Genomic DNA, 51,506 nt, shown 5'->3' on the forward strand with positions numbered 1-51,506 from the left:
GGCTGACAATTGCGGTGGCTTTTTCATCGACGACAGCCGCTCCAAACCGAGGCGCTGGTGCTCGATGGACAGTTGCGGCAACCGCGCCAAGGCCGCCCGCTACCGCCTGGCACATCGGAAGTAGCGCGGTCGAAGCGCAGAATGAAAAGGCCAGTAGCCAGTCCGCGCAACGCCATCGGACATTCAGGGGGACTGTGTCGCTAGTCGCGATGGTACAGATTGTTGGAGGTGGGTCCGACTGTCTCTATCGGTCGAGGCATGTCCGCCGTGGCGGGGGCACGCAGCAAGCGTTGCGTGACCTGGAGATATTGAACTGATGTGATCGATTTGTTCGTCCGAAAGAAGCGATCAAATCGGCGCACTCGTCCCTTTGACTCGCCCCGGCCGGGTTGAGGCAGGCAGATAGCGAAATCAACGGCGCTGACGGTAAGTCGCCTTAGGTTTGCTGTGACCGGTTGCTAATGATTCGCCGGACTATGCACGAGATATTTCAGTGACAATCATCCGTCTTTGGATAGCGGCGACGTGCCGAGGGTCAGGTGTAGTCGGGCTGTAGTGCGTAGGAATCGGGGGAAGATGTCCGCTTGCAGGCGATGGCGAAGCTGATTCAAATGGCAGACTTTGGGCGCATAGCCGCCCGGCAGCCTTGGGGCCGGAAAATGACCGAGTGGTTGTTTTAGGTCAACGGTCTAAGAAGCGGACATTCGGCTGAGATGCCACCTAGGGCATATTCCTTCCGGTCAATCGGCCGGGAAGCGGATGCTTAGGTGCATTACCAAAGCGGCCTCCGGCTTTTTGGCGTACTCGCGACGGTTTTGCCGGTCAGGATTGTGCTACGAGAACATATTCGGACCGATCTCTCCACCAATTTCAATGATGGCATCTGCGGGGATGTTGTTCCTTCGTGCCGCAACCCGAATAGCCTCCGGGTTAGGCGCCTCGTAAAGGCAATAGCTCTTTTTCTTGTCGGCGCTGAGGAACGAGAAAATCCACTGCACGCCTTCCTGGTCATTGATCAAATTGACACTCTCAACGCCCTCCTTTGTGAGGTTGAGCTGTTCCGCGAACTCCCTTTCGATTACGTAGCGTGGCATAAGCATGCTCCTTCTCAACGTGGTGATGCAGTGAGGCATGAGAGCCTACCTAGTGAACCGTTGTCTCCAGCCTCTTCTGCAAACGGACCATACCCAGTTCAGCCGCGGTCACCGAGGCTTGCTCCGAAAGTGACATTGCCCTCTCAATCGCTTTCTTGCTACCTTTTTTCATAAGCAAGTTCGCATATTCAGCCTGGGAATGCGCCAGCCAAGGTCGTGATTCGCTGGCTGCGTTCATATCCATCGCATGCTCGAAGTGCTCGGCGGCCTTCCCAAAATCGCCCAGCGATGCCGACAACATTCCCAGATAGCGACTTGCCGCTCCAAAGCAGACCGTTGCGACTCCTGCCGTGATCGTCATATCCTTGTAGGCGAGCATAAGGTTGTAGATTGTCCGAGCCGCCTCCGTGTCGCCCAGACTAACAGCAACCTCAGCCACGAATGAGAGGGATGCGCTTCGCTTTCCATCCAGCGGCATTGCGAAATTAGCACTCGCTAGTTCACTCAACCTGCGTTGCGCTGCGTCCCGGTATCCCAAATCGGCCGCAACCAGCGCAAACCCTGGCAACCATGTGGTCTCATCCGGATTTTCATCGATAAGATTCTTCATCACCGGAGCCACCTCCGACAGGCGATTCTGTTCGCGTCGGATCGTGAACATCTGCATGCCATAGACGCCCTCGACTTCCGCGCCATGCGTCTGTCTGCCCAGACCCAACGCTTCTCCAGCCAGCTTCTCGGCGGTGGTGAACCTTCCATCGAGGATGGCCATCATTGCCCTTGCGTTCCACGCAAGCCATAGAATGTTGAGCCGTTGTCGCAACGTTCCCAACTCTTCCAGCCCGTCCACGGCTTGATCGGCGCGCGCGCGGTCGCCAAGCTCAGTCGAGACGTAGACGTCAAGCGCGAGAGCGCGGCCGCGCAGGTCATCGTCGTTGATGCCGGCCGCGAGGCGCTTTATCTCATCTACCCGCGCCATCAGTTGAGTTGCCTCTGCCGCGGACTTCACGGTCCGGGGCGTTAAGAAAGGCAGGACAGAAAGTTCAAAAAGCGAAGCTTGGTCGCCTAGTTGCCGAGCCAATTCAACCCCTTCTGCGTGACATTTGGCGCTGTTCTTACTGTCGCTAAGGTAAAAGTATGCACGCGTGAGGCGGCTGAGGAGTTGGCTCCGCGACCTCTGATCCTCGGGATCGAGCATACCCATTGCTTCAGTGAGCAGCTGAAGCGATTCGTCTAGCAGCTTCGAAGACAGGAACTGGGCGCCGTCAAAACCAAGAGCAGAACGAACGAAGGCCTTCGTGTCATGGGTCTCGCGAGCCAAGTGCGCGGTCAGCTTGTATTTTGCAACTGAGTCCGACAAGCGACCTGCGGCACTCAGTGCCTCCCCGAGCTTTAGGGTCGCCTCGAGCACTTCCTTTTGCCGAGCCGGTCCTCCCGGCAGGTGCTCCGCGATGGCGACAGCGTTCTGAAAGTGATCAACCGCCTCATAGTTGGCTGATTGCCCTAGCGCCCGTTCGCCGGCCTTCATCCAGTATGGCAGCGCGAGCGCACCTTGCTGTGCCTTGACATAATGCTGGGCAATGAGCTCGGGTTGGGTCACGATGAGATCCGGATATGCGTCGATGAGCGCATTAGCGATGGCTTCATGATATTGACGGCGCCTTTTGCTGAGCAGCGATTGGTATGCCGTATCCTGAATGAGCGCATGTCGGAATACCAGCGCGTCTCGCACCACACCGCCGACGACAACGAGCTGGGTAGACATGAGCTCATTGAGCGCTTCGCCGAGAGTTGGGTCATCGAGACCGGCAACCTTGGAAAGTAAGCCGCGGTCAAATTCCCGGCCTATGACAGAGGCGATTTGCGCCACCTCCTTGGCTGCCGCTGTCAAACGGTCAAGTCGAGCCATGAGAGATCCCTGCAGACTGTCGGGAATCTCAACATTGAGAGACGCCGCCTTTCCGCTTTCCAGAATCGAACGTGTCAATTCTTCCACAAACAGCGGCACACCGTCAGTTCGCTCCACGATCCTGTCGGCAAGCTGATCCGGAACGTCTGCGAGCATCGAGTCGATCAGCTCGCGCATCTGTTGCTTCGTCAGCCGACCAATGGCCAGCGTCGTCACGTGGACCAGCCCCGTGGGCCAGGTCGGCGTCCATTCGGGCCGGTGTGATACGACCACAAGGACGGCCGCGCCATGCATGCGACGGACAACCTCTGTGAGAAATTCATTGGTCGACGGATCGATCCAGTGAGCATCCTCAACAACAAACAAAACGGGCGCCATCTTTGCCGCGAGCAGCACCCGGTTCGCCAGTGTGCGGACGATCAGTTCTTTGCGCTGTTGGGCGGAGAGATCGGGCGGCGTGAATTCACTGGCCAGATCCAGCGAGAGCAGCTCGGCATATGTGGAGCCGACTTCTGAGGGATCTTCGCCGTAACGCTGAACAATTGCGCGCAGCTTGTCTGCTCGCATCAGAGGTTCGTCGGCGGCTGAAAGACCTGCCAGCCGGCTCAGGCGCTGAATGATGGGATAAAAGGCCGAGGTGGAGTGATAGGGCGAACATTGCAGTCGTATTAACTCGGGCTGGTTCTCATGCAACCGTTCCTCAAGCGCGTCGACGAGACGCGATTTCCCGATTCCCGCCTCTCCCGATACAAAGACTGCTTGGCCTTGTCCGTTTTTAGCCAATTCCCAGCGATCCAGCAGCATTCCAATTTCACTGCTGCGGCCAACGAATTTTGAGAGTGCACTAGTTTGCGCGGCATCGAAACGGCTTTCCACTTCTCGTTCCCCGTGGACCGCAAACAGCGCAATAGGCAGTCGAAAGCCTTTCAATTCCTGCGCGCCGAGGCTCTCGATCTCGAAGGATTGCCCCGCGAGCCGCCGCGTGGCGTCTGCCACCACGATCTGGCCAGGCGCAGCAGCAGCTTGCAGGCGAGCCGCGAGATTCGGAGTATCTCCTGCGATTGAGGCCCGCTCGTTTGCACTGCTGCCGGCGATATCACCGACGACCACGTGACCCGATGCAATGCCGATCCGCGCCTTCAATTGCTCGCCGCTGGGGGACTGAAAGGCCTCGACTGCAGCGAGGGCCTCAAGGCCTGCACGAATCGCACGCTCGGCATGGTCCTCGTAAGCCATGGGCCATCCAAAATATGCAAGCACGCCGTCGCCTAGATATTTCGCGACGTAGCCTCCAAAGCGCGTGATCGCGCCTGCAACACTGTCCTGATAGCGTCGCGTAAGCTCGTGCATGTCTTCGGGGTCGAGTTGGGCAGATATCGCAGTCGACCCGACCAAGTCACAAAAGAGCACACTAAGCAGCCGTCGGTCTGCAGTCGGTTCTTGAGCGAGGTCGCTGGCCTGAAGTTCCGAACCCGCAGGAGAAGGTGAAGGGACCAGGGACCCGGCGAGATTTGGCTGAGCAAGTCCGGCGACAGCAGCCATGATAATTTTGCGATGCCCAAGTGAGACACCAAGCTCCTGGAGGTCGCGTTCAGTGACATGAGGGAGCGCTCGCAGGTCCACGTCGTTTTGGACGAACGCCTCCAGGTATTTGCCGAGGCCGAGCTGGCTCAGCCAGTGTTCGATCGTCTGCATCGCGTTTTTGCCGATGTCACCATGCTAAACTAGCGCGAAGTTAGCCATAGCACCATGCCGCACTGAGGGTCAGCTTAGTTGCGATGAGGCCTCATTTCAGGATTCCCTTGGACCAAGGGCTCATTTTCGGGCAAAGTAGGCGTTGTTCTTAAGTGATGGCTGCCGGTCAACATTGTCAGCTAGGCGGCCCGTGCCGGGAGGCGGCGCGCCAGAAACTATCTGATCAACCTTCGATCCGAACTCGGAAACTCGGTATCGCGATTTCTCGGGGGGTGGAATGAACAGCGGCGCCATTGCCAAATTCGCGCAGGATATCCGAGGCACGCTAATCGGTCGCGATCACGCTGACTATGATGAAGCTCGCAAACTCTATAATGGCATGATCGACAAGCGGCCTCTTCTAATTGCGCGCTGCATGGACGTCGCCGATGTGATTGCTGCGGTGAACTTCGGCCGCGACAGCCAACTCCCCATAGCAATCCGCGGCGGCGGGCACAACGGACCGGGGTTCGGCGGTGTCGACGATGGCCTCGTCATCGACCTCTCGACTATGAAGGGCGTTCGCGTCGATCCACAGAACCGCACGGTGCGGGTCGGGCCTGGTTGCACTACAGGCGACGTGGATCATGCTACCCACGCCTTTGGCCAGGCAGTGCCGTTCGGCATCATCTCGACCACCGGGGTCGCCGGTCTGACGCTGAGCGGCGGCCACGGCTACCTCAGCCGGCAATATGGGCTTGCCGTCGACAATCTCATCCAAGCCGACGTGGTGTTGGCGAACGGGAGTTTCATGACCGCCAGCGAAACCGAGAATGCGGATCTCTTGTGGGCGCTTCGCGGCGGCGGAGGAAACTTCGGCGTCGTGACCAGTTTCTTATTTCGCACGCACCCGGCGAAAATGCTCTATGGCGGGCCGATCATCTTCGATGTTGGCGATGCCGCTGAGGTGATGCGCTGGTATCGTGATTTCCAGGCGAATGCTCCGGAGGATTTCTACATCTTCCTCGGACTGCAATCCGTGCCCGGCGGCGATCCATTTCCGCAGGAGCACTGGAACAAGAAGATGAGCGTCCTCCTTGTCGCGCATAACGGCGAGGGTGGAGAAGCGGCTGTCAATGCCATCCGGGCGGCTCTCCCCAAGCCACTCATCGACTGGGCGGGCCCGATTCCTTACACAGGGTTGCAGACCTTATTCGACGCGCTCTATCCGGCCGGGCAGCAATGGTATTGGAAGGGCGACTTTGTCCGAGCGCTGCCAGATGCCGCCATCCACGCGCATCTCCTGCATGCAAGCAGGGCCGGCCCGGCGTCGTGCATGCATCTTTACCCAATCGACGGGGCGGTGCATCGCCTAGGCAAGGGCGACAGCGCCTGGAACGCTCGTGATGTGACTTGGTCCATGGTGATCGCCGGGATAGATCCAGATCCGGGAATGGCGCCGGTCCTCAAGGAATGGGCCACCGACTACTGGAAAGCTGTGCATCCGTTCGACGTCGGAGGCGCGTATCCCAACTTCATGATGGATGACGAAGGCGAAGAGCGCGTCCAGGCGAGCTTCGGCGACAATTACCCGCGACTCGCCGCGCTAAAGGGCAAGTTCGACCCTACCAACCTTTTCCACATCAACCAGAACATCCGCCCGGCCAGCTAGTGGTCAAATCTAACGCTAGGTACCCGACACGAAAGACAGGATCACAACGTGAACAGGGCAAACTCATAACGGGGCCAACTGCGGAGCACGCTCACAGCACATCATCGGACGCAGCCTCGCAACAATCTGTGCAGTTCCCTAACCAGTCTGCATTCAGGAATGCGAAAGCTGATGAAAGCTAACTGTGGCCTCCGAAAACATCAATGTCCGCTTCTGGTGATGGACGGGAGCGTCGCAATGGCCGAAATTGGGCGCAAAGCTGTCCGGCAGATTTGGGACAGGAACCGGAATGACAGCGCTAAGGCCCGCAAGAAATAGGCGGGCTTCCCTCCTGTGCCGAGGGGAGAAGAAATTATTCCCTGACGAAGTCCCTGATCTACCTCAGACAGGGGCATGCCATGTAACTTCGCCGTGACCTGATCCCGTTCGGGGAACAATCAGATCGAGCTCCAGTTTGGCCTTCCAAGCGAAGGCACTGATGGAGCATGCCATGAGATTTCCACACAGCACGACGGCCGCGGCCGCCGTTTTCATAGTCCTGACCTCCCCCGCGCTCGCCCAGACAAGCGGAACACCATCACCCTCGACACCTGCACCCGCTCCGGCAACCGAACCGCCGGCCGCCGGACAGTTGCCGGATGCGACCGGACAAGCGGATGGACCAACACGCGAAATGATCCGCCAGATGGTTGAGCAAGCTGTCCGGGAGAGAATGCAGCAGGATCGCGGTTCCGAAGAAGGTTTCCGCGAGGAAGATAGTCGCAACTATCAAGGCGGTCGCAACGAGGATGCTGACCGCCACGATGAAGATGGCGGCCGTTGGCAGAACCACGGTGGCCGCGATCGTGGACACAGAATGGCTGGACGCTGGCATCATCAGCTGATGCGCGGTGCCGGCATGCGACTGATGTTCGGGCTGTTGGACACCGATGGCGACGGATCGGTTTCCGAGGACGAGGTTCAACGCGCGGTGGGCAGGATGTTCAGTAGCATTGACGAGAATGGTGACGGCAAGATCGATGCGGACGAGATCCAGTCCTTCATGCATGGCTCCAGCATGCATGGCACTGATAGCGAGGACACGCCGTAGGTCGCGCAAAGGGGGCGTCTATTGGCTGTTCGCCCGGCGGCTAACCAGCACTCTCTCCAGCCTTGCCGCAAACGCGCTATTCCCGCAAGCCCGCCATGCGCCAGCCATCAATAAACGGCTGCGCATCACTCGGGCTCTTGAAAGGTGAGTTCGCCACCAAATCACCGACCTTCCAATTTGGATTGCCCGCAAGAAATAGGCGGGCTTCCTCTTGTGCCTCAGGAACGCGACCGGCAAGGGCAAGCGCGGGAACCAGGTGCTCCCTTGAACCCGTCCCGTACGTTTCTTCCCGGCTCAAGGACGCAACAGCTTCTTCGTAGTGTCCAGAGGAAATCTGAGCCATTCCCATGATCCAGAAATACCAACCGGGTGGACGAGGATTTATACGGAGCGCCGCGCCACACGATATCAGCGCCGCTTGCGGATCGCCTAAGTAGATTTGAAGCTCACCCATCCATGCAACTGCATCTGCATTGTTGGGATTAAGCCGAACGGCAGCATCGAATTGGAATTTTGCTTCGTCCCAATTGCGCTCATAAAGCTGAACGCAGCCCATGATCCTGCGAGCATGGGAATCGTCGGGATCGATCTCCACGGCCCGTTGCGCGTGTATCAGAGCCTTTGCGCGGCCGGGTTCCTGTGGCTCTCCCCAGACAATCCAGCCAAATAGCAGTGAGATGGCAAGATTGGTGTGCCCCTCGCAGTAGTTTGGATCGATCTGAACGGCACGTTCCAAGTCAGCACACGCCTCACTGTTGTCCGATCTGGAATTGTTGCACTTGCCTCGTGACCTAACGCACAGATCATAGGCTTCGAGATTTGACGGTCGGGAACGGGCAACAAGTTTCTTTTCACCAAGCTTGCCAGAAATCGCTTCAACAACGCGTCGGGTGACTTCGTCCTGAACGTCGAATATGTCGGCGCTTTCGCGGTCGAAGCGCTCGGCCCACACGTGATTGCCGCCTTCTGCCGCATTGACAAGCTGCACATTGACGCGCAACCGCTTGTTGGATCGGCGGGCGCTGCCCTCAAGAATATACCTCACACCCAGATCGCGAGCGATCTGACGGACGTCGGTGGGTTTGCCTTTATAGGCGAAGGTGGAGTTGCGGGCGATGACGAAGAAGCCGGACACATTCGACAGATCAGTGATTATGTCCTCCGTCAGCCCGTCGGTGAAAAATTCCTGTTCGGAATCGCCACTCATGTCGATGAAGGGCAGCACGGCAATCGAAGGTTTGTCGGGCGGTGCGAGCGGCTGCGGAGGATTCTGTATAAAAAGGGGCTTGGTTGGTGCTGTGGGCTTTGCCTTGGAGGGAACGCCGACCTGTAGCGAATAAACCCGGACCGGATCGGTGATGTTCTTGAGCTGAACCTCACCGCGATCGTTGATCGCGATATCGAGCCTTGACTTTACCTGCCAATAGGCTTGCTCGGAAAGACAGATATTGCCAGGTTCGCAGATACCTTCTAGGCGCGCGGCGATATTGACGCCATCGCCCATCAGGTCGCCGTCGCGTTCTTGCACGACGTCGCCCAGGTGAATGCCGATACGGAACTCGACGCGGCGATCATCCGGCACCCCGGCATTGCGCTCAACCATGGCATTCTGCACTTCGATCGCGCAGCGCACTGCTTCTACCACGCTGCTGAACTCGACTAGGCTTCCGTCGCCTGTGCGCTTGACGACGCGACCACGATGAACGGCGATTGTGGGATCGATGAGATCGCTGCGCAACGCCCGCAGCCGTGCCAAGATGCGATCTTCATCTGCGCCGGCTAGCCGGCTGTAGCCGACCACATCCGAGACCAGAATCGCTGCTATTTTACGCGTCTGCCTCATGTCGTGCTCCCTCCATCCAGTCTGGCATTACTGCCGAGCCAAAGGAAGCTAGCCCCATCCATTCGTCGGATGATCCGCAACTCCAGTCGTTTGAGATACATGTGGGGCGGATAAAAGCCTCTGACGGCCGTCGGTAAACCGCCTGAACAACGCGCGCTGGATTGCCGACTGCCTTGCGGTGCCACAGAATTCAACCGGTCGATGAAAGCGGACCTTGCGGGCGAGGTCGCAAAGCGCGCTGCGTTACGCATGAATCTCAAGACCCTGGCGGATATGTTCGTCGACCCGCAATCGGTCGAACTCATTCGAGTTGCGAACGGCCGCGGCTTCAGGAGCGGCCTTAATGATGCTTTGAACCGCACCGGCGCCGAAACCGGTGGGACATTGTTCGACCCTGCTGGTCAGCGGTGAAATCACTCCCGGAGTTTGCTATCAACGGCCCTGCCTAACCAAGGAGGAACTGATCCGGTCGTGCTGACGAATTGCGGCAGATGCTGTCATCCCGGAGTGCCAGCGTAATCACCGGTCTGGAGCCGTCGTTTCCGCCCGCCGGTCCAAATACCAGAGCAAGCCGTAGATGAAGATCAGCACTACGGCCAGTTCGAGAGCCTCCTCGAGGTTCGTCTCCACGCGATACCAAAACACCTCTGTGCTTTCGGCTTCCGCGATCTTGCCGCCGACCATTTGCAACCCCACCGCACCGCCGAGAAAGAGCGCGGCGGAGAGCAGCATAAGGACCGTGAGCCGCAGTGGAAGCGAGCGTAGGAACGGAATGAAGGCGGCAAGTCCCAGCAGGCTGATGATCCCGGCCGGCGCCGCCCAGATCCGAGTTCTGCTCTGTTCCGGCACGGTTACAGTAACAGTATCGTTGCTATCCGGGAACAGGGGTTATTGACATGGAGACTTTCCGCAGCGCCTGACGGGTCAACACTCGACCACATGACAAGCACCTGGCGGCAGTGTGACGGTGTCATGACATTTTGTGGCACTGAACAAGCATCGCACAACAGAACGCCGATGGTTGCGTCATCGGTGCGCAGCATCACATCACGCACAACTCTTTCGGCGGCACCGTGACGCTTGGCGGGACGGCAACCGAAATCGACTTCTCGGGCAATATCCTGTCCGGCACGATCACGATCAACAGCGCCGCCGCCAACAACCACGTTCAGGGGAATCGCTCCACCACTGGTGCGGCTGTGGTGGACAATTCCGGCGTTGCAACAAACTTCTTCACCAGTTCCTCCATCACGTCGACAATCCGGTTGTAGTACGACGAGGGCTTCATGCGGTCGGCCTCGTCGAACTTGGCGAAGGCCTTCGCCACTTGACGACTGGGGGATGGTGACCATCCCCATCCATCGCCCGAGAATGCGCAGCTGGTTGACGGCGTTGAAGCTCTGCGAGCCACCCGCACCTGCATCACAGCGAGCGTCCTGCCTTGCGTCGGGCGTATCCCACCCATCGAGAGCGGCAGCCAGTCGATCTGCGCCTTCATTACTCCTGTCATAGACCCGTGCCGTTCCGGAGAGCACCAGACCTGGGCCTCCGACAAAATCGACAGATCCCGCAGTTCCTGGACCTTCGGATGATCGGCAGACGCCGAATCGGGGAGTGGCAGGCCCGAGGGATTGAAGATACGCACCTCGGCACCCAAACGGCGCAGGATACGGGCAGCCTCCTCCGTAGCGAGCCGGGAATAGGACCGTTCGCGCAAAGATCCGTAGAGCATCAGCACGCGCGGTTTGTGAATGGAGCGGGGCGCGTCCAGCAGAGCCTGCATGTCGATCGGCCGAAACTGCTCGTCATAACAAACAAGCGGCAGCTTGCAGGCAGTTGTAATCGGTGGAATGGATTTACGAGTCGAGGCGCCGGACCAGGATGGGCTCACTTGCCTCGAAGTTCAGCCTGTTGGAATGGCGCCGAGGAACGAGTAGTGGTATCTAACGAGCCGGCGGCCCTCGATGTTTGACCGCTCGGCCTGCAACTCTCGTATGTCGTCCCGCAAAGTAGTGGCGCTACCGACCACTTCTAAGGATCAGGAGGACTAGTTTGCACAGTGTCTCAGACCATGCCAACCGATGACTGAGGCCAAGCCTCTATTACCGGCAGAAGATACATATCGTCGTCGGGGGCTAAAGGGCACCTTCCTGATAAAGACTCAACCACCACTGTGTTCCTCATTTTGTCGTCGCCGAGTTCTCTTCCCGATAGGCCATTCCATCCGACGGCATCTCCGTGCATTGAGGAACTGAAAGATCTTTGCCCGCGGTGCATGCTAGCCGCTGGCCTCTTGTCAGTGATAGTAACTATCCAAGCGAATGTTGTCGGTTGCCGACACAGCAATATCTCTCGCAATCTTCGTGCGCGTTCCAGCACGAACCGCCATGGCGCCCCTGCCCCACGCCGCAGGCCAGTGAGACGGCCCACCTGATCCTGGCGCTGATGATCGACGAGGCCATCACCGACGTTCTCGACTCTCCCCCCTGTGAGGACCAAACCACGCACGGCGCAATCGCTGTCCCTTTGGAGGCTGCATAGTCTCCTGCGTTCTGAAATCCTCAACGCCATACTGATGGTGATGCGGCCGGGAAAAATCCTCACCCGCGTCACTGAAATCATTCGTCACGTCTGCGACCCACCAAGACGGCGCAAAAGCCAATCCGCCGCTGCAAGAAGCGCCGTCTTGGTGCAAAGTTAGCGCTTATGGGCTCTTCTCTCACCCCAGCAGGTGCACGCTATCTTTTGAGATGTGGAGGCGCTGAGCTTGCGCACCGCTCACAATCCACCCCAAAGACGGCTGCCCCGATAGCCAATCCTATTGTTCGCGCAGAGCCCGACCCATGGCAGCGTAGACCGGAGCGCTAAGATATTCCCATGCTGACCTCGCTCCAGTCTCGATCATCACTTGTGTGTTCATTCCGGCTTGCAATGCCACGGGCGTCGCCTTCAGGGACTGAGGTGTCAGAGCGATGCGAGCTGCATAAAATGCCTTGCCAGTGCGCGGATCGACCAGCCGGTCTGCTGAAAGGGTGCGGACATCACCGTTCATGGGCTGCTGATACCGCCTGCCCACCGCGCTGAGCCAGATGGTCGCGTGCAGCCCCACTTTCACCTGGTCGACGTCAAGCGGGTCCACGTTGGCAATCACGACGAAGTTGTCGTCGATGGGCACGATATCCATCAGAGGATCGCCTGCTGCTATTACCCCGCCAATGGTGTGAATCTTGAGCCCCACTATGGTGCCTCCGATGGGAGCGCGGATCTCGGTTCTTGTCATCACGTCATCGGCGGCGGCTATTCGTTGAGCGGATTCATATATCTTGGCACGCACCACCCCAAGCTCAGCGACAATGTCGGCCGCCGTGGATGCATTAAGTTCAGCAACCTTGAACTTCGTCTCCTCCATTTTTTGCCTGGCAACGCCAATCGACGCGATATAGCCGCTCAGGTCGCCTCCCACATCCGCCTTTTCAGTCTCCAAATCTGTCAGGCGCGTCCTTACCACCAGTTTTTTTTGATACAGGGCACGAACATCGCCCAGCTGCTCCTCGATCAACTCCAGTTTCCGTGTGGCCGCCACCACCTGCCCTTCATAGCCCTCTATCTCCTTATGCAGGCTTCCGGTCGTTTGCTGCAGCAAGGAAAGTCTCTCACGAAGCAGGGTCTGACGTGTTCGAAAGATACTCTCCTGGCCGGAAACAGCCTCGGCCGCCATTTTACCGGGCTCCTTTAACTCTGGCGGAATCTCGATTGAGTCCTTGCCGTCTCTCTCGGCGATCAACCGTGCCTCGGTAGCTTTCGCCTCGTACCATTGCGCCTTGATCTCGTTCGCAGCGGCCGTAGAAGCAGTGCTCTGCAGTCGTACCAGGACCTGACTTGGCGATACGCGATCGCCCTCCTGAACCAATATCTCGGATACAATCCCACCTTCGAGATGTTGCACTGTCTTTACGTTTGAGGCTACCTCCACCAACCCATTGGCCACAATGGCGCCCTGGATTGGAGCCGCAACAAGCCACATGCCGGTCAGGGTCGAAAAAATTGCGATTATCGCGAAACCGAGAACAATGAAGTTGTTACCAAAGGGCGCAGGATCGTCTCCAGCTTGTTTGGCGTCAACGGCGAGCGGGACTGTCACTTGACGCTCCGCAACTCAGTTTTCTGAGGACGAACCGGGCGCTCCGTGGGATCGGAGAGCTCAGGCGTTCGGCCGCCCAGGATCAGCGTCCGGTCGATTAATCCGGCAAGACGGTTGGTTTGTCCCGACATTGTAATGATTACCGAGCATCCAGACTCCTTCATGACTTTCACCGCCGCTTCAAGCGCCCTTCTCGATGAGCTGTCAAAATTGGCGAAGGGCTCGTCCAGAACGATAAGTCTCGGTGCGCGAAACAGCGCCCTTGCAAGTGCAATTCGTTTCCGTTCGCTGCCGGACAGTCCGACCGTGTCGTCAAGCACGGTGTCATAGCCCTGGCCTAGGCGAATAATAACCTGGTGGATTCCCGCTATTTTTGCCGCAGAAACCACATCGTCTATAGAGCTTTGTTGAAACCGGGCAATATTCTGGGCGACGGTTCCCTCGAACAGTTCGACCTGCTGTGGCAAATAGCCAATAGCCTCGGCTCTAATATAATCCGGAAGCCGGGTGACGTTCATGTCTCCCAGGCGGACCTGTCCGGTCCGTGGCTTGAGCAAACCTATCAGGAGACGGGAAAGCGTTGTCTTGCCGGTAGCTGCGCGCCCGATGACCAATAGCAACTCGCCTGGCGCCAGCGACAGCGACAGTTTCCTGAATACGTCTTCTCGCGATCCCGCGTGCCTGAACGCCACTTCATCAAGAATTAATGTGCCGCGCGGAGTTCCAGGCAGCAACGACGGGCCTCCGTCCGACGGCTTGGCAAGGTCCGCCTTGATCTTTGCATATCCTTCCCGCGCTTCCCTGAAGCCTCTGAACTCTCCAACCGCCTTGCCCACCATCCTGTAGGCAAAATTGGCAATGAGTCGGGCTGCAAACAGGCCGCCGAGCGACGCTTGATCGTTCAGGAACAGCCATATACCGGAGGCCAGCAGAATAATGTAAAGGCTACGGTTCAGCACCCGGATCGCAGCATCGAGGCTCGATCCGCGGGCGTTGAGCCGGTCTCGTTGCAAGAAGCCGTCCACTCGGTTCCTGCCCCAGCGACCAGCGATCGCATCCGCCATTGCGAACGCGCTGACAACGTCTCTATGCCTATCCGCCGAGACCAACACCTCTTTTGCCTGCTTGACGGCATCACGTTCCGCCTGGCGGGGCTCTCGCGTGAAATTTTCTTTCAACAGGCCCAAGCCAATCAGCAAAAGTGTGGCTGCTATTGCGATCAGGAAGAGAACCGGATGGATGAAGTACACACACAACAGGAAAATCGGCGCCCAAACCACGTCCAACCAGGGAGATAGCCCGCGCTCAATAAAGCCCGCGACTTTCTCGATGCTGGCCAGCAGCGGCGGATTGGCGACACCTGACGTCAATCCGGCTTTCACGGACTGGCTGGTCAACTGGTGCTCGATCCATACGCTCCAACGCGAAAGCATGCGACGGCGAATGGTTTCCAGTGCGACGCCGGCTACCAGGGCGAGCAAGGCAGCCAGGGTCAGGATGACAAGGGTTTCAACGCTGCGGCTCGAGATGACCCGGTCGAATATCTGTATGAGATAGAGCGGGCCGGCAAAGCGCAAAACATTGATAAACACGCTGAATACCACCAGAGCCGCAAGGCCGGGTATCGACTTTCTCCACATTTCGCTGAGGGGGCCGCTATACCGACGCCTGCCTCGTGTGTTCATCGGGACACCGTCTTTCACGCGCGTCCAAGGGGAGCGTGCTGATCAGAATGCTCATTGAAGAGGCCAGAGAAATTCATGATCACCGCATCAATGTCATCATGAGCATCCAACGGCGGCGCCTCAAGTGCGTTTTGCAGAGGTCTGTCGTGATGATCGGCCGCCTCAAACATTGACCAGGTTTCATTCAGCAGGTAGGACATCCTGGCAGCCGGGAGCGGAGCGCAGCCGAGGGCCTGCAAGATGCCGCAGAGCGACGACTTGAGGGCACCGCGGCTTTTTGCCAGCACTGCTGCCTCTACTAGTTCCGTGGGCGCCTGCACCGACATGAATGTGGGGATAGAACCCTGGGAAGGCCGCTCAGGCAGAGTGACCAAGATGCTTCCGAATGGACTGGGCCACGTCGCCAGGCTGCCATTGGCATTTACTTCTCCAAGTTCGGCTACAATCAACTCGCGCGCGACCTTTGCCAAGAAATCAATCCGGAGTTGGTGAGAATGGGCTCGATCCACGCCGACCGGCATGGCTGCCTCCGACGATGCCGCAATGCGCCGCAGGTACGGGTTGTTGCTCTGCCCATTGGACAGTTTTTCCGCAGCGCGGGCCCTAAACACAGGACCGAGCGCGCCATCCTGGAGATCCCACGGGGAATAGCAATGCAGCCCGGTAGCTTCCTCAGCCTCTCTCACGCCAAGCGGGGATCGGCCAAGTCTGCCGCTGATGGCCAGCACCTTGTGGCCGGCAGCGCGCAACGTATCCACTCCATACTTTGCACCCATCGCGTCGTAGGACGCGAATATCGTGCCAAGAGCCATGCTGCGAAATGATTCCGCCAGAATTAACTCGGACGTTTCCTTCTGCTGCAGCCCGTCGGCAATCTCGATGACAGCAACGTCGCATCCATTTTCGGCAGCATGGTTCAGCAGGCGGAAAGCGCCCTTTTCGATCATTTCCACCGAGGCAAGATAGGTGGTTGCAAACCCGGCGTCGGTGAAATCAAGAACGATGTCAGCGCCCGCATCGCGCACAATCCAGGTATCGCCACCGGACCCGGTTCCGGTAATCTTCAGCGCGGCAACCTTAAGCCCTGCTCTTTTGAAACCTCTTACCAACGACGTCGCCGTCAATGTCTTTCCCGCGTTCATGGATGTTCCCAGCGACAGGACAATCGGCAGAGAGGGCCGAAGGTCGTCGGAGCTGACCTTGTAATCCCAAACATTCAATCGGCGACCGAACTTGTCCCCGATCAGTCCGAGAGGGGTGATCTTTGTTGGCGCAATCATGCGATCATGTCTGGAAAGCTCACACGCTGCGATGCCCCCCCCCGCCACTAGGTCACATGGTCCGAGATCAGGGCCAATAACAGCTTCGAACTGGTCCGGTGCGTATCTGTTTCCATAACAAATGATTATCTCATCGCCGGGAAACATGATCGCCTTTCTCCCGTTGATCAGCTCCAATCTGCTGTGATTGCCGAGTTTGTCCACACGAGCCAGGACAAGATCGCCTGCGATCGGCTGCAAGGAACCTGTGATCAACGTGCGCATGTGCGAGGCCGCGACCCGGCGAGTCGCGAACGAACGCTTGGCTTTCTTCATGCGCCCGCGCTGAATTCTACAAACAGACATGATACCCACCCCAACACTACTTCATTACGCAGTTCGAGTCTTTTTATTTAAAACTTAATTTAAGATTTGTTTTCCTCTGGCTCCAACCTCCCTTTATTTTTTTGTTGCCTTAACCATTAGCTAACCATAATATAACTGAGGGTTGCGCGCAAGCGATGGAGGCAGGAACCTTTCGTAGAGCAGTCGGAAGGTTAATTCGGGGGCAAAATGTATGGCTATAGTATGCCCAGTTGGGGAATTAGAGCCGTTTGAGATCACCGGGTTCAAGACGCTATCCGGCCTCAATGTGTATAACGCGAATACAGTCGTTAAATTGACGCTTAATTTAGGGCAACTGGCTACTGCCCGCGTCTCCGGTTTTACTCATGAGGTCCGATTGGTGCTTTCCGATCTCTTTCCGGAGTGCGAGCAGGATGCATCGGTAGCTTCGTATCTTGCTGATGCGATCCTGGCCGCGGACCTCGAGCTTCGCCGCGCGATGAATTTTTATTCGTTTCCAACTGTGGCCACGTTGGTGAGCGATCCGTCCGAGAGCAATTCAGTGATCGTCTGGGAGTCGGACGACCCGCAAATGTCGCGCGCGGCCGCGGCGGCTGTCGTTCATGCGGTCAGCGAGGCAACGCGAGATGGGGATGCCACATCGAAGTATTCCCTCGCACGGGAATTGAACCTGGAAAGAGCAAAGAAACGGCGACTTTCAAATTCGACCGCAGTGCTGGTTGCGGCCGCCAAGAGGAACCGCATCCCGTTCGAGTTTGTCGCGCGCAACCACCTTCGTCTCGGCCAAGGCAAAAACCAAAAGCAGCTCTTCTCAACGATATCCGGTTCGACATCGTTTGCGTCCGCGAAAGTGGCCCTCGACAAGAGGCTGGGCAACAGGCTTTTGGCGCAGGCCGGCTTGCCCGTACCGCGCCAGCTTACGGTTCGCAGCAAATCCGAGGCGGTCGCTGCCGCCAAGCAGCTGGGCAAATCTGTGGTGGTGAAACCCGCCCAAGGCAATCAGGGGCGCGGAGTTTCAGTCAAGCTGCGGGGACGCCGCGCTGTTGAAGCCGCGTTCGACATAGCGTGCCAGGTGGCTCAGTCTGACCGGTATGGCGTGCTGGTAGAAGAGTTCATCGCCGGCCCGGAGTATCGAGCGACGATTGTTGATTTTCGTGTCGTGGCGGCAGTCCTATGTTGCCCGCCGCAGGTTACTGGCGACGGCGAAAAAACGCTGCGCCACTTGATCGATGATTTGAATCGGGAACCTGACAGGGACGGCAGGCGTCTGTCGCGTCTGGAAATCGACGACGACCTGCTTAGACACCTGTCATTGCACCATTTTACGATGGAGACTATCCCGATTGCCGGGCAGCAGGTGGTTCTGCGACCAAACGGTCACCTCGCACGCGGAGGCGTACCGGTCGACGTTACAAACTCCGTCCATCCGGACAATCATAAGCTATGTGAACGTATCGCCAGGGTCATTGGGCTCAGTATTGCCGGGTTGGATCTGATCATGCCCGACATTTCGCAATCTCACAAAGATGTCGGGTGCACTGTCATCGAGGTGAACGCTAGACCAGGGATCGAGTTTCATCTTTGGCCGCGGGCCGGCACGGCAAGGGATGTGAGCGAGATAATCCTGGCCAATATGTACGACGATCCGGCTTCATCGGAAGTTGCCACGGTGCTCGTCCTTGGCGACCGGCATACCAGCATGGTGGCAAAAGCGATCGAGCACCGGTTCATGGCAGAGGGGCGGAGCATCGGCCTCTTGTCGAAGAAAGGCGCCTACATCAACACCGCACCACAAGAATTCAGCCAGCGAGCAACACCGCAAATGCTGGCCAGGGATCCTTTATTGGAAGCGCTGGTTTATGCCGCTTCTCCAGCAAGAATCTCGGAGAACGGTCTTGGTCTGGGCGCTTGCCACGCCGTGTCGGTGACGGCGACGGACGTCGAGAATTGCGAGCTTCTCAAAAACCTGGCCAAAGCAGTTTTGAACGCCGGTAACCGGGGCTGTTTTATAGTCCACAATGAGGATTTAGTATCCCGCCAGGCGTTGTCGGCGCTGCCTGTTGAAAGATTGATTCTGACAAGTGCCGAGACTGAGCTTGGCCATGATTTGCGGCGACATCTACAACGCGGTGGATTGGCTCTATCGATGCGGTGGAGCACCGATGGGTCCGGAGCCAAGATGACGCTTGCATCGGGATCTGTCGAGCTGGTTGCGGAACCTGCCACGTTTGCGTCGCGACCGCCGCAGCTCAAGGCTGCCATGCATGCAATGGCAATTTCGTATCTGGCAAAACGGGATGCATGGTTCGATGAGGTGGCGTCGCCACCTTCGAATCGACCTTACGCAAATGGAGTTCAGCAGCAGGCAGGAGTTTCTCTGCTGAGGTAAAAAGGGAGTAGCGTTCATGGATACTGTTTCAGCAACTGCGACACCAAATGTTTCGCAAGGCGACGCGGCAGCACTCGTCGCCTTGGCCCTGCAACGCACCAAGAACAAGGCGGGGGAGCCTAGAACCCGTGCAAGGATGTCTTACAAGACATTCAGGCGCTTGACCGGGCGTCGTATAGGGGGGGCGAAATTTGTGCGGGAGTTCACTGCGGAGATGGTGAACCTGGGCTGGCTGATGGTCCGCATGCCGTCGGCGTATGGCTTCGTGCGCGCAGCGTCCCTAGACAAATGGCCGCTCACAAAATCGGATGTGCTCGCGCAGGAGCTCAAGCTGATCGGTGAGGGATCGATCACGGAAGTGCTGGACAGTGCACGGCGGGAGCTTGGCAAGGCGACTGACGACAGCAGTGCATCGAGCGCCCCCAATGGGTCAACCCGCAAGAAGGGAGAGAAGACAGGTCCGATAGGCATGAATTGACAGGTTTCATTGGGAGAGGGATTGATCGGTGCCAATCGCGCTCAATTGGTACGACGACGGAGAGGAGTTTGACACCAAAAAACTCCTGGCCTTGGAATTCCAGAAGCTGGGTCTGCAGACTCGGGTGCGAGGACCGCTGCTCATCGCGTCGGCGGGGCGTGAGAAATGCCTGCTTCTGGAAGCAGAGACTTGCTTCACGGCTCTTACGGCATTCCGCATATTGAAAGACAAGAGGCTTGCGCGAGCGGCTTTCAAGCGAGCGGGGGTGAGCTTCGCCGAAGGCAAGGTTTTCAAGCTGAGCAACAAAGAAAGCGCACGAGAAAAGGTTATCGAGTTCGGGAAGGCGGTGGTGAAGCCTTTCGACGGGAACAAGGGACGCGGTGTCTCGGTTAACGTAACCGCTGCGACTTTCGACGAAGCATGGAACGCTGCGCTGCAAAGCCTCACAAGCCGCATCCTTGTCGAAAAGTGTTTCACTGGTGGAAGCGAAGCCAGATACTTGGTGATTGACTCGCAATGCGTTGCCGTCGCGAAGCGTGTTCCGCCCTTTTTAATAGGTAACGGGGTCGATTCCGTCAGCCAACTCATAGCTGCCAAGAACAACAGTCGTTTGAACAATCCCCACCTCCGAGATAGGCCTATAATCATTGACGACTACCGCAAACTAATCCTGAGTTCTCAGAAACTGGATCTAAGCTCTATTCCAGGGCGAGGCTGCAAGGTTACGGTGGACTGGAAGAGCAACGCCTCAACCGGCGGCGAAACTACGGAAATCACGGATATCGTTCATCCTAGCATGAAGCGCATAGCGGAACGTGTCGCAAGAACGGTTCAAGGCTTACACGTTGGCGGCATTGATATTCTGGCGCTTGATCATACGTCAAAAGCTGCCGCGGGTAACTACATTGTAATTGAAGCGAATACACGGCCCGATCTTGGAATACACCTTTTCCCGATGTTCGGTCGACCAGTAAATGTCTCTAAGATTATCGCAGAGAGCTGTATCAAACACATGGGGCTTGGTGGCGCCAAGCCCCATGTCGCGAAAACCTAAGGGTGATTGAAGGGTATGCTCAGAGCAACTGAAAGAGCCCAGCGAGCTGGCAATGAAGCCATTGCCACAGCTGCTCCTCCTTCCCAATGCAGCCCAGATTCGGTCGGCATCTCATCAGGCCCTCAGAGTGACGGTCACTGCTTTGCGCACGGGGATGACGGCGAAGCACTAACCACTGCAAGGGAGTAAACATGGCGACTGGCTCTGTTTACATTTGGGAGTCATGTGACTCGGACTTTACTGGCGGCCGCGTGCATCTGGCCAAGGTCGAATTGCCCCATCTCGTCCAGCGGGCCGGAAGGCGCTGCCTGCGCGGGCGGTACGTAGACGTCATCAGCCATCCAGGCAGGGAAGAGGATTGGCCGACCGGCCAGATGAGCGAAGTGTCGCCCGACGAAGACGGCAATTTTTCTTTCCAACCGTCTGGCGGTGGGTTGAAAAGCCCCCATGCCGCCGCGCGTTTTGGCCAGGTAAACGTCTACTTCCACGTCTCCTTGATGAGCCAGCGCATCAACGATGTGCTTCGTTCACTTGGAGTGGGCCCTCTCCCGAAAATCAGGGCGATCGTCAATGCACATCGGCCGAAGCAACGGCAGGGCAGTCGTGAAGACACCAGCAGACGGGTGCCCGTCAAAGGCGCCAGGTATCGTTACCCGGCAAGAATGGAAAACCTCGATGATTTTTCAATTCCCCTCTGCGGAGAGTTGCTCTTTGGACCGGGGCATGGGGTCACCGAAGAAGGGTGGCTGCCGCGAATTTCAGGCGGCGCCTATCTCTGCGATCCATCCCACGACGCCGGCTTGATATACCAGGCGTTCGGGCTTCACGTCGTGCGTCATACCGCTGATGTGCAGGCCGACAGGTTGCGTGCACCGCGTGCCGCGTTCAGCCGACCGGGCGCCCTTGAATATGCCGTGAGCACTTACTTGGCGGCCTCCATGCTATCGAGCCCCCACGTGTCGTGCTGGCATGCTCGCCACGATACCGAGTTTGTGCCTGCCGATAGCCTTGCCAATGATGGCCGCATTGATGATGACGAAATGCAGCCGCAGGAGGCGTTGGTCGCACAGGCCGTCGCGGGGGCGATGTGGGATCTGCACAAGGCATTTCACTGGCACGAATTTGCCTGCATGGAGCTGGTTGTCAGCGCCCTTTTTGAGCTTGGGCGACTTTCCGACAGCCCATTCGCGCCTTCCCGGGTCGGAACCAGGGCAATCAGATCGTCACCACGCAGCTTTGCCTCGTGCCTGCTTCATGCGGACAACGTGAAGTCCGGCGGCCTATACGAGAGGCTGATTCGGGAAATCTTCGAGAAGCGAGGGATAGGCTTTAGTTCGCCCGCGACCAGCATGCTGCTTGCGCCGTCAGTTCCGCCCCTCGCTCACAGCCTCAGCGGCTCTAAACACGTGCAGCGCCACGTTGCCAAAATCCGCGAAAAGTTTTCAGAAGTCATAATTCCGGGTGACGGCGATCTCATCGACCCGGATCAGCTTGAGCAGACTCTATCTTCGTCAACCCGCAGCCATTATCACTTGGCGGCAGTCGGAGACGTAATGACCGGGATGCGGATGCGGCATCGCATCCGCAGATTCGGCCCGGACTATTGCTTCGCCTGGGTCCGCCCAATCCTCAGCCGCTGTACCCTGATTACAGGAAACCAAGAAGGTCCGTTTTCCTCACATTCCGAGAAGGATGAAACCACGCGCAACTACTCTTACAAGGTCGATCCCAAGTCGGCCTCGGTCCTGCGCCGCGCCGGCTTTGCTGCGATGACTGTCGCAAACAACCACATACAGGATTGTGGTCGAGAGGGCGTGATTGAGACCTTGAACACCCTGGAACAACACCATATCAGGCCTTATGGTGGCGGAAGAAACCAGAACGGGGCGCACGATCCCGCGATCTTCGACGGCACAGATATACGTGTCGGACTGCTCGGCTATTACTGGAATCGTCGAACGGCGGCGCATGCTGATCTCCCGGGTTCAGCACAAGATCTAGCGGAACTGGTTGAGCGCGACCTTGCAAGGCTGCGGCCACTGGTCGATCGCATCGCCGTGATGGTACATTGGGGCGTACCATACCAGCGCCAACCTACCGAGGAAGATCGCATGAAAGCACAGCTTTTCATCGATTTGGGAGCAGATGCGGTCATCGGCCATCATCCACATATCCTTCAGCCGGTCGAAATCTATAAAGCTCGGCCGATATTATACAGTGTCGGCAATTTCGCCTTCGGATCGGGAAACAGCAAGGGTGAGTCTATCTTGCCTTGCTTCTACTTTGGCGCTGGGCAGATAGATCTGGATATATATCCAGTTTACGTTCAAAACAGAGATCCGCGCCTCGACTACCAGCCAAAAATAATGGGAGGGGCGGCCGGCCGGGCCACGATCGATCGGCTGCTGGATTTGTCGCCTGGATTGGGCGGTGCAATAGTTGATGTCCAGGACAGATGCCTCAAATTGTCTATCCCCTCGCGCACTGAGTGATCGGATGTCCCCGTTGTAAAGTCGTCTCTCTCCCACCAGACATAGCGAGTCGCGGAAGGCTGTCCTTCGACAAGCACCACCCTATGACTGAAACGAAGTCTTTACCGCCCGGACAGTTTTGATTTGTTTAGAAATTTCTAATGGAATATGGCATAATGCGGATTGTCCAATGGGAGCGACAGGTGCGATTTCTGATCCGTCTGTTGGTTGCGGCGGTAATGGGCTGCAGCCTCATTTATTCGGGCCCCGTTCTTGCCTGGAAGGTGGGCAAGGGTACGACTACAGCAAACATTAACGGGACGAAGCTGACGGTCTATACCTACCACCCCAAGAGCTGCAGCAATCCCGCGATTCTGTTCGTCTTCCATGGGTTGAGCCGAACGGCGTCTTCCTACAGGGACTATGCGCAGTCTCTCGCTGATCGAAACTGCCTGATCATAATGGCGCCGCTCTTTGACTTGGAAAGGTTCCCAAGCTGGAGCTATCAACGTGGGGGGATCGTCAACAGCGGCGCTATTCAGCCGCGGGATCGATGGACCGTCTGGTATGTGAAGGGCCTGGTGAACTGGGCGAGGTCACGAGAGGGGTTGCCGAACGCGCAGTATTACCTTTTCGGGCATTCCGCCGGCGGCCAATTCACTTCTCGTGTTGCGGCCTTCTCCCTGGCCGACGCGAAAAGGTTGGTGGTTGCCAACCCATCCTCATATGTTTTGCCCTCGCTGGCGGAAGCCGTAGCCTATGGGCTCGGCTGCGTGTCCTCGGGATGCGTCTATACGCCGGATGAAGCAACCCAGGAGATGAAAGCGTATCTGGCTTTGCCGCTGACGATCTATCTCGGAGAGGACGATACCGGCGATGTCGACCTAAATGAAAGCGCCGCTGCCATGCGGCAGGGAGCGACCCGCCTGGAGCGGGGGCAGTACACATACGAGTTGGCGCAAGCTGTCGCGACCGCAAACGGGTGGCCGTTTAACTGGCGTATTGTGATCTTGCCGGGAGTCGGGCATTCGGCAAGTGACATGCTGCGGTCCGACCAGGCAGCGAGTGCATTCGGACTCAAATAGCGGGATCTGCGGTCCTGTAGCTCGGCAAGATGTAGATACCTCGATGAGCGAGATAGCCTAGCGCGAGTCGCTTGGTCAAAGTTTGCGCAGCCTGCGGCGGCACGCAATTTAATTAGGATATTCTAATTTAGCAAAGTTTAAACGCGATTCGAGCTAGCCTGCTTCTCTGCGAGGGCATCTCAATGCGAAAGCTGAAGGACCTGCTGCTCGATAGGAGCGGAAACTTTGCCGTGGCAGCGGCGTTGGTGGCGCTACCGCTATGCTTGGTCTTGGGCGTGGCCGTTGACCTTACCAGTGCGGTCACCTGGAAATCCAGGCTGCAAGAATTGGCCGATTCGGCGGCTCTGGCAGCTATAGAGAGCGACGGTGGAGACGAGGAAGCCGTCGCGGCCGCCAAGAACATTGCGCTTGGTAATGGCTCTTTTGCGGTGGGAGCGGTGGTTGAAGTCGACATCACGACGCCGACTCCCGTCTCGCGGGAGGCAGCAGTTGAAATCGCCGCAACAATGCCGACGGACTTTATGAATCTTGCCGGCATTCAGGCTATCAGCCTTCACGTCACGGCAAAGGCACGAAAGGCCCCCCCGGAGTATTGCATCTATGCTCTCGATCCAGATTCAACCGGAGCGCTGAGTGTGACCGGTTTAGGAAAGGTGTCGGTGCCAAATTGTGGCATTCAGGTAAATTCTTCCAGCCCCGAAGCACTGAGACACGTTGGGGCCGGCAAAATCGCCGCGACAAAAGTCTCGGTAGTCGGCAATTACCAAGGCGGCGGATACAGCGTTTCCCCGAAGACGAACCAGCCCTTCCTCGCCGACCCACTTGTCAGCACACCAGAACCGGTTCCCCCGACCGGTTGCGACTACAGCAACCAGGCGCTCTCGGATGTCACCATTCCGGCCGGGCGGGTGTTCTGCGGAAGCATCGACTTCGGTGGAAAAATTGTGCTTTCCCCAGGCGTTCACTACTTTCACAATGCGATAGTCGGCATCAGCAACAATGCGAAAATCACAGGCAAGGAAGTCACCATATTCGTCGATTCCAAGTCCAGCATCATACAGGCAGGCGGGAACGGCGCCATGGAACTTTCCGCTCCTACAAGCGGCGTTTATACCGGCATTGCCATCTTCGGATCGCGTACCGCCTTGCCATTATTGCCGACTATATCGCTTGCAATAAATAAGAATTACTCGGTAAATGGTACAATATACTCTCCAATGCACCACCTTAAAATGAAAGGGACCAATGACAAGAAGTTGGCTACCGGCCTGGGATGGATTGTTGCTTGGCAATTCTCTTACAATGGAGATTCGAGCGTCAACCTGGATGGCTACAGCGGCACCCCACCAAAGGGTCTCGGAGACGCAGCAATCGCGTTGCTGCAATAGATGGAGACGGTACCCGCTTCGTGGCTTCGAAGGTGCCCTTCCGGCTGAGTTAGCGAACTCTCAAACGCAGTCCTTAACGGGATGCGACCACGCTTCTAAAGTCTCGCGGGGGGGGCCGTCGTTGCCGATCTACGCGCCTTTGCAGCATTCGCCGAGACTGCGAACCCGAGCGAGGTGCAGCAAGCTGAGGATGGTATTTGCAAAGACCTCTAGCCCTCGCTGCTCTAGACGGCCATCGGTCTCTCCTTTCTGGCCATCGTAGTAGTTGCTTCTTAACCAAGTCGAGCGCATCCTCTCTCCCGGCTTGAGGAGCGATTTCCGCGTGGGCTTTTTGAGAATGCTTCTGATTTGCGCGATTGCGAGCGCCGGTGCCGGTGGGTTCGTCACCGTTGTCCAATACTTGATGTTTACCCCACCGGCTCCGGTCGCGGCCGACGCTCCGGTCCTTCTGAAGAAAGACCCGCCAAAGAAGCGAATATGGCGGCGAGCGCTGACCTAACTTCCGCACCGACGATAGGGCTATCGGCAAAACTGGCGATCTTCGGCCTTTGCTACGCCGGCGTCGCGGCTGGCCTTTTCCCTGAAACCTACCTCGCGGCACTGGGAACGCGGCGGCTGCTGATCCTCTATTTCCTGCTGCCCTTCATCATTCTGCTTGGGATCGGCATCGCGGCACCATTCAGAGACCGACGAGCCCCGGCGACTTGGTTCCTCGCAAAGATCAGCTCCCGGTGGCGCGGCGCGACCCTCACCCTTGGTATCTTCATTCTCTGCCTGGCCGCCTTCACCACCTACAAGTATGAACTTGCGCAGATGGTGCCGTTCTTCGCCGATCGGCAGCTTGCCGAAATCGATGCGGCCTTGCATTTCGGGCATGTCTGGAATTGGGCGCGCTCGGTTCCCTTGCCAGGTGTTGTCGATCAAATCCTCTATGTCCTCTATGCCCAATTGTGGTTCGTGGCCGTCGCCTTCGTGGTCGTCTCAGCCGCATGGATGGACGACGCCGCCAAGCGCCAGCGATACTTCTTGTCGCTCTCTGCGACTGCGGTCATCCTCGGCATCTTTGTGCGGATAATAGGATCATCCGCAGGGCCAATTTTCTACGACCGGCTGTTTGACCCGGACCTGTTTGACGATCTCACCGCCTCGCTTCGAAGCAGCAATGCAGGCCCGGCCATCCTGCGCATAAGCGACTATCTCTATTCGTCCTACACCAGCCGCCAGGCCTCGATCGGGACCGGCATATCCGCCATGCCAAGCTTCCATGTCGCCGTGGTTACGCTTAACGCGCTGCTGCTTAGCAGCATCAACCGGACGGCCGGCATCTTCGCCTGGCTTTACGTCGCAGCGATCATGTTCGGCTCGGTCTATTTCGGTTGGCACTATGCCATTGACGGCTATGTCTCGATCATCCTGGTGTGGCTGATCTGGCGTGCCACAGGAAAGCTTACAGGCGCAAAGCAATAACAGATTACATTTCGACGGAGCCACCGTTCGAGCGGCAGGCGCTGTTTCACGCAATACCAAGTCTCAATGTAGCCATGGCGCCCCTCAACACGCTATTGTTGGGCGATTTGTAGGTGAGAAGGTGATCTCATTGGAATAGGAGCTAGCCGTGTACAATCGCGGTACAAGCAAGCTCAGTTTATTTCGACCCGACGATCTTTCATACCGATTTGAAGGCCAGGCTGGGCGTTCGACAGTCGTCTTGAAATTGCCCAGATGATTGGCGTCATCAGCATGGAAGCGTATCCATCGACCGCATAGTGCCAGGCCAAGTGCACCGAGCCCAGCTGGATTGCGGCCAGAAACGCAATGCTGGCCCAGCGGAGCAAACGCCCGAAACGCCAGAGATAAATCGCGTTCAGGGTCGCGACAGCCACGTGCAAGGACGGAAAGGCTGAAATGCCGCTGCCCAAGCGTGGACCATCAAACCCGGCATCGACCAGCAGATAATTTTGCGTAGTCAGCGCCGAAACGGGATAGGTCAAATTGGTCGACTGAAGGTAGTCCATCAGGGGAGAAAACGTACCATCGCCGTAAAAGGGCATAAAGAATGCCGGCCCAACTGAAGCGAAGGCTGCCGCCAAAACGTTACCTATCAACACCCAGGTAAGGACAAACGCGACCAGAAACTGGGAACGCAGCCGTCCATTCCTCGCTGAAAAAGCGACGCAAAACAAAACGATGAAAACCTCGGCAAACCAGAGATTGTAAAGAACGTTCAGCGAAAAGGTGACAGGGCCAAAGCCAAGCATAGGATGAAAAAGCCTCCATGCATCGACCCCGCCATGAATTGCCCTGTCGATCGCCACCAGGGACGTGTCGGCGTAGAATGGTTGGATCCTGCTGAGTCCCCCCTTGATGCTGGTGAACATCGAGAAAAAGAGCGGGATGACGAGCGCAACGGGCAGTCCCAATGCAATTCGATCCGGCAGGTTGTTGGCCAGCATGAGATCCTTCATGGCACGTAACGGTTGCTCCGGCCGTTGAATAGTCAACCGAACCAGGACTACAGCGAGAAGGATCAGGGTTACGGCTGCCCCAAAAAATAAGAAATTCTTATTATATATTTTCAAGTTTATGACGATGTTCCAATGCGCCGCAGCAATAAGCGCCAGTAGAATATAGGCGAATACCGTCACGAAAAATGGCTGATTAGCGCGCCACGCCTCCGAAGTGGTACGGATCGCCAGCCGCGCTATCGACATGGAAGAAGATCTCCGGAACCAAGCGCTAGTTAAGCTGCCGCAGTATCCCAGAACTGCCCACCAGCGCCAGAGTGGCATAGATTTGGAACGCTATCGTGCAGATCGCAGCAGCTGAAATCGGCACGCCAAAAGGCACGACGCCCTTGCGGTCCAAGTGCTGTATATAGACCCGAAACGCGCCTGCCGGCAGCATGAAAGGGTTTTTCATGATGGCCACGGTGGCGACGGCGAAAACCAATAGCAGCACCGAGAACAGGGCGAGACCGTTTCCACCGGTCAGAAACGGAACGACCGCCATCAGCTTGACGTCGCCGGCTCCGACCTTGCGCAAAATCCAGAACGGAAAGAGCGCGACGAACAGCACAAATCCGGCGACCGCGCTCAATCCCATATCCCACCACGATCCGCTAGCTATGGAAACAAGCTGAAGCGATCCCAGCCCGAGACACAAGAGCAGCAGCACATCACGGTTGGATATCTTCTGGGCCGAGAAGTCTATCCAGGCGACCCATGCCAGCAGAGGGATCACAAGCGCCTTTATCGACAGCGACGCGCCAAACAACATCCTACCGCTCGATGTTCTGCACGCTGGACGATAGCAGCTTCAGATTGTTGACCACGGTCGGATCATTGGGCGCCAATTCATAGGCCTTGAGGAAATTGCTGCGCGCCTCCTGCAGCTTGCCGCGCAACAGATTGGAATAGCCGACATTGTTGTAATATTCGGGCGTCGCACCCAACAGCTTGAAGGCCCGGCCATAGGCCCGATCGGCAAGGTCGAAGCGATGGATCCGGTCGCAGGAGGCGGCCAGTCCCATCCAGGCGCCGCCATCATTGGGGGCAAGCTGCGTCGCCTTGAAGAACAGTGCGCCGGCATTGCCGTAATTTTCTGCACGAAACTGGTTCTTGGCCTCCGCGACGGCTTGGTCCGAGGCGTAGTATTCAACATCGCCGACCGTCTTCAACCCGTCGAACGCATCGCCAAAGGACGTTACGTCGCCTTTCGACGGCTCGTTGGTTCGAACGACGCCGTCCGCTCCGTTCGTCTGGCAGCCGGCGAGTGCCGCCATGAACAGGCAGGCCACGACTGCAATTGGCCTATTCATACAATCTCCCCGAGTCCCCCGACCGATATTAGGAACAGAGCATATACGCACCTAGAAGAAAATGCCCTTCATGCGAATGATCACCGGCAGCATGATTACCATCATTACCACCGGAAAGATGCACAGGCCGAGTGGGATCATCATTTTGACAGGCAAGGCGTTGGCGCGCTCTTCCGCCTGCAGAATCCTCTGGCTGCGCATCTCCGCGCTGTAGACACGCAGGGCGTCAGTCAGGCTGGTGCCCAGTTCTTCGGACTGCCGGAACAGCACGGCCAGCGCCCGCGCCTCGTCAAGGCCAATGCGGTCAGCCAGTTCGCGAAGCCCTTCCCGAAGTGGCTTGCCGGCGCGCAGTTGCAGATTCATGATCGTTAGCTGAATTCCCAGCCATTTGTGCGTGGCCGCAAGTTCCTGGCTTACGCGTTCGACCGCGGCCTCGAGGCTCATACCGGCGTCGGCGCAAGTAATCATCATATCCATGAAATCAGGGAAGGCGCGACGATATATCTGTTTCTGTGAATTCTCGAACCGATCCAGCATGATGCTGGGAATGACGATGCAGCCTAACCCAAACAAGGCCGAGCCACCGAAAGTTAGGAATCCTGGCAGTCGTGGAGGCAGCACCCACGACAGCAGGGCATACAAGGCCAGAAAGCCTATACAAACTGCGCCGAGGCGACAAACCGTATAGACGAGAGGCGCACCCGCTCGATAAAATCCAGCGCGGAAGAGTTTCGCCTCCAGAGCATTGGGTTCAGTGCGTTCTTTCTCGATCGACCTGAAGTAAGCGTCGACCGGCTTCTGCGCCGCGATCTTGGCGAGGCGGTCCCGCCCCAGGATCGATCGCGGATCGACCGAGCCTTCGCCCAAAAGGCTGTCCGCGACTAGCTTCCGCGTTTGCAGTGCCGGCAGGAAGACCAGCGCCGCAAACAGGAACAGCGCCACCGCGGACGCGAAGACTGCGATGGATACAAAAAAAGTCAGGTCGTCGGTGTTCGAAAACAGATTTATGACTCGCTCCTGTCAGAAATCGAAATTGACCATTCGATACATGATAAAGTCTCCCAACAGGGCCCAGCTTCCACAGATGACGAATGCAGGCGTAATGAGAGGACTGCTCCAGACTTTGCCGTAGTAGCCGGGCGCGATCAGCCAGAGCGCCCCAAACATGACGAGCGGAAACAAGGAAATGATCCAGGCCGAGGCCCGGCCTTCGGCTGACAAGGCCCTGATCTTCAACCGCAGTTTCTGGCGTTCCCGCAGCACGGTCGAGAGATTTGCCAGGATTTCGGTAAGATTCCCGCCGGTCCTCGCCTGGATAGAAAGGGACACCGATAGCAAATTGAGTCCCTCGAAGCCGACCCGCTCCGTTAATTTCCGCACGGCCTGCTCCATGCTGAGTCCAAAAGTAATCTCGTCGGCGACGATGCCGAATTCCGTGCCAAGCGGGTCAGGTATCTCGCGGGCGACGAGGCCTATCGCAACTGAGGCCGGATGGCCTGCGCGCAATGAACGAACGATCATGTCCAGTGCATCGGGCAATTGCTTGGCGAACTTCTTGATCCGTCTGTTACGTGCCCGGCGCAAAACAAGAACAGGGAAGGCAAAGCCCGCCACGAGAAAGATGATGAAGGCTGCCGGCGCCGATACGTGAAGGAAAAGCCAGAGCAGCAATGCCGACCCCAGGCCGGCCAGAAAAAACGAGGCTGCGAAGGTCATCGGGTTTCCGGTGATGCCGGACTGGGTATAAAGCCTGTTCAGCGAGACAAAGCCGAAGATGAAATCTCCTGAATCAGTCAGGCCGCGTTCTCGCAGCAACCCTTGCAAGGTTTTTTCCGCGGGCGCTTCATCAGCGAGACGACGGAGCCGGTGGTTCACCGCCACGAGTCGGGAGCGGCGACCGGCCAGAGAAAGGTAAAGGGCTTCGCCGGCAAGGATCACCGAGGCTGCCGCAAGCATGTAGATAAAATAAAGCAGCGCCTGTCCACTAAGCATCAGAGGGCGACCTGCGGGTTGAAGGCATCCTTGCCGAAATGGAGCCCCAGCGTTGCAGCCTCTGGCGCGAAGCGCGGGCGGACACCGGTGGCGCGAAAATCCCCGATGATCATTCCATCCGCAGCTACATCGCGCCTCACGAAGTTATAAATTTCCTGCAGTTGGACGACATTGCCTTCCATGCCGGTAATCTCGGAAATCGACGTTACGCGCCTGCCGCCATCGGCGAGCCGCTGCGTCTGCACGATGATGTCGATGGCCGAAGCGATCTGTGCCCGGATGGATTCGTGCGTCATCGGCATGCCGGCCATGCCGACCATCTGCTCCAGACGAGAAATAGCGTCGCGAGGCGTGTTGGCATGGATAGTGGTCATCGACCCCTCATGGCCGGTGTTCATCGCCTGCAGCATGTCAAAGGCCTCCTCGCCGCGAACCTCGCCGACGATGATGCGGTCCGGCCGCATGCGAAGCGCGTTCTTCAGCAATTCGCGCTGACGAACCTCGCCTCTGCCCTCGACATTCGGTGGCCGCGTCTCCAGACGGCCGACATGCGGCTGCTGCAGTTGCAGTTCCGCCGCGTCCTCGATGGTGATCAGGCGCTCTCTGGCCGGGATGTAGCTCGAGAGCGCGTTGAGCAAGGTCGTCTTGCCGCTGCCGGTGCCGCCCGAGACCAGGATTGACTTGCGGGCCTGGACGGCGATCCGCAGCAGCTCGATCATTGGCGGGCGTATCGAATTGAACGCCATCAGGCGCTCAAGCGAATAGGGATTCTTGGAGAATTTTCGGATCGACACCAGCGGACCATCTACAGAAATCGGTCGCACCGCGATGTTGACGCGCGAGCCGTCTGCCAGGCGAGCGTCGACCATCGGCGCCGATTCGTCGACGCGCCGGCCTATAGCCGAGACGATCTTGTTGATCACACGCAACAGATGCGCCTCGTCGCGGAAACGGATTGCCGTCTCTTCGATCACGCCGCGCCGCTCGATGAACACACGGTCGTGCGTGTTGATAAGGATATCGCTGACGGAATCGTCCTTGAGCAGTGGTTCGATCGGTCCGAGACCGAGCATCTCGTCGGCCGTGTCGCTGGTTAGCTGGTCGAGCTCGCGGGCGTTTAGCGGCACGGCACGAGTGCGAACGAACTCGCGAACGATCGGGCGAATCTCGTTGAGGATCTGGTCCTTGGAGGCTGTTTCAAGAGCGGAAAGATTGAACCTGTCAATCAGATGTCGATGCAGCTCGACCTTGAGCGTCAGAAAATCGTCGCCATGCGGTTCGACTTCAGCCGACGAGGCTGGTGCCGACACGCTTGCTGGCACCGGCGCTAGCTGCTGCAGCGCCTGCGGCTCACTCGGTCCCTTGATAAACCGCCCCAGCATAATGCCTTATACCCCTAGAGCCCATATGGGCCGAAACTAAACGTTAACCAAGCGGCGCACAAGCGCCAGGGCACCTCACGTGAGGCCAATACTTTCAACATAGTTAAGGAGTGCGGCAGAAAAATATCGATTTATTTCCGGCACTCGCGCTGCCAAACACGAGTGACGCACTAAGCTTTCACGTTACCAGCGCCCCTTGGGTGACCTGACACGGGGCATCCTCTTCACAAATGCTACAACGCCTTAGATATAAAGGAATATGCGATCTGGCTAAAGTACGTATGCCTTGATTAGCTCAGAGGGGCAATTGTGAACGAATGGTTAAGAACGCTTGAAAAATTTGACGAATCAAGCTCTTGCTAAAAATTGAGGTCACGCCGAACTCGCAAATTCATGTATTAGAAGGTTAAAGGACCGTTAATCCCGTTTGACTCTCCAATTTCTCGGGACCTAGGATTGAGGTGACGGGGGATGCTTGGGTATGGAGTTCATCCTTGGCTCTGTCTCGTCGGGTTGAAACCTCCAGAGGGAGAAATTGACATGAAAAAGCTCATGACGATGACCCGGCAGTTCCGCGACGACGAAAACGGCGCTGCTATGGTCGAATATTCTATTCTGATTGGCATTATTGCGGTCGCCTCTATCGGCTTCATCATCGGCATCGGCGGGTGGGTTACGGGCCGCTTCACCGGCCTTTGCAACGCCATGGACGCCTCCGGTATCGGATCTTGCGCCAGCGGTGCCGGTTCTTGATCGTTTGATCGGCATCAGGCCCGGGTTGTCCAAACCCGGGCCTGAATTCAGTCGTGGCGGGCGAATTCCCGCTCTATTGGCTGGGGGCTTGGGGTTATGCGCGCCAACACACTTATTATGATAGTCCTCGCCGGCGTCTTCGGGGTGTTGGCGGTCGTGCTGATCAACATCTGGCTCGCTGGCCAGCGTAGTGCTTTGGCTCAATCAAACGGCAAAGGCAATACGATCGTTGTCGCGGCACTGCCGCTGAAGTTCGGCGACACATTGAGCGCCGACAAGTTGCATGAGATCGCTTGGCCCGCGGGCGCAGTCCCGGCTGGAGCGTTCAAGACCACCAAGGAAGCCTTGGCCGGCAGTGGCGCAAGGCAGGCGCTGCAAGCGATCAGCACCAATGAGCCGATCCTCGGCAGCAAGATTACCGGTCCAGGCCAGCGCGCCACGCTTTCGGCGGTGCTGGGTGAAGGCATGAAGGCCGTCTCCATCCGCGTCAACGACGTGCTTGGCGTCGCCGGCTTCGTCTTCCCGGGCGACCGGGTTGATGTGCTGCTGACGCGCTCGGTGCGCGGCGATGACGGTGCGGACAAAAGTTTTGTCGACGTTCTGCTGCAGAGCATGAAAGTGCTCGCCGTCGACCAGGTCGCTGACGTGAGCAAGGACAACCCGACGGTGGTTAAGTCGGTGACGCTTGAAGCCACCACAAAGGACGCGCAGAAACTGACGCTGGCCGCCGGTGCGGGGCAATTGTCTCTTGCACTGCGCCAGGCTGCCGCCAACAAGGGCGAGACAACCGAACGAGTCACGCTTTCCGACCTGAATGGCGAGACGCCGGACGATGTCGCAAAGAGGCAGGCCGAACTGGACAAGCAGGCCGCAGCCGACGCCGCAGCCGCAGCCGAACGCCAGCGCGCAGCTGACAAGATCGCCGGATTGGAAAAGGCCGTGGACAGGGTGGGAAGCCAGCTCGACGAGTTAAGCAAGGTCAAGCCGGTGCCGCCCGTGGTGACGGCACCCGCATCAAAAGAAGTCGTCAAGGAAGTTATCAAGTATTTGGAGCCGGAACCGCCGAAGAATGTTACAGTGGGCGTCTTTCGCGGCGTGAAGCTTGAATCCTATGACGTGCCGCGACAACCATAAAGGGATGCGGCGAAGCGGGGCTGCCGGCGGCAGCAGTTTGGGAGATGGGGATGCAGGGGTTTTGGATGAGGGTAGCGGCGGCCGCACTGTCCTGTTTGGCTGCGCTGCTGACGTCTAGCCTTGGGACGGAGGCAGCCGACCGTTTCATCGACGTATCGAACCCGAGCGTCCATCGCATCTTTCTGCCCATGTCACAGTCGGTGACGCTACAGGTGAGCGCCAATCTCGGCGATATCGTTGTCGGCGACGAGAAGATCGCCGATGCCCAGCCGATGACCGACCGAACGCTTTATGTCATCGGCAAGAGCGCCGGCACCACCACGGTCAATCTGTTCTCCCCGGAAAAGCGCTCGCTCGGCGTCATCCAGATCGAAGTCGGCGTCGACGTCAGCGATATGGCGCAGGCGATCCGCCAGGTGGCACCCAGGGCGCGCATCGAGATCGGTTCCATCAATGGCAAGGTCAGGCTCGGCGGCCACGTCAAGGATGGCGCGACGCTGGCATCGATCCTCGAGGTGGCGCAACAATATGGCCCCGACGCAATCATCAACTCCGTGATCGTCGATGACAGCCAGCAGGTCAATTTGGCTGTGCGCATATTGGAGGCGAAGCGCAATGTGGGCCGGGATCTTGGCGTGTCCATCAAGAGCACCAACGGCAGCGGCACTACCAAAGTTGGAACCGGCGACGCCACTGTCGACGCGGATGGAACAGTGTTGGGGGCAGGCGACCTGGTCAGTGGGCTGCTGTCGAGATCAAATCCCTTCGCGGCACTGATCACCCGCGTTATCGACAGCAACATCAAAGTCGACCTCATTATCGAGGCGCTTGAGGCCAAGGGTGTGGTGCGCACGCTCGCCGAACCCAACCTGACCACGCTTTCTGGTGAAACCGCCAGCTTCAACGCCGGCGGCGAAATCCCCATCCGCAGCATAGACTCCAACGGCCAGGTCGTGATCGAATTCAAGCAATTCGGCGTCAATCTGCTGTTCACGCCTGTCGTGCTGGACGACGGCAAGATCCATATGAAACTGGCGCCGGAAGTGAGTGACCTCACCAGCTTCACCACCGCCGGCGACCCGATCTTCACCAACCGCAAACTGCAGACCGTGGTTGAACTGCGCGACGGCCAGAGTTTCGCGGTCGGGGGCTTGTTGTCGAGCAAGACCACCAAGCTCCAGAATCAGGTGCCATGGCTCGGCCAGGTTCCGATTATCGGGACGCTGTTTCGAAATTCGAGCAGCCAGAAGGAAGAGACCGAACTGGTCGTCATCGTCACGCCGCACGTCGTGCGGCCGGTGAAGCCCGGCGAACAGCTGGCGACGCCCTTCGATAAGACACGGCCGGCCAACGATCCGGAATTCTTCGTGCTCGGTCAGCTCGAGGTGAACAAGGACATGATCCGAAAATATGAAACGGGAGACGGTGTGACTGGGCCCTATGGCCACATGCTGGACTTCAAATCGAAGGACAAGATGCTCTATGTCAAGAAATAGCGCCTCGATCCTCATTCTGTGCGCCGGTGCACTATCGGGCTGCGCCGCCGACTATCTGAACCACTACGACACGGTGACGCTCGCCGCCGGCGACACGCAGAAATTCAATTCGCTGCTGCAGACGGTCGATCCGTTCAATCCGAACTCGAAGAACACACATATCGAAGGCGACGGCACGCGGGCTGCGCTTGTTGCCCAGAGCTACAAATTTCCACCGCCACCGCCGCCACCGCCGGCGATGACGGTCAATGTCGGCGGGTCGGGTGTGACCAACGGAGCGAATTGAACAGAAGGATGCGGTTGCGTTGCGCTGGGTGAGCGAGGGCCCTGGTGCAAGGAAGCAGAGAGTAAGGTCATGTTGGGGACCATTAGGGCGTTCTGGAATGATCAACGCGGCATAGCGATGATCCTCGTCGCAATCATGCTGCCTGTGCTGGTTGGCTTCGCATTGTTGGCCATCGACATGAGTCGGGCCTACGGACTGCACAATGATCTTCAGAAGGGTGTCGATGCGCTTGCGCTTGCGACAGCCGCGGAACTGGATGGCAGATCGGATTCGATCACCCGAGCCAACCTAGCGAAGACGACCCTTCTGACCGAGCAGAAGACTAAGTTTTCGACCGCAGGCGATCATACGCTCGCCCTGTCTGATGTAACGGTAACCTACTTGACCGGCATTCCCGCCAGCGACGACACGAGGTTGAGCGCTGCCGGCGTCGACTCGAACGGCGTCAACTGGGCAAGCACCGATCCTAAAGTGGTGTCATTCTCGCTGGTGACGGTGAATGCTTCCGGCCTGACTGATGGTGCGGGTGCCTTTGCAACGATCTTTCCTGCAAGCTTTATCGGCAGCAACGATACTATGGACATCCGGCCGCAGGCCGTGGCCGGGTTCGTTCAGTCGATCTGCGAAACCGTACCGGTTTTCATGTGCAACCCGTTCGAGACGACCGACTCCTCGACCAGCAAGACAATCCAACAGGCGTTTGCCTCTGGCGACACCTACAGCCGAGAGTTCCGCATCCTCAAGGTCGACAGCAACCCCGGTCCCGGAAACTTCGGGCTGATTGACAACAGCCTGAGCTCATTGCGCGATGCCATTGCCATGGGTACCTCCGGCACCTGCTACAATCGCAACGCGCTGACCACAAAAACCGGCGTCACCTTGGGTCAGGTCAACACGGGGTTGAACACCAGATTCGATCTCTATAGCGGCTCACTGAACAAGAACAACAAGGATTGGAACTACCGGCCCGCCAGCAATGTTCGCAAGGGCCAGAAGACAGGTTGCAGCAAATATGACCCGGTCACCGATGGAACGGCGCTGCCGCTCCCTCCCGGCAACAACTACGTCGACACGAAGGGAATGTCCGACAAGATCGCCAATTCAACCTTTTGGTCCACATACTGGACCGTCAATCACGGCGGGACATATCCCAGCGTCCCCAGTGCTACCAACCCGACCGGTAGCAAAACCGCGCCGGCTTCCCGATACGACGTCTACAATTATGAGATTTCGCACGGGCTCGTAGGGGACAAGTCCAAGGCGCCGACAAAGGAGACCGGCGTCCCAGCCTGTTTCAAAGGCACGACCCCGACTGCGGATCCCGATCGGCGGCTGCTCAACATGGCGATCGTCAACTGCATCGCCAACAAAGCCAAGATCAATGGTCATATCCAGCTCAAGCCTGATGGCTATGCCAGTGTGTTCGTCAACGCGCCGGTACAAAAGCAGGACAACACCAAGGACCCCGAGGACCCCTCAGCCGGTGAGAAGCCTATCAGCCTTGAGATCGTCGACGTCGATGGCGGCTTTGCCAACAACACTCTGGTCGACAAAGCATTCCGCAACGAAGCCCAGCTGTACCGGTAGCGCCGACATGACCAAGCTTGGCCACATCATCAGGCGGTTCCAGGGCGACGAAAGGGGCGCCGCCTTGGTGGAAGTCGCGATCACCGTCCCGTTCGTATTGCTGCTATCGGCCGGTGTGTTTGAATTCTCCAATATTCTGAACACGCGCCTGCTCCTTGCAGCAGGCGTCGAGGATGCAGCTCGCTACATGGCGCGATGCAGTAGCGACTGGGACACTTGCAAGGGGTGGGCGCAAAACCTTGCTGCCAAAGGGGCAGTCGTTGGCGGCAGTGACAGAGTGTCTGGATGGCTTCCTGCGACAGTTAACATTACCCCTACGTCTACGCCTGCGACCGATGTATCCACAGGCGCCCAGCTTTATCTCAGCAACACGAGCATGGTCGTCGTCGTAAACGTCAGTACATCCTATGCTTACCCGGACGTTGGATTCTTGTCGTATCTTGGCTTTGGTGCCCTTACCCTCAGTGTCTCCCATCAAGAACGAGTCATCGGATGGTGATGGGAAACCAAAGGTTTTGCGCGGAGCAGTCGGGCACCGCGATGGTCGAAATGGCCATCGCTCTGCCATTGCTATTGACGCTTCTGCTCGGCTTCGTCGATTTCGGCTACGCCTTTTACCAATGGAACGCGGGAAACAAAGCTGTGCAAGCTGGCGCAAGACTGGCGCAAATTTCTGGTCCTGTAGCACTCGGCCTTCCATCTGAAACGATAACGCAGGCCGATGTGACCAAAGTCGGCACCGCAGTGCCGGCCGGCACATACGATTATGTCTGCACTGCAAGCACGGCAGGTGTCGCCTGCTGCAGTATCGGAGGAGGCTTGTGCCTACCCGCGAATGCGAGCCAGGCCTCGTTCGACGCGATTTATGACGGCACGGCCAACCGTGCCGGAATGGAAGACTACCTGCCGATGCTTGAGAAATCGCAGGTGCGGATCGAATACGCCGCCTCCGGCCTCGGCTACTGGACGCGCCCCAGTGGCCCGGTCCCGACCATCACGGTCAGCATCACCAATCATCCCTTTCAGTTTTTCTTCCTGGCCGGGCTGCTCGGATTCGGAAACATCACCATGCCGTCCATGCTGAGCACGGTTACGGGCGAAGACATGAAGAGCACGTGGACACCATGAACGCCATCAACACCAAGGTTACACCGACCAAGCGAAAGCAGGTGGCGCTGTTCTCGTCGGATGCGAATTTCAAGCGCGATGTGGCGACGCGCCTCGATGCGCTGGCGATCTACGACGTCAGGGTTTCCGAGACCGGCGACTTCCTCAAGGGGCCGCCCGCCGACACGCGCCCCGGCATCGTCATCCTCGACCTCGGCAATGGCGAGTTGCTCGGCAAGCCGGGCATCGTCGAGGCGCGCGCCCTTTGGGCGACCGTGCCGCTGATCGCGGTATCCGACGAGCTATCGTCGGAGCAGACGCGCGTGCTGGTGCGCATGAACGCTTCGGACTGGCTGCACAAGCCGCTCGACGGCAAGGAACTGCTCAACGCGGTGACTTTCCACGACACCGGCAACCAGGGAACGAAAAGCCGGATCATCACCTTCATCAGCGCTAGCGGCGGCGCCGGCGCGACCACGCTCGCTTTGTCGGCGGCCGAATTCCTGGCGTCGAAATCGAAGGAACGCGGGGCTTCCACCTGCCTGGTCGACCTCGATTTCCAGAGCGCCAATTGCGGCGCCTATCTCAACCAGTTCAACCAGTTCGACCTTGGCGGCATTATCGGCCAGCCGGAGAGGCTCGATGTCGAACTGATGGACGTCATCAAGCTCTCGCGCCCGTCCGGGCTGACGCTCTATTCCTTCGAGAGGCCACGATTGCCTTTCGAACCGCAGGGCAGTGACTTTGTCTTCCGGCTGCTGGACCTAGTCGCCTACCGGTTCGACGACATCGTCATCGATCTGCCGAACATCGAGACGCCTTGGCACAATTCGGTGCTGTCGACGAGCGACGAGATCTTCATCGTCTTCGAACTGAACGTCGCCTCGCTGCGACAAGGCAAGCGGCTCTACAAGAAGATCCGCGAGTTGCGTGGCAATGCTGTCAGCATCACGCTGGTCGCCAACAAGCACAAGCGCAAATGGTTCGGCAACCACTTTTCGCGCAGCGAACTCGAAAAGATCTTCAAGGCGCCGCACATCAAGTCGGTCGCGCTGGACAATGCGCTTCTGGCCGATGCGTTGAACCGTGCTATCCTGCCTGCCGAGGTGGATGGGCGTGCGCGCTTCAACAAGGACCTCAAGCGGATGTTCAAAGAGCGGCTCGATGACGCTGCCAAATAGGGGGCGGCCAAGTAGGTATCGAATTGGCCCGGGATTGGCCTGCGTCATGGGCATTGCGCTGATGATGCTGGTGGATTTCGCCAGCGCACGATCGGCACTTTCGGATCGGCCGCCGCTGCCGGCAATGGGCCCCAGCCTGCGCAAGACAGTTGCCTTCGAGACGACAGAACAGCCCGGAACAATCGTTATCCGCAAGGACGAGAAAGCGCTTTACCTGGTGACCCGACAAGGCCAGGCGCTTCGCTATCAGATCAGCGTCGGACGCGACGGATTTGGCTGGACCGGAGTGGTCGAGGTGGGGGCGAAGACCGAATGGCCGGAATGGCGCCCACCCCGCGAGATGCGCGCCCGCCAGCCGGACCTGCCGCAAATGGTGCCTGCCGGTCCCTACAACCCACTCGGCGCCAGGGCGCTCTATCTCTCTCGGGACGGGCGTGACACGCTCTATCGGATACACGGAACCAACGATCCCAAGGGTGTTGGCTTCGACGGAACATCGGGGTGTTTTCGCCTTACCAACACCGATGTGATCGATCTCTTCAAGCGCGTCGCGATCGGCGCAAAGGTGGTGGTTCAATGACGATGATCAGCGAACCGGACATGCCGGCAATCGAGATTGGGACAGCAACCCGCATTGGAGAGCAAGCTGCCGTTGTGAAACCGAGCGACAAAAGCATTATCGGCGCGGTCATGATCGGCACGTCCCTGCTCACTTTGGTGAATATGGTAGCCGCAGTTTATCTCTACCGCGGTATCAGCGATATGCGGTTTTTGGAAGGGCGGCTGGAGGAACTCGGGACGTTCGAACAACGAATCGGCGGCCGGTTGGACACGGTCAACAACGGTTTTCAGAGCCGATTTGAAAAAATGGACAGTCAGCTGCAGAGCAGCTTTGGTGAAATCAACCGGAGCATAGCCCGGCTGGAACAGAACCAGCCTATTGTCCGTGACGAAATCACGTCGAGCGCAGCGGAACCTTCCGTCGACACGACCAGCAGCATGGCGGAGGCGCCTGCTGTTCTCGATGGTGAAGACGCGACCGAGCCCAGCGTCGTCGATACACCGCGTCCGCCCAAAAGGAGGATTGCAGCTGCTTCGCCTGCCCCAAGCCCCGACTACCAGCGCATAGAGCAGGCCGACGGCAAGGTTTACTACCGGAAGATCAACTAACGCTAGAAAAATTGGGGCTGCCTTAAAGATCTCGCTGCAGAGCAACAAGCCTCGCGGCCAGCGCTCCGGATTGCTCTCGAGCTTCGCTGAGAAAGGCAACATGACAGTAGGCGCATGCTGTCAGACCCAGAACCAGCACAAGGCTGTTCTTCAAGGTGAAATCAACTATCAGCGAGAAGGGAAGCCCCCCGGGCACGGCGAATGAAGCGATCGTGCTCGCTGTTTCGGAATGGCTGGTGACGGCGATCATCAACCCGGCGAAAAGCAGGGCGACGTGATTGGCAAGAAAGAAGAAGGCAGCCGACTTTCTTGTGCGGCACGCCGTCCAGCAAACGATCGACGCGGCAGCCACGATGGAGGCATCAACGACCATCGACCCTCCCAGACAGACATCGACCTGTTGCCAAAACATCGTCGATAGCGGCCTTAGTTCAAGCCAAACCCGCCACATTGTGGGACTGGCCGGATATGCTCCCAGCAAGAAAGTCGCCATGCGCTCCCCTGCAAGGATCAGCAGGATCAGAGCTGGGAAGGCAAAGAGCATTATCGAGTTGCGCTTCATGTCACCCTCAACAATCTTGCCTTCAAGATAGATTGCAGAGATTACGCGAGGCTTAACGGAGCGGTGGTGATTCTGTGGTGGCGCGGCCAGTGGGGCATGGCAGCCTGCAAGAGCCATTCGCGTATGGCGCAGCTGCTAGGTGTTTAGTCCCAAGGTTTGATGGGTTGGATCGAGCCTGAATCGTTCGGGCTCTTTTGTCCAGATTTTGCAGATGTATTCAAAGGGCGTGAGGCCCTTGAGGGTCTTCAGTCGACGGCCGAAATTATAGGCTAAGACGAAATCGGCGAGATGCTGGCGCAGTTGGTCATGGCTCTCGTAGTAGAAGCGTTTGACGGTCGCATCCTTGATCGTGCGGTTCATGCGTTCGACCTGGCCGTTGGTCCATGGGTGCCTTGGCTTTGTCGTTCGGTGGTCGATATCGGCCTTGGCGCAAGTATGTTCGAAGGCGTGCGCCCATATGATTTCTCCCGCCGCCATGGCTTCCTTGATCAGCGGAACGGCCGAGCCGCCGGCACCTGGGGTCGTGAACTGAATGCCGTTGTCGGTAAGCACTGTGTGGATCTTGTAAGGGACAGCATCAAGAAGATGGCGCAGGAAATCGGCGGAGACCGCTGTCGTTGCCTTCTCGTGCTGCTCGACGAAAGCGAACTTCGAGGTCCGATCTATGGCCACGAACATATGCAGCTTGCCCTGCTCGGTTCGGACCTCGGCGACGTCGATATGGAAGTAGCCGATTGGATAGGCCTTGAACTTCTTCCTTGCCGGCTTGTCGCCCTCGACATCCGGCAACCTGCCTATCCCGTGACGCTGCAGGCAGCGATGCAAGGATGACCGCGACAGATGCGGGATCGTCGGTTGGAGAGCATAGAGGCAATCGTCCAGTGGCAGCAGCGTATAACGCCGAAAGGCGACGATGACCGCCTCTTCCTCAGTCGATAGCACTGTCGACTTCGGATCTCTGGGGCCAGTCGGAAGATCGGCGGCCGACGTCCGGTTCCTCCACTTCCTAACCGTCTTCTGATTGATGCCGTAGCGCTTCGCCAGCGCCCTCAGGCTCTCTTGACTATGCTGTATCGCTCGACGGATCGCCTCTGTCGTCGTGGCGCTCCCATGAAGAACCTGGCCCATAGCGCATCCTTTGATTCGGACGAAAAGTATGCGCCATCAAAGCCTGGGATCAAACACCTAGAGCGTTTCAGATTTTGACAGAAGCGTATCCAGCGTTTGCGAAGTAGTTTCTGCATTCATTGGGTTGGATGGTTGATACGAGGTGGCCGATGTGTCGCCAGGTGTCGTCGATGGTTCGCTTCTGGGCGGCTCGCATCCAGTGTTTGATCTTGGCGAAGGCTTGCTCGATTGGGTTGAGGTCGGGCGAGTATGGCGGCAGATACAAAAGCCTGGCGCCTGCGGCGCGGATCATCTGCCGGATGGCGGCCGACTTGTGGGAGCCAAGATTATCCATGACGACGATGTCGCCGGGCTGGAGCACTGGCACGAGCTGCTGCTCGACATAGGCCCGGAAGCTCTCGCCGTTGATCGGTCCATCGAAGACGCAAGGGGCAGCAAGACGGTCGAGCCGCAGGGCGCCGAGGAAGGTCAGCGTGCGCCAGTGGCCGTGCGGAGCAAAGCCGCGCAGGCGTTTGCCGCATGGTCCCCAGCCGCGCAGCGGTGCCATGTTGGTCTTGATCCAGGTTTCGTCGATGAATACCAGCCGTTCCGGATCGAGACCCGCCTGCCAGGAACGCCAGCGTTGTCGTAGGCGGGCAACATCGGCGCGAGCTTGCTCAAGGGCGAATAGCGTTTTTTTGAACCGCAATCCTTCGCGCCGCAGGAAATGCCATACCGTGTCGTGCGAGACCTTCACACCGCGCGCCGCAAGTTCGTCCTTCAGCCCATGCAGCGACAGATGCGACGTCTGGTTGATCCGTTCCACGATGAACGCCCGGTGCGGCTCCAGAACACGCTTGCGGTGGCCGCCCATCTTACCCGGTGCCACAGACCCATTCGCCCGATAGCGCTGCGACCACTTCACCGCCGACGAAACCGCCACGCCAAAACGAGCCGCCACCGAGCGGCAGCTCTCGCCAGCCTCGATCGCGCCAACAACACGCTCACGTAGATCGTTCGAAAGGGGAGCCGTCATCTGATGCTGGCCTCCGATCCAGCCAGCATCTTGAATCACAAAACCACTCTCACGGGAATCCCGCAGATTCAGTCAAAATCTGAACTGCTCTAGTTGTTTTGGCTGAGGACGAGCGTAACCACCTTAGGCTCGGCTCGCTGCAGACATCGTTCCGGAATATTGGGCCACATCGCCTTGGCGCATCCCTGATCTTCGCTTGACGCCGTCGCAAGCGAGCGTTCTGCGTTACCGGCTTCGTCTGCGGTCGACAGGAATACTTGCGTGGCGAGCGCAGTAGCCATAGATACTTGGACGAGGATAAGGGCGTAGGCATATCGTCTGATCATCCGCTCGCAACGTTCAATCCGCGAAGTGGTTCCAACGTCGCGACCCGCCGATGTAAAACCCGATCACGATGCTCGAGCCTGCGCCCTGCCCGTCCTCAGCTTTCCTAAGGACAACCCTTCGTGGCCGGCCGCTTCATGATGCCCTTGGGCGCCGTGCCTGAGTGCTCCTGGACGCGTTTCCATAGCCTCTCGCGCATTTCCCGGTTCAAGGTGACGAATGCGCTTCAGACATAACGCCCGGTGCCGCGCTCAGCCATTAGAGTGAAAGCCGGCTTGCCCGCTTCACGCTCGACGCCGAGCAGATCGAATCGTCGATCGCATAGCACTTGGCCTTCAGCCAGTTGGTCGACGGACCGCGTCGGTATTTGCTGTCCTTCCGCTTCGAGACCATGCCTTCAAGTCCGGCCTTGTCGAGCAAGTGAAAGATGGCCTTGGCTTCCCCCGGCAGGGGCTCGCTGAACTGAATACGCCCGCCGGGCTCGATCATGCTGGCCAGGATCTCGCGCCGCTCCTCTAGCGCCTTATCGCGCAGATCGTGGCCGTTAAGATGAAGCAGATCAAAGGCAACAAAATACAAGTCGTGCTGCTGTCATTCAGAACGACGATCTCGCCCTCGACAATGGCGCTTCGGCACCAAGGCGCTTTGCCTCTCTCACCAGGTCGCGATATTTCGCCGTCCAGGCGTGGCCATTGCGCGTATAAATGCGTGTGCCGACTTCATCAATGATCATCTGCGATCGGTAGCCGTCGAACTTGACCTCCTGGGTCCAGCCTTCACCCTCGGGAGGCTTCTCCACAAGGGTCGGCATCAACGGCTCGATGAACTTCAAACGCATGCACTGACCCACCCTCCGGCGATTCAATAAGACCAAGTAAAAATGGTTCCGAAGCCGGAAATCAGCCTTTTGGTGCAACAAACACGTCAACTCGACGTTGCGGGATGAGCGAAGGATGAATCGATATGGCCGACGACAAGAGCAAGCGGGATTTTCGTGATCGGGACCGTGTCACGGCCGATGAGGATTATGAAGTTGAATATTTCGCAACAAAGACCGGCATCACACCCCAGCAGGTCAAAGAGCTGATCGCGAAGCACGGGCAACCAACGCGAGACTTTGGAGCGGGTAGCCAAGGCGCTGCGGAAACAATGACCAGGCTATCTGATCTCGGCAGACCACTGATCGGCCACCGACATGAAGGCCCGCCCGCGAGCGAACTCGCGCATTTCCTTCCTTGCCTGTTTGCGGTCAACAGATCGATATGCGCGATTTTCGCCAGGTCACTTATCATGCCGATCCGGAGCACGAGCCGCTCGAACTGGACGCTTAGGACCAAAAGTGCCGAAATACCACGTTGAGGAAATGGACGGCGATACCGTGACGGCTACCCACATCGTCCACGCGACAACGCCGATCAGGGCGGCGCGGGAAGCGACAGAGCGCGACATCACTCTGCGCACCAGCGAGCCCATCTGGATCAGGGTTGCCGACGAAAAGCGCGGCCACAATTCGAATACAGTTTCAGCCAACTCGGCTAGCTGAGTTTTTGAATGGCATACCATGCCGTCGACCTCGATACGCAAGTTCGACTATGACCCGAACACCAGGGTTCTCTCCGTCTGGTTTGTGGCAAGCGGGAAGCATTACGAGTTTTTGGACGTACCTGCTGAGGCCGTTGCTGCGTTCAAAGCTGCCTTTGCTAAGGGCGTCTATTTTAACAGGCACATCCGCAATCGTTATGCAGTCCGGCTCGCGCCAGGGCGCTGACATCTGGAGACGCCGGGTTTGTGCAGGGATGGCCCGCGCCTGCTTCCGAGCGCGGGCCGACCATGATGAGTGAGGGGCCATCTTGGTCACCGGCAGGGACCGCTGAGAACGAGCCGGGTGTGACCGAACAGCCTCGGAGCGGGGATGTTCCCGGCTGACCCAAAAAGGCCAAAGGGCGCAATTAGCACCGACTTAATTAGGTCCGGAAAATTTTAACGAATCGTTGACCGCGCTGTCCCAGAATAGGACGGCGCGGTCAAACCCCAACCTTGGCTGCGCAGGCGGCTTCGGCACTCAGTTCCACCCCCGAGCTGTCGGAGCCGCCACCCACCCCACACTTATACCAGCAATGGTTGAATCAACCGTTACTGCACGTGCTTTCATGGCGCTTCCCTGATCGTTAGACTTTGACGGATCAAACAGAGGATTCACAGATTCGGAGACTCGACCGATGGAAACGATCTTCGATGACGTCGGCAACGGCCTCAGAGCGCCCGCACAGACGCATGGCGCCCTGTATGCGCCTTCGCGCATCGACATGGCCGGCAAGCTGTTCCTTGGCGTCGCAATCGGCCTGGGCCTTGGCTTTGGAATGGCGAACGCGGGTTAGACCCGACCTATCGGTTCGGGCGGTCCGTAGCCAAAACGTTGTAGAGCACCAAACACGCCAGCAACGAAATGACGCTGCCCAGCAGGTCGCCTAGGGTCAGGCCGGAAAAATAGACAAGATCGAACGCCAGTACCGCCATCGCTCCAGCCAATCATGATTCGGGACACTGCCGACATTAACCGTTAGTCGGCACTGTTCCGGTCTGGATAACCTGTTCAATCTTTTCGTTGAACTTGCGCCATTCGCCAACAATCCAAAGTTAGGCGAAGCAATCAAGCTTGCGAATGAATACGCCTCCGGAGACGTCCCCATCGGCCAAGAGGTTTTCGAGGCCATCGGAGCGTCGCGGAAAGAAATGATAGAGAGTTGGCGAAAGAGGCGGAACGCTATCCGGTCTGGCAAGCTCGCTCCCACACCACGCAACCTAATCCAAAGTACCGCGAGGAATAGGAATGGCTAAAGTCCGCAAGCGCACCCTGCCCTCCGGTGAAGTTCGCTGGCCGGCAGACTACTTCGATGCCGCTGCAATCGCCGCGCCAAGCAGTTCGACAAGCGCAAGGATGCCGACGGCTATCCGGTAAAGGTGCGACGTGACCTGCAGCTATGATTCGAATCCAGGTTCCCCAGAAAGCGATTTTTCCGTTTGATCATTAGAACATTTCGTGTCAGTCGGACGCACGGTCGGTAATTTTTGTTCCCGTTTCGAGCTTGCGGATGGCGCTTTCGCCGAGCGCCGGATCTCGGTTGAGGAAGGCTGTGGCCGGTGATCGTTGCGATTTCCGGCACCCAGGCCTCGACGAGCGCCAGGCGCGTTACAGCAGTCCCGCGAATGTATTTAGGGTCACTCCGACCACCCCGGCCGAGGCGCAGGCCTTGCGCCACGATGATCGAAAGCCATCTGAGGTCCATGGCACGCCGTCGCTGTTCAAAAGTATCTGCCCGACCTTGTCGCGCAACGCCTCGAGCGCAGCCTTGAGCGGCCCTCCGACGGGAATGACCACACGAGTTCCGGTCTTGGATTGCTGCAGGCGGATCACCTTGCCGTCATACTGCTGTCAAGTGAGCCGCAGCAGGTCGCCCTGGCGCCGGCCGGTCCACAAGGCCAGTGTGAGCGGCAGATGCAGGTGCGCGGGAGCGCTGGCATAGAATGCGGCCTCGTAGGCGGCAGACCAGACGTTAGCCACCCTGGTGCCGCGATAGAGGCGCCCGCCCTTCTCGCAAGGATTGGCTGACACAAGGCCGCGACCGTGTCCCCAGGACAGGATCCTCGCCAGCACCTGCCAGCCATAGTCTGCCTGTTGGCGCGATGCCTTGGCGCGCTCGTCGCGCCACTCCATGAAGATGCCGCGCGTGCGGCGGTCGCTCATGCCCGACAGCGGGAAGTCACCGAATTTCTTTCCGATAACCTTGATCAGCTTGACATAGTCGGCTTGCGTGCGCGGCGCCAGGTCATCCAAATCCGAGCTGGCCTGAAATTCATTCAGCACGGACAGCAGCACGCCCTGGCGCGGCTTGGCCTTGGTCGCGGCGGCAGCTTTGTAGGCTGCGATGAATTCGGGATCTCCAGGCTTGCCAGGCAAGGTGGCCCGCCCTTCCAAGCCCACTAGTAGGTGACGAGGCTGCCGTCGGCGAGTTGTTTGGCGCGGCTGTTCAGCCCCTTAAGACGAACGCGCATGATTTTTTATATACTGGTCGACGGGGTTTTCCGGTTCGCTCGTATGTGTAGCGGCGATGACCACGATCTTGCCCGTCGCCGGATCTATTTCTAACCTGCCAGGCTCCATGTTGCCTTAGCGTGCGCTCTTGATCCGCGCGCAATATCGGCAATTTTGAAGGAGATCAGTGTGCCGGCCATTTTGGATTGCTCCCGCCTTTTCAGCCGCCGCGTTTTCCAAAAGATTCGTGAGGTTTTGGATAACTGCTTGGAGCAGATCCTTGACGGGCAGCCTCATCACCTTCTCGATGCCAATTAAGACTTCCAGGACAATTCGAGCCGGCCTGAGAATGATCGAAACCGGATATTGCTCGCGCCTAATTACCTCTCCTACCGGAGACGATGCATCGAAATCAGACCATCCCTGCCCTTCCTGATCGAAAGACAAGGCCAAGGTGCGGAAATTCGGACTCTTGGGACCTTCTCAGGTTACAGCAACCGACACAGTGAAACGCAATTGTCCATGAGATCGGCCGTTGCTGCTACACATTCCCCTCGCTGAGGCATGCGTTTCTGGAAGGCGGTCCGCAGCCGGTTCCGTGCACGTTTTATTTTGACTGTTAACTGTCACGCTAGTCGAATGTTGACGACTCCCCCTCGGAAGAGTTAATAATCGCCTAATATAAGCATTTTCTTAAAAACATGATCGGCAGCCGACGAGTTTGCCGACGCAATGGGGAGACGCAGCGCGACGACCAATCTCGTCGCAACATCATCATCATCATCAACATCGAGCCGCCATCCGTAAACGGTACTGCTGAGTCAGCCGTTCGCAAGGCGTAACATAGCGGCGGTTTGGTGGGCTGACGAAGTCTATGAGTTTTGATAGCGAGTGCTTTGTCTTTTCAGTGCGGTCGGTAAACGGATGTGGGGGCATCTGTGTATGAGTAAGGGGGTTATAATGGCTGCTTCTCAAATCATAAACGCCGACGGAATGTCGACGTTGCTTCCCGATACGCCACAGGGCGGAGACTATACCTACCGCTTAGCCGAAAATGCGCCCGTCCCCATTTCCACCGTTCTGACCATTATATCTCTCGATGGGTCGAGTTGCGATCTGGCCGAAATCACACTTTGCTCTCCGAATGATGAGTTTTCCGCCTCGACCGATCCGAAGAAGCCCGCTGTTGCCTGCGCAGATTCAGCAGGCATCAAGCTGTGTTTGCCGGACTCGCGAGCGTGGGCGTTTGGCATTGGTACACATGCCATTGGTCTGGATGCGAACTCATTTGGTCCGGCGCTCTCGCCCAGGATCAAGCCGTTTGTTGGCGAAGGCGAACTTGCCCTCATAGGTTCACAATTTTTGAGCGACGCCGCTGCAAGCGGCAGGTCAATGTCGGCACTTCTCGATCGACAAGAACAACTAGCGAGATAGGGGACGGGGTATGGCAACGGCAACTGGTACAAGCGGCAACGACAATCTGGTCGGCGGTAGTGGAGACGACGTGCTTTTGGGCGGTGCCGGAAGCGATCGCCTGAATGGCGGTTCAGGCGCCGATACGCTCGATGGAGGCAGTGGTTTCGATACGGTCCTGGGCGGATCGGGAGCGGACACGCTCATCTATCGCGCGTGGGAAAATCAGTACAAGTTTGGTAGCCAAGTCTACGGCACAGGGACAACCGTCGGACAAACAGCCTTTTCCGGCTACGACACCTACGACGGCGGTAACGGCAATGCTGCGAAAGGCACTGCCGAGATCGATACGCTCGCTATCTATCTAAGCAATGTTCAACTAGCCAATACGTCATTCATGACGGCGTTTAACACCGAACTTGCTCAGTTTCGTGCCTTCATTGCCGCGAACTCGAACACGAATACCGGCCAAGCAGGTCAGGCAGAATTTACATTCGCCACGATCAACCTCAAGGTCTCCGCGATCGAGCGGGTTGTCGTTCTCGATAGCGCCGGGCAGGTTCCTGTCTCCGTGAATATTGTCGACTCTTCTTTAAATGATGGTGACAACAACTCGGTCGTGACGTTCACCTTCACTGGTCCAGTGACTGGCTTCACTTTAGACGATGTGACGGCAACCCACGGAACGCTGTCTAATTTTGTGATGATCGATGCTTCGCACTATACGGCGAAGTTCACGGCAGCAGACGGTTTTAATGGCGATGGCTCCGTTTCGGTAACGGCCGGCGGTTACACCGACGCTGCCGGCAACGCTGGTGCTGGGGGCGGTGACACCGTCGCGGTGGACACTGCGAACCCCACTGTGACGTTGGTCACCTACGGACCCAATGACGGTACCCTGAAGGCGGGGGAATCAGTCACCCTGACACTCAATTTGAGTGAAGCGGTTACGGTAGCTGGCGGAGTCCCCACTCTGACGCTAAACGATGGCGGCACCGCGACATATGTAGGCGGATCTGGCACTGCCGCGCTAACCTTCAAGTATACGGTCGCAAGCGGAGAAAACACAGCTGACCTATCCGTGACGGGATTCAGCCTGAACGGCTCTTCGATCAGGGACGCGGCAGCCAACGATGCCGTCCTCAGCGGGGCGGTAACCAATCCCGCCGGGGTACTGGTCGTGGACACCGTGATTGCGACCCCGACGGTGGCGCTGACCAACGACAGCGGCAGCTCGGGCAGCGATCTTCTGACCAATGACGCGGCGCTGACGGTGAGCGCGGCGGCCCCCGACGTGACGCGGAGCTATTCCGTGGACGGCGGGCTGGGGTCGGCAACCTATACGGCGCCGACCGGCCAGGGCAGCCACACGGTGGTGGTGACCGACACCGACGCCGCCGGCAACACCGCCAATGCCAGCATCACCTTCAATCTGGACACCGTGATTGCGACCCCGACGGTGGCGCTGACCAACGACAGCGGCAGCTCGGGCAGCGATCTTCTGACCAATGACGCGGCGCTGACGGTG

General features: G+C 57.9%; 48 protein-coding genes and 1 pseudogene (1 of these 49 cut by a window edge). 27 read left to right on the forward strand and 22 right to left on the reverse strand.

The features are described 5' to 3' along the window. Positions 1-124, forward strand: partial view of a CGNR zinc finger domain-containing protein gene (locus tag NKI15_RS20435; protein ID WP_245271255.1) — the final stretch only. Its footprint begins 515 nt before the window's first position; 124 of the gene's 639 nt are visible here — the last part of the coding sequence; its start codon lies beyond the left edge, outside the window; it ends in the stop codon at positions 122-124. 709 nt (positions 125-833) lie between these two features. Here the strand turns inward: NKI15_RS20435 and NKI15_RS20440 are convergent. Further along, on the reverse strand, positions 834-1,094 hold the full coding sequence (locus NKI15_RS20440; RefSeq protein ID WP_023706858.1) for a DUF4242 domain-containing protein: 261 nt from the start codon (positions 1,092-1,094) through the stop codon (positions 834-836). Between the two features lie 49 nt (positions 1,095-1,143). Further along, on the reverse strand, positions 1,144-4,698 hold the full coding sequence (locus NKI15_RS20445; protein ID WP_352515121.1) for an AAA family ATPase: 3,555 nt from the start codon (positions 4,696-4,698) through the stop codon (positions 1,144-1,146). A gap of 277 nt (positions 4,699-4,975) precedes the next feature. Here NKI15_RS20445 and NKI15_RS20450 point away from each other — a divergent pair, with 277 nt between their 5' ends. Further along, positions 4,976-6,349 carry an FAD-binding oxidoreductase gene (locus NKI15_RS20450; RefSeq protein WP_352515123.1) on the forward strand — a complete coding sequence of 458 codons (1,374 nt, stop codon included), beginning with the start codon at positions 4,976-4,978 and terminating at the stop codon, positions 6,347-6,349. 478 nt (positions 6,350-6,827) lie between these two features. Next, entirely contained in the window at positions 6,828-7,439 is a 612-nt protein-coding gene (locus NKI15_RS20455) for an EF-hand domain-containing protein (protein WP_352801050.1), read from the forward strand. 76 nt (positions 7,440-7,515) lie between these two features. Here NKI15_RS20455 and NKI15_RS20460 read toward each other — a convergent pair whose 3' ends face one another. Then, the gene (locus NKI15_RS20460) at positions 7,516-9,282 is read right to left on the reverse strand and encodes an adenylate/guanylate cyclase domain-containing protein (protein ID WP_023750718.1); all 1,767 of its coding nucleotides are present in this window, start codon (positions 9,280-9,282) and stop codon (positions 7,516-7,518) included. A gap of 201 nt (positions 9,283-9,483) precedes the next feature. Here NKI15_RS20460 and NKI15_RS20465 point away from each other — a divergent pair, with 201 nt between their 5' ends. After that, positions 9,484-9,693, forward strand: a complete 210-nt coding sequence (locus NKI15_RS20465) for a hypothetical protein (protein ID WP_023707079.1) — start codon at positions 9,484-9,486, stop codon at positions 9,691-9,693. 108 nt (positions 9,694-9,801) lie between these two features. Here NKI15_RS20465 and NKI15_RS20470 read toward each other — a convergent pair whose 3' ends face one another. The 5 genes and pseudogenes from NKI15_RS20470 to NKI15_RS20490 form a co-directional block, all read right to left on the reverse strand. Further along, positions 9,802-10,131 carry a DUF8692 domain-containing protein gene (locus tag NKI15_RS20470; RefSeq protein ID WP_023707078.1) on the reverse strand — a complete coding sequence of 110 codons (330 nt, stop codon included), beginning with the start codon at positions 10,129-10,131 and terminating at the stop codon, positions 9,802-9,804. A gap of 319 nt (positions 10,132-10,450) precedes the next feature. After that, positions 10,451-11,065: pseudogene (gene arsH / locus NKI15_RS20475) on the reverse strand (arsenical resistance protein ArsH). Between the two features lie 1,035 nt (positions 11,066-12,100). After that, positions 12,101-13,423 carry an HlyD family type I secretion periplasmic adaptor subunit gene (locus NKI15_RS20480; protein WP_023701628.1) on the reverse strand — a complete coding sequence of 441 codons (1,323 nt, stop codon included), beginning with the start codon at positions 13,421-13,423 and terminating at the stop codon, positions 12,101-12,103. Further along, positions 13,420-15,108 carry an ATP-binding cassette domain-containing protein gene (locus NKI15_RS20485; protein ID WP_023707073.1) on the reverse strand — a complete coding sequence of 563 codons (1,689 nt, stop codon included), beginning with the start codon at positions 15,106-15,108 and terminating at the stop codon, positions 13,420-13,422. The genes NKI15_RS20480 and NKI15_RS20485 overlap by 4 nt, the downstream gene beginning before the upstream one ends. Positions 15,109-15,122: 14 nt before the next feature. Next, positions 15,123-16,703, reverse strand: a complete 1,581-nt coding sequence (locus tag NKI15_RS20490; protein WP_023707072.1) for a hypothetical protein — start codon at positions 16,701-16,703, stop codon at positions 15,123-15,125. 409 nt (positions 16,704-17,112) lie between these two features. Here NKI15_RS20490 and NKI15_RS20495 point away from each other — a divergent pair, with 409 nt between their 5' ends. The 7 genes from NKI15_RS20495 to NKI15_RS20525 all read left to right on the forward strand — a co-directional run bounded on the left by NKI15_RS20495 (position 17,113) and on the right by NKI15_RS20525 (position 27,065). Further along, on the forward strand, positions 17,113-19,122 hold the full coding sequence (locus NKI15_RS20495; protein ID WP_245271256.1) for an ATP-grasp domain-containing protein: 2,010 nt from the start codon (positions 17,113-17,115) through the stop codon (positions 19,120-19,122). Positions 19,123-19,138: 16 nt separating this feature from the next. Beyond that, on the forward strand, positions 19,139-19,600 hold the full coding sequence (locus NKI15_RS20500) for a hypothetical protein (protein ID WP_023707070.1): 462 nt from the start codon (positions 19,139-19,141) through the stop codon (positions 19,598-19,600). 28 nt (positions 19,601-19,628) lie between these two features. Continuing rightward, complete coding sequence (locus NKI15_RS20505) at positions 19,629-20,654, forward strand: hypothetical protein (protein WP_023748960.1); 1,026 nt, start codon at positions 19,629-19,631, stop codon at positions 20,652-20,654. 251 nt (positions 20,655-20,905) lie between these two features. Continuing rightward, positions 20,906-23,146 (forward strand): CapA family protein, encoded by a 2,241-nt coding sequence (locus NKI15_RS20510; RefSeq protein ID WP_023748959.1) that lies wholly within the window; start codon positions 20,906-20,908, stop codon positions 23,144-23,146. Between the two features lie 182 nt (positions 23,147-23,328). Next, positions 23,329-24,210 (forward strand): alpha/beta hydrolase, encoded by an 882-nt coding sequence (locus NKI15_RS20515; RefSeq protein WP_156936529.1) that lies wholly within the window; start codon positions 23,329-23,331, stop codon positions 24,208-24,210. Between the two features lie 182 nt (positions 24,211-24,392). Further along, entirely contained in the window at positions 24,393-25,598 is a 1,206-nt protein-coding gene (locus NKI15_RS20520) for a TadE/TadG family type IV pilus assembly protein (protein ID WP_023707066.1), read from the forward strand. Between the two features lie 348 nt (positions 25,599-25,946). Further along, a complete protein-coding gene (locus NKI15_RS20525) occupies positions 25,947-27,065 on the forward strand; it encodes a phosphatase PAP2 family protein (protein ID WP_156932485.1) in 1,119 nt (372 codons plus the stop codon). Positions 27,066-27,238: 173 nt separating this feature from the next. On the opposite strand, the gene NKI15_RS20530 is transcribed toward NKI15_RS20525, so the two are convergent. Genes NKI15_RS20530 through NKI15_RS20555 form a run of 6 tightly spaced genes read right to left on the reverse strand, consistent with a single transcriptional unit; the run spans position 27,239 to position 32,789 of the window. Further along, positions 27,239-28,309 carry a phosphatase PAP2 family protein gene (locus NKI15_RS20530; RefSeq protein ID WP_023707063.1) on the reverse strand — a complete coding sequence of 357 codons (1,071 nt, stop codon included), beginning with the start codon at positions 28,307-28,309 and terminating at the stop codon, positions 27,239-27,241. A 25-nt stretch (positions 28,310-28,334) separates the two neighbouring features. Beyond that, positions 28,335-28,874 carry a prepilin peptidase gene (locus NKI15_RS20535; RefSeq protein WP_023707062.1) on the reverse strand — a complete coding sequence of 180 codons (540 nt, stop codon included), beginning with the start codon at positions 28,872-28,874 and terminating at the stop codon, positions 28,335-28,337. 1 nt (position 28,875) lies between these two features. Next, a complete protein-coding gene (locus tag NKI15_RS20540) occupies positions 28,876-29,415 on the reverse strand; it encodes a tetratricopeptide repeat protein (protein ID WP_023707061.1) in 540 nt (179 codons plus the stop codon). A gap of 51 nt (positions 29,416-29,466) precedes the next feature. Beyond that, on the reverse strand, positions 29,467-30,417 hold the full coding sequence (locus tag NKI15_RS20545) for a type II secretion system F family protein (RefSeq protein WP_023723920.1): 951 nt from the start codon (positions 30,415-30,417) through the stop codon (positions 29,467-29,469). Positions 30,418-30,435: 18 nt separating this feature from the next. Then, the gene (locus NKI15_RS20550; RefSeq protein ID WP_023707059.1) at positions 30,436-31,407 is read right to left on the reverse strand and encodes a type II secretion system F family protein; all 972 of its coding nucleotides are present in this window, start codon (positions 31,405-31,407) and stop codon (positions 30,436-30,438) included. Continuing rightward, positions 31,407-32,789, reverse strand: coding sequence for a TadA family conjugal transfer-associated ATPase (locus NKI15_RS20555; protein ID WP_023750722.1), 1,383 nt, complete (start codon positions 32,787-32,789; stop codon positions 31,407-31,409). The genes NKI15_RS20550 and NKI15_RS20555 overlap by 1 nt, the downstream gene beginning before the upstream one ends. Before the next feature lie 540 nt (positions 32,790-33,329). Here NKI15_RS20555 and NKI15_RS20560 point away from each other — a divergent pair. From NKI15_RS20560 to NKI15_RS20605, 10 genes are all read left to right on the forward strand, one after another. Continuing rightward, positions 33,330-33,542 carry a Flp family type IVb pilin gene (locus NKI15_RS20560; protein ID WP_023707057.1) on the forward strand — a complete coding sequence of 71 codons (213 nt, stop codon included), beginning with the start codon at positions 33,330-33,332 and terminating at the stop codon, positions 33,540-33,542. Between the two features lie 96 nt (positions 33,543-33,638). After that, a complete protein-coding gene (gene cpaB / locus NKI15_RS20565; protein WP_023750723.1) occupies positions 33,639-34,676 on the forward strand; it encodes a Flp pilus assembly protein CpaB in 1,038 nt (345 codons plus the stop codon). Between the two features lie 50 nt (positions 34,677-34,726). After that, entirely contained in the window at positions 34,727-36,172 is a 1,446-nt protein-coding gene (locus NKI15_RS20570) for a type II and III secretion system protein family protein (protein WP_023750724.1), read from the forward strand. Next, entirely contained in the window at positions 36,159-36,458 is a 300-nt protein-coding gene (locus NKI15_RS20575; RefSeq protein ID WP_023707053.1) for a hypothetical protein, read from the forward strand. Before NKI15_RS20570 ends, NKI15_RS20575 begins: the two co-directional genes overlap by 14 nt. Positions 36,459-36,527: 69 nt before the next feature. Next, on the forward strand, positions 36,528-38,045 hold the full coding sequence (locus NKI15_RS20580; RefSeq protein ID WP_084013635.1) for a TadE/TadG family type IV pilus assembly protein: 1,518 nt from the start codon (positions 36,528-36,530) through the stop codon (positions 38,043-38,045). 7 nt (positions 38,046-38,052) lie between these two features. Then, positions 38,053-38,544, forward strand: coding sequence for a TadE/TadG family type IV pilus assembly protein (locus tag NKI15_RS20585; RefSeq protein WP_023707051.1), 492 nt, complete (start codon positions 38,053-38,055; stop codon positions 38,542-38,544). After that, a complete protein-coding gene (locus NKI15_RS20590) occupies positions 38,538-39,173 on the forward strand; it encodes a TadE/TadG family type IV pilus assembly protein (protein ID WP_023750726.1) in 636 nt (211 codons plus the stop codon). The genes NKI15_RS20585 and NKI15_RS20590 overlap by 7 nt, the downstream gene beginning before the upstream one ends. Further along, a complete protein-coding gene (locus NKI15_RS20595; protein ID WP_023750727.1) occupies positions 39,170-40,333 on the forward strand; it encodes a CpaE/TadZ family protein in 1,164 nt (387 codons plus the stop codon). Before NKI15_RS20590 ends, NKI15_RS20595 begins: the two co-directional genes overlap by 4 nt. Beyond that, a complete protein-coding gene (locus tag NKI15_RS20600) occupies positions 40,317-40,913 on the forward strand; it encodes a L,D-transpeptidase (RefSeq protein WP_023750728.1) in 597 nt (198 codons plus the stop codon). Before NKI15_RS20595 ends, NKI15_RS20600 begins: the two co-directional genes overlap by 17 nt. Then, on the forward strand, positions 40,910-41,503 hold the full coding sequence (locus tag NKI15_RS20605; protein ID WP_023707047.1) for a hypothetical protein: 594 nt from the start codon (positions 40,910-40,912) through the stop codon (positions 41,501-41,503). The genes NKI15_RS20600 and NKI15_RS20605 overlap by 4 nt, the downstream gene beginning before the upstream one ends. Positions 41,504-41,525: 22 nt before the next feature. Here NKI15_RS20605 and NKI15_RS20610 read toward each other — a convergent pair whose 3' ends face one another. The 5 genes from NKI15_RS20610 to NKI15_RS20630 all read right to left on the reverse strand — a co-directional run bounded on the left by NKI15_RS20610 (position 41,526) and on the right by NKI15_RS20630 (position 45,370). Next, complete coding sequence (locus tag NKI15_RS20610) at positions 41,526-42,065, reverse strand: hypothetical protein (RefSeq protein WP_023707046.1); 540 nt, start codon at positions 42,063-42,065, stop codon at positions 41,526-41,528. 135 nt (positions 42,066-42,200) lie between these two features. Then, positions 42,201-43,193: an IS481 family transposase gene (locus tag NKI15_RS20615; protein WP_352886808.1), complete on the reverse strand. Its 993-nt coding sequence runs from the start codon at positions 43,191-43,193 to the stop codon at positions 42,201-42,203. 67 nt (positions 43,194-43,260) lie between these two features. Next, positions 43,261-44,226 carry an IS630 family transposase gene (locus NKI15_RS20620; protein ID WP_280940658.1) on the reverse strand — a complete coding sequence of 322 codons (966 nt, stop codon included), beginning with the start codon at positions 44,224-44,226 and terminating at the stop codon, positions 43,261-43,263. Between the two features lie 564 nt (positions 44,227-44,790). After that, the gene (locus NKI15_RS20625; protein WP_023707388.1) at positions 44,791-45,111 is read right to left on the reverse strand and encodes an ATP-dependent DNA ligase; all 321 of its coding nucleotides are present in this window, start codon (positions 45,109-45,111) and stop codon (positions 44,791-44,793) included. 16 nt (positions 45,112-45,127) lie between these two features. Continuing rightward, positions 45,128-45,370 (reverse strand): ATP-dependent DNA ligase, encoded by a 243-nt coding sequence (locus NKI15_RS20630; RefSeq protein ID WP_023707389.1) that lies wholly within the window; start codon positions 45,368-45,370, stop codon positions 45,128-45,130. 125 nt (positions 45,371-45,495) lie between these two features. Here NKI15_RS20630 and NKI15_RS20635 point away from each other — a divergent pair, with 125 nt between their 5' ends. From NKI15_RS20635 to NKI15_RS20650, 4 genes are all read left to right on the forward strand, one after another. Then, positions 45,496-45,891, forward strand: a complete 396-nt coding sequence (locus tag NKI15_RS20635) for a DUF3606 domain-containing protein (RefSeq protein ID WP_023707390.1) — start codon at positions 45,496-45,498, stop codon at positions 45,889-45,891. Further along, a complete protein-coding gene (locus NKI15_RS20640) occupies positions 45,872-46,075 on the forward strand; it encodes a hypothetical protein (RefSeq protein WP_156932446.1) in 204 nt (67 codons plus the stop codon). The genes NKI15_RS20635 and NKI15_RS20640 overlap by 20 nt, the downstream gene beginning before the upstream one ends. Positions 46,076-46,093: 18 nt before the next feature. After that, entirely contained in the window at positions 46,094-46,300 is a 207-nt protein-coding gene (locus NKI15_RS20645; protein ID WP_023748450.1) for a KTSC domain-containing protein, read from the forward strand. Positions 46,301-46,751: 451 nt separating this feature from the next. After that, positions 46,752-46,910: a hypothetical protein gene (locus NKI15_RS20650; RefSeq protein WP_023707392.1), complete on the forward strand. Its 159-nt coding sequence runs from the start codon at positions 46,752-46,754 to the stop codon at positions 46,908-46,910. Positions 46,911-46,917: 7 nt separating this feature from the next. Here the strand turns inward: NKI15_RS20650 and NKI15_RS20655 are convergent, their stop codons facing one another. From NKI15_RS20655 to NKI15_RS20665, 3 genes are all read right to left on the reverse strand, one after another. Beyond that, positions 46,918-47,049: a hypothetical protein gene (locus NKI15_RS20655; RefSeq protein ID WP_023707393.1), complete on the reverse strand. Its 132-nt coding sequence runs from the start codon at positions 47,047-47,049 to the stop codon at positions 46,918-46,920. 673 nt (positions 47,050-47,722) lie between these two features. Then, positions 47,723-47,947 (reverse strand): site-specific integrase, encoded by a 225-nt coding sequence (locus NKI15_RS20660; RefSeq protein WP_023707394.1) that lies wholly within the window; start codon positions 47,945-47,947, stop codon positions 47,723-47,725. Between the two features lie 18 nt (positions 47,948-47,965). Continuing rightward, on the reverse strand, positions 47,966-48,490 hold the full coding sequence (locus tag NKI15_RS20665; RefSeq protein ID WP_023750889.1) for a hypothetical protein: 525 nt from the start codon (positions 48,488-48,490) through the stop codon (positions 47,966-47,968). A 1,035-nt stretch (positions 48,491-49,525) separates the two neighbouring features. Here NKI15_RS20665 and NKI15_RS20670 point away from each other — a divergent pair. Together NKI15_RS20670 and NKI15_RS20675 are read left to right on the forward strand one after the other, a co-directional pair. Further along, positions 49,526-49,999, forward strand: a complete 474-nt coding sequence (locus NKI15_RS20670) for a hypothetical protein (protein ID WP_156932445.1) — start codon at positions 49,526-49,528, stop codon at positions 49,997-49,999. Between the two features lie 10 nt (positions 50,000-50,009). Then, positions 50,010-51,506 (forward strand): Ig-like domain-containing protein (locus NKI15_RS20675; protein ID WP_352886814.1); only part of this gene is annotated, 1,497 nt, incomplete at its 3' end.

The organism is Mesorhizobium sp. M0862 (genome assembly GCF_040319795.1).
Taxonomy (GTDB): Bacteria; Pseudomonadota; Alphaproteobacteria; order Rhizobiales; family Rhizobiaceae; genus Mesorhizobium.

Coding starts and splice junctions, on each gene's coding strand:
- NKI15_RS20530 (WP_023707063.1), bottom strand. CDS start 28,309: ATGTCGATAGCGCGGCTGGCGATCCGTACCACTTCGGAGGCGTGGCGC.
- NKI15_RS20440 (WP_023706858.1), bottom strand. CDS start 1,094: ATGCCACGCTACGTAATCGAAAGGGAGTTCGCGGAACAGCTCAACCTC.
- NKI15_RS20450 (WP_352515123.1), top strand. CDS start 4,976: ATGAACAGCGGCGCCATTGCCAAATTCGCGCAGGATATCCGAGGCACG.
- NKI15_RS20535 (WP_023707062.1), bottom strand. CDS start 28,874: ATGTTGTTTGGCGCGTCGCTGTCGATAAAGGCGCTTGTGATCCCTCTG.
- NKI15_RS20655 (WP_023707393.1), bottom strand. CDS start 47,049: ATGGCGGTACTGGCGTTCGATCTTGTCTATTTTTCCGGCCTGACCCTA.
- NKI15_RS20645 (WP_023748450.1), top strand. CDS start 46,094: ATGCCGTCGACCTCGATACGCAAGTTCGACTATGACCCGAACACCAGG.
- NKI15_RS20630 (WP_023707389.1), bottom strand. CDS start 45,370: ATGCGTTTGAAGTTCATCGAGCCGTTGATGCCGACCCTTGTGGAGAAG.
- NKI15_RS20600 (WP_023750728.1), top strand. CDS start 40,317: ATGACGCTGCCAAATAGGGGGCGGCCAAGTAGGTATCGAATTGGCCCG.
- NKI15_RS20575 (WP_023707053.1), top strand. CDS start 36,159: ATGTCAAGAAATAGCGCCTCGATCCTCATTCTGTGCGCCGGTGCACTA.
- NKI15_RS20585 (WP_023707051.1), top strand. CDS start 38,053: ATGACCAAGCTTGGCCACATCATCAGGCGGTTCCAGGGCGACGAAAGG.
- NKI15_RS20550 (WP_023707059.1), bottom strand. CDS start 31,407: ATGCTTAGTGGACAGGCGCTGCTTTATTTTATCTACATGCTTGCGGCA.
- NKI15_RS20595 (WP_023750727.1), top strand. CDS start 39,170: ATGAACGCCATCAACACCAAGGTTACACCGACCAAGCGAAAGCAGGTG.
- NKI15_RS20605 (WP_023707047.1), top strand. CDS start 40,910: ATGACGATGATCAGCGAACCGGACATGCCGGCAATCGAGATTGGGACA.
- NKI15_RS20445 (WP_352515121.1), bottom strand. CDS start 4,698: ATGCAGACGATCGAACACTGGCTGAGCCAGCTCGGCCTCGGCAAATAC.
- NKI15_RS20590 (WP_023750726.1), top strand. CDS start 38,538: ATGGTGATGGGAAACCAAAGGTTTTGCGCGGAGCAGTCGGGCACCGCG.
- NKI15_RS20540 (WP_023707061.1), bottom strand. CDS start 29,415: ATGAATAGGCCAATTGCAGTCGTGGCCTGCCTGTTCATGGCGGCACTC.
- NKI15_RS20635 (WP_023707390.1), top strand. CDS start 45,496: ATGGCCGACGACAAGAGCAAGCGGGATTTTCGTGATCGGGACCGTGTC.
- NKI15_RS20485 (WP_023707073.1), bottom strand. CDS start 15,108: ATGAACACACGAGGCAGGCGTCGGTATAGCGGCCCCCTCAGCGAAATG.
- NKI15_RS20500 (WP_023707070.1), top strand. CDS start 19,139: ATGGATACTGTTTCAGCAACTGCGACACCAAATGTTTCGCAAGGCGAC.
- NKI15_RS20490 (WP_023707072.1), bottom strand. CDS start 16,703: ATGAAGAAAGCCAAGCGTTCGTTCGCGACTCGCCGGGTCGCGGCCTCG.
- NKI15_RS20670 (WP_156932445.1), top strand. CDS start 49,526: ATGGCTGCTTCTCAAATCATAAACGCCGACGGAATGTCGACGTTGCTT.
- NKI15_RS20460 (WP_023750718.1), bottom strand. CDS start 9,282: ATGAGGCAGACGCGTAAAATAGCAGCGATTCTGGTCTCGGATGTGGTC.
- NKI15_RS20465 (WP_023707079.1), top strand. CDS start 9,484: ATGAAAGCGGACCTTGCGGGCGAGGTCGCAAAGCGCGCTGCGTTACGC.
- NKI15_RS20615 (WP_352886808.1), bottom strand. CDS start 43,193: ATGGGCCAGGTTCTTCATGGGAGCGCCACGACGACAGAGGCGATCCGT.
- NKI15_RS20555 (WP_023750722.1), bottom strand. CDS start 32,789: ATGCTGGGGCGGTTTATCAAGGGACCGAGTGAGCCGCAGGCGCTGCAG.
- NKI15_RS20650 (WP_023707392.1), top strand. CDS start 46,752: ATGGAAACGATCTTCGATGACGTCGGCAACGGCCTCAGAGCGCCCGCA.
- cpaB (WP_023750723.1), top strand. CDS start 33,639: ATGCGCGCCAACACACTTATTATGATAGTCCTCGCCGGCGTCTTCGGG.
- NKI15_RS20560 (WP_023707057.1), top strand. CDS start 33,330: ATGAAAAAGCTCATGACGATGACCCGGCAGTTCCGCGACGACGAAAAC.
- NKI15_RS20580 (WP_084013635.1), top strand. CDS start 36,528: ATGTTGGGGACCATTAGGGCGTTCTGGAATGATCAACGCGGCATAGCG.
- NKI15_RS20570 (WP_023750724.1), top strand. CDS start 34,727: ATGCAGGGGTTTTGGATGAGGGTAGCGGCGGCCGCACTGTCCTGTTTG.
- NKI15_RS20455 (WP_352801050.1), top strand. CDS start 6,828: ATGGAGCATGCCATGAGATTTCCACACAGCACGACGGCCGCGGCCGCC.
- NKI15_RS20610 (WP_023707046.1), bottom strand. CDS start 42,065: ATGAAGCGCAACTCGATAATGCTCTTTGCCTTCCCAGCTCTGATCCTG.
- NKI15_RS20520 (WP_023707066.1), top strand. CDS start 24,393: ATGCGAAAGCTGAAGGACCTGCTGCTCGATAGGAGCGGAAACTTTGCC.